Raw genomic sequence first — 53963 nt, 5'->3', positions numbered from 1 at the left:
ATTCTACAGCGTTACACGCTGCTGTCAACACCTCTTTTTCTCCGCTTTCGACCGAGAAGATCGAACCGTCAAAAGAGCCAAACATCACCGCTCTTTCAACTCCTTCCAGGCTTCGATGAACTGAAGCAAGCCACTGCCGAAAACTGCGTAACTCGTTGAATCTCAAGGAGTTTTCCGTTTCGACTGCGCCGGAAGTGGGGCGAATTATAGACCTCCTGAATCTGCCGTCAACCGTTAATTTCAGTTTTCTATCAATGCACCGAAAAAGCCTGCTTATATATAGACGCACCGTCAACAGATGCGCAGCATACGGCCCATCGCCTAAAACAACGCCTTCGGATGATGCCTCACAATGACAGCCCAACTTCCTGGATCCCGGCCCTTGCCCGGCTCCCGAATACGCCCTACCCCAGCGCCCCTGCTCAATCCAGGCGAGACCGTGGTGCTGTTCGACAGCGTCTGCAAGCTATGCAACGGCTGGGCGCGTTTTCTGATTCGCCACGACAACAAACAGCGAGTGCGCCTGGCGGCAGTGCAATCGCCAGAAGGTCAGGCCTTGCTGGCATGGGCCGGTCTCCCGGTGGACGAATTCGACACTATGGCGGTGATCCGCGACGAGCATTACTGGGTGCGCTCCGATGCGTTCTTCGAAGTGATTGCACAACTGCCGGCTCGTTGGTCGCCGATCACGCTTCTGCGAGTTTTCCCACGAGCACTTAGAGACTGGACCTACGACCGCGTGGCGCTGAATCGTTATCGGATCTTCGGCAAGTACGACACCTGCCTGTTACCCGACCCCGATCACGAACGACGCTTTCTCAAGTCGCCAATGTGAATGCTCAGCTACATCAACTGCAGCCACTGCCCCGGCGTCATCTTCGTCACCATCATCAAAACAATTACGAACATCCCGAGAAACCCGCAAACGCCCATCCAGAACCACTGCCGATAAACAGCCCGGTAATCAGCATCAAGCCTTGCGCCACATTGCACCGCGTCCGCCGCCATCCCCAGCAAACGTTTCTGCAGCAACAGCACCGGCAACCAAAGCGAGCCCACTATAAAGAACAGGATCAGCGACATCAGCACCCAGTCCGTGGTCAAGGGCAACCCGGAAAGCCTTGTCAGCCAATAACCCGTCGCGATCTGGATGAAGCCCGCCGGCGTGGTGATCCAGGCGTCATAGCGCACGACCATCTTTGCCACATGTGCAATCACTTGCGGATTGGCCGTGCGACTGGCGGCGATCAGGTACAGATAGGAACCCATGCCGAAGCCGAAGAGGAAAATCGCAGCGATGACATGCACGTACTTCACGCTCAGATAAAGCATGCTCAACGCATCCCGTCAGAGAACATCACGGACAGGCCAAGATTCTGCGGATCGTTGATCGCTGCCATGTATTCGTCGACGCTGATCTCACCGACACAAGGACGGGCCCCCGATTCGGGCAAGTAACCTCGAGCGATCTTCGCGGCCAGAGCGACGGCAGCACAACTAGGGATCTCCGGCCCCTTGTCATTCAGCGCGGTCAGTTGCGCCATCATCGACAACGGCTGGTCGTTCAAGCCGACACCTCGCACATCTATATACATTGCACTTTTGCCATCACCGAAACGCTCAAACCATGTCCCCCAGCGATGCAACCGGGCCGCCCACACCCTGTGGTCACGCACCAGCCCTTTCCTCATCCCCAGTGCAAACAGATAATTGGCCACGCCGCCGAGCTTGAGGCCAGCGCCTGCCTTGAAACTCAACGTGTGCGCACCAAACCGGCTGGCAAAGATGTCCATGTCCGGCACATCAACATTGGCCAGCGCACGAGTACCCAGGTTCTGCAGCTTGCGCAGGGTCAGGTCTTCCCAGCCCATCACCTCATGCACTTGACCATTGCGCAGTTGGCGGATCGGTTTGCCCGCATACGCCAGTACACCCTCAATCGTCGACAACCCCGGCATTTTCGCTGACGAGGAAATGCCGTGCTCGATCGAGTTGATGCGTTTGAAGTGATGGCGCTGCTCATCGATGATCGCCGACGACAGCGTCGGCACCGAACTGCAACCACTGAGGATGACGACACCGGCCTCCCTCGCCCGTGCATCGAGTGTGCCGATGCCATTGACGAACGTCCGGCAGTCCGCCAGATCGCAATAATTGACGCCCGCCTCGATGCAGCTTTCGGCCACTGCATAGGATTGCCCCTGAAACGGGCCGCCCGTGTGAATCACCAGTTGAATATTCATTGCGCGCAGAGCAGCGGTGAAACCGGCGCCCATCGCATCACCACACCAGCGCTCGCAGCTCGCCCCCAACTCAGCGACCTTGCGCTCCAGCTTCTGCGGATCGCGCCCCGAGATCGCCAGTTCGACGCCCGGCATGTCGATCAGATGCCGACAAACGATACTGCCAAAGTTTCCATACCCGCCAACCACCAACACCCTGAGTGCCATCAACGCTTCCCTGAACAATTCAACAACTGACCCGTAACCGGATTCGGCGCAGCTTCCCTGATATCACCGGGTCAGGCAAGCCTGCGTCAAAGGGCGGCGATGTAGTAACGTCAGCGCCTCGACAACGGAGGTTGATATGAGTAAACGAATCATCGTCATCGGCGCGGGAATCGTCGGCGCGTCAGTTGCGTATCATCTCGCCGCGAAAGGTGCACACGTCATAATGGTCGAGGCCGGTGAGATTGCGTCCGGTGTGACGGGCCGCTCCTTCGCCTGGATCAATACTTCGCACGGCGGACCGGATTCCATTGCGCCGTTGCGCGCAGCGGCCATCGCAGAATACCGCCGACTCGAATCCGAGCTGCCGGGGCTGAAGGTGCGCTGGACCGGTGCGCTGTCTTACGGCGATGGCCGGTTTCAAGCGCCTTCTATATATAGCGCGCAGATTCTCGAGCTTGAACCCAACCTCAAACATCCTCCAGAACGGGCGTTCTTTGCCGCCGAAGAAGGCGCGCTGGATGCCGTGCAGGCAACGCGGGCCTTGATTGCAGGTGCGCAGGCGCAAGGAGCGACTCTGCTTACCCATACGCCAGTGCTCGGTTTGCAGATTCTGGACGGTATCGTCAGCGGCGTGATCACTGCGACGGGCAAGCACGATGCCGACGTTGTCGTACTGGCAGCCGGAACCGCCACCCCGCTGTTGGTGGATCAACTGAACGTCACCCTGCCCATCGACGCCTCACCCGCAATATTCATCCGTTACAAAACCCAACCCCAACGAGTGAACACGATCATCTCCAGCCCCGAAATGGAAATCAGGCAAGACACTGACGGTACGTTGCTCGCTGCAGAAGACTACGTAGATGAGGCGCCGCAAAACAGCGCGCAAGCCATCGCACAGAGAACGGCCAAAGTCATCCAGCACGAACTGCACGGGGTGCTATCCATAGAGCCGCAAACGGCGTGCGTCGGCCTCAGACCAATGCCTGTCGATGGCATTCCAGTCATTGGCTATCTGCCGAACCTCAGCGGTGCCTATGTTTGCGTCATGCATCCGGGCGTGACATTGGCGGCAGTCGTAGGACGACTGGTGGCCGAGGAGATCGTCGGGGGAGGCTTTGCGACCGCGTTAGCGCCGTGTCGGCCAGATCGATTCCAATCAGCGTTTTGAGTAATTCACCCGCGATAAAATGCAGCGCTGGCAACGGCATGCCATCTTGTACGATGTCTTATCACAGGGTATTACTACGTCTCCTCAACAAAAATAAAACCACGGAGATCGCTACATGGACTCATTCCTGTCCGCCAAGCCTCAAAGCCTTGATCAAGCGAAAGGCAATACCCGCCGCAGTTTCCTGAAACAGTCGCTCGCTGTTTCCGCCACGCTCGCCACTGTCGGCAGCGCCGCACTGCCCCGCTTCTCCGATGCCGCCGAACCCTTGAGTCAGCGCTACCCTGATCCACTGATTCATATCCTCGACGACAGTTTCCTGGAGCTACGCGTTTTCAACGCCAGTGTTGAAAAGCTCGCCACCGGCATGCGCTGGGCCGAAGGACCGGTGTGGGTCGGTGATGGCCGCTATCTGTTGGTCAGCGACATCCCCAATAATCGCATCATGCGCTGGGACGAAATCACCGACTCCTTCACGGTGTACCGCGAACACTCAAACTTCTCCAACGGCATGTGCCGGGATCGACAAGGGCGTCTGATCGTTTGCGAAGGCTCCACCACCACTAGCGAAGGGCGCCGCATCACGCGCACCGAACACAATGGCACGATCACCGTGCTGGCCAACAGTTTCGACGGCAAGCCCTTCAACTCGCCCAACGACATTGTCTGCAAAAGTGATGGCTCGATCTGGTTCACCGACCCGCCATTCCAGACCGGCAACAACTACGAAGGCCACAAAGTCACCCCGACCCAACCCCACGCCGTGTACCGCATCGACGGTGAGAGCCAAAAAGTCACTCGGGTAATCGACGACCTCAACGGCCCCAACGGCCTGTGCTTTTCTCCCGATGAAAAGACCCTGTATGTCGTCGAAGGTCGCGCCAAGCCCAATCGCTTGATCTGGGCGATTACGGTGAAAGACGACGGCACCCTGGGTGAACGCCGCAAGCACATCGAAGGCTTGGACTATGCCGCGATTGACGGCATCAAGTGCGACGAAGCGGGCAACCTGTGGTGCGGCTGGGGCGGTAATGGTGATCCCAAGGCCGACCTGGAAAAACTCGACGGCGTGCGTGTTTTCAACTCGCAGGGCAAGGCCATCGGGCACATTTCGCTGCCAGAGCGCTGCCCGAACCTGTGCTTCGGCGGGCGCGAAGGCAATCGACTGTTCATGGCCAGTAGTCACTCGATCTACTCATTGTTTGTGAATACTCGCGGGACTACGTTTGCGTTGTAAAACCGACGTTGGTCTAGCGACAGTTCCGTGAGTATCGAAACAAGATCCTGCCGCGCATCCGAGGCTGCGCGGTGACGATCCTTGTCGCTGAATTGTCGTTCGATAGCATGCCGCCCTGTATCGACGGCGCCGCCCAAGGGAGAAGTCAGAGTGCCTGGCCCTTGGCTATGCAATACGCGTTGACGAACGTTGCCGTGTGCTGCAAAGCCTGACGTATATCCGGTTTGGCTATTCCATGCCTGTTGGCAAATTGCTCGACCGCCGCGGTGTTGAAACGAGTGGTCTGGATAAAGTCCAGGGCTTCGGGTTTTGTATTCAAAAACCACGCGACCGGAGGAATACTCAGTAGCCACTTCAGCAGTCGGAGTGAAATGTGATGTTTGGGAGACTTCAAGCCCAAAGGTTTAGCCACCTGTGCCAGGAGTTCTCGCAAGTTTGGCGTTTGATCATCAAGCGCCAGCAGTTCCTCGCCCACCATGGCAGGATCAAAAGCACAAACAGCCACCAGTTCGACCAGATAATCCACGGTGACCAGTGGCAGCCAGTGCTCGGCGGTACCGGGCACTGCAGTCAGCTTGCCCTGCACCAGGTTGCGTATCAGCGCCACCAGCGGCTGACCGTCGACGATATGCCCGGTGCGGCTGTGGCCACAGACCGTCGCAGGGTGGACAACGGTCATCTCACCACCCTTGGCGGACATGATCTGCTGGGTCGCAAAATGCGCCTCCAGCTTGCTTGCCTCGTATCCACCGACACGTCGGTGGACGGCGGGCCAGTTCGTCAACTCCGGCTGACGAGGATCAATGCCGATGCGTTGCAGATGTTCATGATTGTTCAGCATGTAGCCGCCGATCATCACTAAACGGCTTTTTTGCTCAGCCGCCAACAGCGCCACACGCTTTGCCCCCTGCACATTCACCGCACGAGACTGCTCCATCGAAAGCCCCCATGCGAAGTGAGCGCCCAGATGGAATATGACGCTGGCGCGCCTCAGCACTTCCTGATCAACCAGACTCAGCCCGAGATTGTCCTGTTCCAGATCGCCAGCCACGGCAAATACCCGTGTCGCGCACCCGCCTAAACTATCAACTTGCTCGCGCAACGCAGCCAACCGCTCCGGGCGACGCATCAACACCCGGAGGGTGTGACCTTTTGCACTCAGGTTCGCCAGCAAATGTTGACCGATGAAGCCGGTTCCTCCCGTGACAAAGCACTCCACGCTCATTTCCCTGCTCCTTGTTGAGGGTGAGAAATCAAGCGTAAAGTATCGACCCAACTCTACAGTCAAGCGGTGTTTTCATGAAAATCGGCGAACTCGAGGCTCGCAGCGGCGCCAGCCGTCATACGTTGCGTTACTACGAGCAGATCGGCCTGATCTCACCGCTGCGGCAAACCAACAATTATCGTGTCTACACCGAGCAAACCCTGCAGGATCTGGACTTTATCCAGCGCGCGCAAAGCATGGGATTTTCCTTGGGGGAAATAGGCGAGATTCTGGATGCGCAGCGCAACAAGCTGATCGATTGTGCTGATGGTGCAAAGCTGATTGAAAAGAAGATGGCCGAAATCAAACAGAAAATTGCCAACCTCCAAAGCATCCATCGGTATCTGGATGTAGAGCGTGCGACCCTCGAAGCGAGTGCTGCCAGGCAACTTGAGCTTCAACAGTTGAGCGACGCTGCCAATCATTGAGCCTACGGCAAATGCCGTGGGGAGGCTCCTGCGCAAAGTGTGCTGTGCCTACAACATCCTGCGCCACAATGGTGTGCCGCTGGGCAAGGCGGATTATGTGCAGCACATGTTTGCGTATCTAAGGAAGTAATTGCAGCGCGAGCTTCGGGTCAATCAGGATTGACCCGGAGTTTTTGCAGAAGAAACGCCAGTGACTCCACCGCCCCGTGATAACTCTGCGTTGAACGCTGCGTATCCCATGACATGGCATCGTCCACACAGAAATCGCCAACGCATTCCATGCTCAGATCCTCATCGAGCAGTCCGAGCGGAATCCACACGTAAGGCGATTCGCGAAGCGGGTTGGGCACGGTCGAGCCGCATTGTGCGCAGAAGTCGTTTCTGTAGCCGCTGGGTTTGACCCAACTGTTAATCAAGTCCTGCCCTGCATCCCAGCGAAAGTCCCGAGCGTTGACCAGAGTGGCGAGGTTGAACCCGACACCGGTTTGCTTGCGACACAATGAGCAGTGGCAGCGATAGAAAAAGCGCGGTTCCACTGAGAGGGAAAAGCGTACTGCCGCGCAAAGACACTGCCCTGTTGTCATGGGGACCTCCTTGGAAAAACGATTGATCAGGCGCTGGCGTCAGGTTTAGAAACAAGCGCGCCGGCAGAACCTCAGGTTACAGACAGAATTTATTGCGCCAAGTGTTAACAGAGATTTGAATGGAATCGTCTATCGAGATGGCGATCCCTCCTCTTGCGCTCAAAGCCTAAATCAGCTTTTCGACCAAAACCGTGTCCGCCTCGATAGACATATCGCCAAAATCGCCCTCGAGAGATAGAACGTTTTCAACAAAGCTGATCCCTTCCAGCTCTCCGAGGACGCGAGAATTTTGAAGGTGCAGAGCACCGAGACTGATGGGCAACTCTGCGCCATCGATATTCCACGCCGTCAGTTTGCATCGGCAGCCGTCCTTCAGGCTGACGACCATTTCGAAACAGCGATGTGCCTGATCCAACGTGAACGATAAAACGTCGCTACTTTCGAGCGCTTGTACATCCATACTGAGCTTCTTATGTTTAAAAGCGCATTCTAACGATCTGCGAGGCCCCGGCCATGACTCAGATAAAAAACCCCGAAGACGCTCCCGCCGCATTCCAGGCAGCCTGGAACGCTCACGACATGGCGGCACTCGGAGCTCTGTTCGATCCGCAAGCGACGTTCGTCAATCGTTTCGGCCACTTCGTTCGGGGCGTCGAGCAGATCGTTGCGCTGCACGCGCCCATTCACCAGACGATCTATCGTGACTCCACTCTTGAGAGTGAACTGATCGATATCGATCCTGTTGCTGACGGGGTGGCGATCATTCACTTCTGGAGTCGTTTGTCGGCCGGTGCTGCGCATCCGGCCGGAGCGCATGTGGTGGATACGCTGATTCTCGCGGTGCTGATCAGGCAGAACGAGGCTTGGCGCATCAGAGCGCTGGAAAATGTGACCCTGACCAACCCGCGCACAGGTGAAGCCACCCTGCGTGATTAGCGGTCATCCGTTTCAGCGCACCGCAAAAGGTTTTTCGCTGCATGCTGCATCCGTTTCACTCCCTGCTCCGTATATTCAACACCCTCATTCGAAGGGTCGAAGAATCAAGGAGACGCACCATGCACATGCTCATCAAACGCCTTGCTGTCGCTTGCTTCACCCTGCTCTGCCTCGGCGCTGGATCCAGTTTTGCCGCCGATACCGTGATGGTTGGCGGCGCGGCCATGTATCCGACCAAGACCATCGTCGAGAATGCAGTCAACTCCAAGGATCACACGACCCTGGTCGCTGCGGTCAAGGCCGCCGGGCTGGTGGATACGCTCAACAGCAAGGGACCGTTCACGGTCTTCGCCCCCACCAACGAAGCCTTCGCAAAACTGCCCGCCGGCACGGTCGATACATTGGTCAAGCCTGAACACAAGGCCGATCTGACGAAGATCCTGACTTACCACGTCGTCGCCGGCACTCACACGGCTAAACAGTTGATGGACGACGCCAAAATGCACGGCGGCAAAGTGATGCTGAAAACCGTCCAGGGCGAATCGCTGACCGTGATGTTGCACGACGGCAAGCTGTGGGTGCAGGACGCCAAAGGCGGCAAGGCGGCCATTACCATCGCGGACGTCATGCAATCCAATGGCGTGATTCATGTGGTCGATACGGTGCTGATGCCGAATTGACTGGCTGAGGTTGGCGGGCTCTCGTCAGAGCGTCCGCCAACGTCATGATTGAAATGCCTTGCGACTCACGCCTAACGCTTTTCCATCCAGCGCCGATATTGCCGAGTGCGAAACGCCATGGCGATCTGCTGCAAAATCAGCGCGCGTAACGGTGACACCCCCGGATCAGGCTTTTTCGCCCGACTGAGTTTACCCAGCTGAAACTTCACCACCGCCATGCTCGCCAAGGCCGCAATGGCCTTGTTTTTCCAGGTGATCGGCGGCAATTGCGGGGCGTTGTCCTTGCCCTGCAGCCAGTCACGCGGCAGGTACGGATCGATGGCCAACGCGGTACCGATGCCGACCATGTCCACACCACTGTGCACGACGCTTTCGGCAACCGGACGACGGCGGATGCCGCCGGTGACCATCACTGGCATTTTGGCAACGGTCTGCAGGTCCCGGGCAAATTCGACGAAATAGGCCTCGCGAGCCAGGGTTCGACCATCGCGCGCCTCACCTTGCATGGCCGGAACTTCGTAGCTGCCACCGGACAGTTCCACCAGATCCACGCCCAAATCGTTGAGCAGCTCAACGACCTTTTTCGCGTCGTCAGCGGTGAATCCGCCGCGCTGGAAATCGGCGGAATTGAGTTTGACCGCTACGGCAAACTCTGCAGAAACCACTGCCCTGACTGCCTTGACGATCTCGACCAACAACCGCGCACGATTGTGCAGAGAGCCGCCCCACTCGTCCATCCTTTGATTGGTCAGAGGCGAGAGAAACTGGCTCAACAGATAGCCGTGGGCGGCGTGGATTTCCACGCCGGTGAACCCCGCCTGTTCACCCAGGCGTGCGGTATTGGCAAAGCGCTGGATGACGTCCTCAATCACACTGGCGGTCATGGCGTGGGGCGTGGCGAAACGCTTGGACAGCTTGCCCAGCTCCAGCGGCACCGCTGACGGCGCCCAGGTTTTCTGCCCGAGGTTGGACTGCATCTGGCGCCCCGGATGATTGATCTGCAACCAGAACTGCGCACCGGCAGAACGGCCGATCCGCGCCCAGCGCTTGAACTTGTCGAGTTGCTGATCATCCTGCAGCACCACGCCGCCCGGCCCGGTCATGGCGCGGCCATCGACCATCACGTTGCCGGTGATGATCAGCCCGGCACCACCGTCGGCCCATGCCTGATACAGACGCATCAGTTCTGCAGAGGGCGCCTGGTCGGCGTCCGCCATGTTTTCCTCCATGGCGGCTTTGGCGATGCGGTTCTTGATGGTCGAACCGTTGGGTAAGGTCAGGGGGTCGAACACATTCATGGGGCAGTCCTCAACTGGAGATGAGGCCACCATAAGATTGAAGTCAACTTTAAGGTCAATAGCCTTTTTAGCTGATTCGCGCTTTAACGCGCCACATCGCGACACTCTGCAGCGCCCACCACACCTTGTTCGCGCAGTCGATTTATCAGCATTTGCGCATTGTCCGCGCACGCCACTCCCACGGGCTTGCCTTCAATGCCCTGGATGACGAGCTGAAGTTGTTCCTTGTTCTGCGCCAGCCGTTGCTGCAGCACCTCGATTTCTTCGACCTTTTGCTTCAAGCCACTGAGCAACTGGTCATGCTGCCAGCCACTCGCGTTCATCGGCATCAACTGACGGATTTCCTCCAGGGAGAAACCTGCCGCCTGCGCGCCGGTGATGATATGCAACACCCACTGTGTGTCGGGGGCGTAATCGCGATAACCATTGGCTTTGCGCGCGACTGAAGTGATCAACCCGCTCGCTTCGTAGAAGCGGATACGCGATGGCGCCAGTCCGCTGATTTTTGCCAGTTCACCAATTCTCATGTCCGACTCCGCAGCACGTTAACCTTGAAGCTGACTTTAAACCTGAAGGAGTGCAACAGCCAACACGGCAAATCACGCCAGCAACTCAGTCATCCACTGCACCTGCCGCGCAACCTCTTCCAGCCTCTCCTCGGGCACAGCCTGGCGCGCCTGTTTGAAACTGTTCAGGGTTTTCTGTTTCTGCCTTAAAGAACGCTGCCATTTAGCGAGGAATGCCGGGCTGCGTGCTTGCATCAGCAACGGACCGAAGTACAACTGTTCGGCGCTATAACTCAGTGGTGCGCCGCGCTCGGCGACGATGATTTCGTAGAAGAAACGGTTTTCCTGCAGCACTTCCTCGTCGAGGATGCGGTAGCCGTTGTCCATCAGCCATTGGCGCAGGGGTTGCTCGCCGCCGTTGGGTTGCAGGATCAGCCGTTCGTGCCCGCGCAGGTGCGCCTTGCCGCTGTCGAGAATGTCGCGAATCGTCTCGCCGCCCATGCCGCAGAGGCTGATCGCGGTGATTCCGTCATCAGGCTCGATCGCCGCCAGGCCACTGGCCAGACGCACGCTGATGTGCTGCTGCAGATCGTTGTCGCGCACCGTGCGCACCGCGGCATGGAACGGCGTCAGCGCCACCTCGCCGGCCACCGCCGCAACGATGGCGCCACGTCGCATCAGGGCCACCGGCAGATAGCCGTGATCCGAGCCGATATCCGCCAAGCGCGCGCCGGCCGGTACATGCGCCGCCACCCGCTCCAGACGCATGGACAATGTGTGTTCGTTCAACTGCCGCCCTCTTCCCCAGCCATCGCCGGCGCTGCTGGCCGGACAAGGGGCGCGACTCTAGCGGGCAATGGTGGGTATTTCAAATCCGGACGGGCGCGGTCTTGTTTCGGATTCGGCCTGTCACTGCACAGTCGAGGCATCCACTATCTTCTTTGCAACCGGTCTACTAACCTGCGCGCAGCCGTATCTCAAAACAACAAATGCACTCATGGAAGATCAACCTTGAAAACAGCTCTCGGCGCCCTGCTTCTGCTTGGCCTGTCCACCAGCGCACTCGCGGACTCGCACCCCATCGGCTTCCACCGCACAACCCTGGCGGATCCGCAGCGGCCGCTGGAAATGGTCGTCTGGTACCCGGCGACAACCCATGCAACCGCGCAGGTGATTGACGACAGTCCGGTGTTCGTCAGTGCCTCTGCGGTGCGCGATGCGCCGCCGACCGTCGGCGAGCATCCGCTGGTGGTGCTGTCGCATGGTTACCGTGGCAACTGGAGCAATCAGATGTGGCTGGCCAGTGCGCTGGCCGATCAGGGTTACATCGTCGCGGCAGTCAACCATCCCGGCAGCACCACCCACGACCGCAGTCCGCAAGCGGCGGCGCAGCTGTGGCAGCGGCCGGTCGATCTGCGGCGGGCCATCGAAGCCGTTGTGGCGCAGCCGGGAAAATTTGGCGCGGTGGCGCCGCAGCGGATTGCCGTCGTCGGGCATTCGCTCGGTGGCTGGACGGCTCTGGAAATCGCCGGTGCACGCTTCGACCCCGAGCGTTTTGCCGAGGACTGCAAGGCCCATGCGCAGCTCGCCAGTTGCAACGTCTATAAGCAAATGAACCCCGCCAGCACCGCGCAAGGCAAAGCCGACCTGGCGGCCGACCGGCGTTACAAACCAGTCAGCGCCATCGTTTCGCTGGACCTGGGTCTGTCACGCGGCATGACCGACGCAAGCCTCGCGGCGTTGCCAGTACCGACGCTGGTGATCGCCGCCGGCGCACCTTCCGAAGACCTGCCGGCGCAACTGGAATCCGCCGATCTGGCCAAACGCCTGCCAGCGGCTACCACACGTTATGTCGAGATCAACGACGCCACTCACTTCAGCTTCACGTCGATCTGCAAACCGGGAGCGATCGAGATGCTCGAGGAAGACGCACCGGGCGATGGCGTCATTTGCCAGGATCGCGACAATGCGCGCCCGCGTGAAGTGATCCAGCAGCAGGTGGTAGCGCTGATCAGCGATTTTCTGGCGGCGTCGAAGCCATGACCCCGGCCGCGGCAACCCCTTTGCGAAATGGCTGATGACGGACACCGGTGAGCCGTTTGATCCTGCATCGCTGCAACAGACTCGCCAAATCGCTCCGAGCCGGTTTTAATGCGCGCTGGATGGGCATATGCCCGGCTCCCCTTCTCCGAGTAGAAACATGAACCGCCAAAAGAAACTGCAGCAGTTGTTCAAGGAAAAGGCCAAAAAGGCCAGCGCCAAACTCGCGCCGAAAAAGCCCAAGTACATCAGCAAGGCCGACCGCGCGAAACTGGCGGCCGAAGCGGCGGCCGAACCGGTTGAAACCCGTGAGAGTTGATTCGCTGCTTCAGGCGTCGATTAAACGCGCTTTACAGATACGCCTCGATGTTCGCGATCGCCCGATCGATGTAGAGCTCTTTCTCGCCAACGGGCGTCACATAATGAAACGCGTTGCGGGTGGCCTCCACACCGGCCAGACGGGCGATGAACCAGGCCGCCATATATTGTGAGGACAGGCAACCGCCAGCGGTGGCGACATTGCCCTTGGCCATGAACGGCTGATTGAGCACCGCCACACCGGCCTCCTCCACCCAGGGCTTGGTGATCAGATCGGTACAGGCTGGGACGTCATTGAGCAGGCCGAGCTTTGCCAGGATCAGCGTGCCCGAGCACTGGGCGCCCAAAAGCTGGCGCTGCGGATCGAGCCGTAGCCGCGCCATCAGCTCGGTATCCGCCACGATATCCCGGGTCAGACTTCCGCTGCCCACCAACACCGCGTCCGCGTCGCTCGCCTCCTCCAATGACACCTGAGCCTCGATTACCAGGCCATTCATCGAGCGCACTTTTTCCGTCGGGCTGGCGATCGACACGCGCCAATCTGGCTGTTTGACGCGGTTGAGAATGCTGAACGCGATAAGCGAATCCAGTTCGTTGAAGCCTTCAAAGGTCAGGATGGCGATGTGCATGGTGAGTCTCTAAATGGGCGATGACTCATCGTAAAATCTGGCGCTTATCACAATCAAAAAATTGTCATGGGTACATTGCGAGCCGACATCGACGGGCATTTGATACACCGGCTACGCGCCACGGAAAGGACGGCTGAACAACCGCGTCGTCTCGCCCTATACCTTCTCAGGCGACCACGCCTGCATGCCTGCCAGGAAAGATCGGGCTGTAGCTTTCAGCCAGTGGCTGTAGGAAAGTGGCGAACATCGAATGATGAAAAGGCCAACACCCCATGAAGCCGCTGGATCTGACGCGTTTCGACCTCAATCTTCTGGTGGTTCTTGAGGCGCTTTGGGCGCAAAGGCACGTCGGTCGTGCGGCGCAGCACCTGCATCTGTCGCAGTCGGCCACCAGCCATGCCCTGTCGCGTTTGCGCACGGCGTTTGATGATCAGTTGTTCATTCGCAACCCTCGCGGCATGGCACCGACGCCGCTGGCCATCGAGCTGATGCCCAGAGTGGCGGCGGTGCTCGAATCGGTGCGGCTGGTCGCCAGCCCACGGGGGCCGTTCGATCCAGCGCGTCTGCAGGCGACACTGCGGATAGCGGCCACCGATCACGCCGTGCTGACCGTCATCGCCCCGGCGCTGGCGAAAATTCAGGTTGCGGCGCCGGAGGTGGTGCTGAAACTCGGGCCGGTGGATGGCGAGTCGGCGATGCGCCAACTGGACGCCGGCGAGATCGACCTGGTGTTGGGTTCGGGTTCGTTTGCGCAAGTGCCGCAACGCTTTGATTGCCAGCTCGCGCACAAGGAGCGATTCGTCGGCATCGCCCGCAAAGGGCACCCGGCATTGGTCAAGCGCGGCAAACATTTGCATATGGAACTGGATGACTTCACGCGTCTGCCGCACGTTCTGATTTCGCCCCGGGGCGACGCGCGGGGCGCTGTCGATGACGCGCTGGAACAGCTCGGTCGCAGCCGCAAGGTTAGCGTCACCTGCCCGAGTTTTCTGGCGGTACCGTTCATGATCGGCGCATCGGAATCGATTGCCGTGGTCGCCGAACGCATCGCTTTACAGCTGCAGGAAACCGCACAGCTGAGCATTTTTGAATTGCCTTTGCCGCTACCGACCTGGGAGGTCTTCGTCGTCCGCGCACGCGGGCGCGCCAACGAGCCGGCGGTTGAATGGATCACCAGAATGCTGATCGGCGACTGATGATCGACCTCGTGCATCGAGAGGCTGCACCAATGCCATTGGATCGCGCGCCTCGGTGCTCCTAGAGTGCGGACATCCGTTCAACATCCCTGGAATTCTCATGCAAACCGAGCCCACGCTGGTCATGGTCCCTTGCTTCGCCGGTGCGCCGTGGCAGCTCGACCAACTCAGCCACTTGCAGCACCGCGCCATGCGTACGTTGCGCTTACCGGACGACGTCGCTGATCTGGAAACGCTCGCCAACTTCATCGTTGATCAAGTGAAAGATCTCGAATGCTACGTGCTGGTGGGCGACTCCTACGGCGCGGTCGCCTCGATCGCGGTTGCAACGCGCCAGCCAAAAGGCCTCAAGGGCCTGGTGCTGTCCGGCGGTTTCGCCAAAAACCCGATCACCTCGCCCCTGCTGAAAACGCTGGCCGCGCTGGCGCCGTTCTTCCCCGGGCCATTTTATCGACAGACGACCCTGCGCCTCCACGCCGCACAACTGGCTTCGTCGTTCGACAAGGAAGGCGAAATCCCTTGGTCAACCGCCAACAGCCGCGCCTTCTTCATCGAGCAAACCCCACCCAAGGCCTACGTCAACCGCGTGCGCTCGATCGAGACCGTCGACTACACCGCCCTGCTGGCAAAGATCGACGTGCCGACGCTGATCCTCACGCCCGAGGAAGACAGGCTGATCGGCAGAGAGGCGGCGGGGATCCTGCTGAAGGGGATAAAGACCGCGCAGGAAGTCGTCATGCCGAGGACCGGGCATATGTTCAGGTTTTCGCATCCGGGGGCGTATTCGCTGGAGGTCAGGAAGTTTCTGCAGCGGGTGGCGCTTTGAGTGTATTTGGGCCAGTCAGATGCTGCGCGGCATATCGATCCGAATTGCCGTTTTTTGTTGCAGCCACTAGCCTCACCAGGTCAAAAGCACAAATCAGAGACCCGCATGACCGCACGCCCCGCCACGGATAGCGACCTGACAGCCCTCTTCGACTTGCATCGAGCAGTCTTCCGCGAACACATCAAAAAAATATGGGGCTGGGATGAGAGTTGGCAACGCGCAAATTTCGCGGTGGAATTCGCATGCACAGCCACTTCGGTTATTGAACAAGACGGCCGGCTTGTTGGCTATGTGCAAATACTGGAAAAGGAAGACCGAATCCATGTTCAGAACATCGCTATTTCGCCCGAATACCAAGGCAAGGGCATTGGCTCGCAGATTCTGAAGAACCTCCAACTGGAAGCCGCTGCCCGCAAGGTGCCGTTGCAGTTGGGCGCTTTTCGCACGAACACTCTGGCGCAGAAGCTCTATGAACGACTGGGCTTTCGCCAGACTGGCACGACAGACACGCATATTGAAATGTCGTGGACAGGCCCTGAAAGCCAGCAGACGTGATCCGAATCCATCCGCGTAAAAAACCTTCCCCAACTCAACCTATAAGGACATTCAATGCCACGCTCGCTGCAGTTCGAACAAGTCGACGTATTCGCCGATCACCCCTACGAAGGTAATGCGCTGGCAGTGGTGGTGGATGCTGATGGGCTGACGACCGAGCAGATGCAGGCGTTCGCCCGCTGGACTCAACTCAGTGAGACCACTTTTCTGTTGAAGCCCGAGGCGCCGGACGCGCACTACCGTGTCCGCATCTTTACACCGTTGCGTGAGCTGCCCTTCGCTGGGCATCCCACCCTGGGCAGCTGCAAGGTGTGGTTGGCACGGAACGACAACCCTGAGCAGCTCGAGATTGTTCAGGAGTGCTCGGCGGGCTTGATTCGGGTACGCAAGCAAGGTCCGCAACTGGCTTTCGCCGCGCCACCATTGGTGCGCAGCGGGCCGCTGGAGGCAACGACGCTCAACCTGATCGAGCAAGGACTCGGCCTCGCCACCGGGCAGATCCGCGCGAGCCAATGGGTCGATAACGGTCCGGGTTGGGCGGGCGTGTTGCTGGCGAGTCGTGAAGACCTGTTGGCGATCAAGCCTGATTACGCGGCACTGCAGGGGCTGAATGTCGGGGTTATTGCGCCGTGGGCGGGTCCCGACGCTGAAACGGACGTGGAAGTCAGAGCCTTCATGGGCGAGGAATGCGCCGAGGACGCCGTCACCGGCAGCCTCAATGCGAGCCTGGCTCAGTGGCTGATCGGCTCAGGCATCCTTGGCGACCGCTACACCGTGAGCCAAGGCACCGCCATGGGCCGCCGCGGCCGATTGCACATTGAGAACGTGGACGGCAGCGTCTGGGTGGGCGGTGCCGTTCAGCACTGTATTTCCGGCCGGGTGGTCTTTTGAGCAGTTTTTTTTTGAATCACGCTCTGCCCATTTCTGCGCATGCAGCCTCAATGTCCCAGAGCGCCCCTTCTGAAACCGCTTAAGCGACCTTCCTGGTAAAACGAAAACTACTGAACCCAGGCATTTGATGAACCGAACAGTCTTGCTGCCCGTATCCCATTAGAGACTTCATCATCTTTGGCATCCACGACCTGCAGCTTACCGACTGTTTAGCCTCTGACCGGTGGCGAATGCTTCAACCGCACTGGAAGCGTTGCTTTCCCGAACTTACTATTAAATTCGCTGGATTCATGGCCAACCATTAATCTGACGAACTTAAAGTAAAACTCCGACGCTTGGTCATCCGAAACAATAGCTGCCAAGTATTTTGCGCAGAGATTCACTGTTGTTTTCCCAGCAAAACATCCAAATCCACACGTTATAGTTATTTCAGAATGCTATAACCGAAGTCACAAAAAAATATAAAAACCTGTCACTTCTGACAGGTGGCGTAAAAGGCGCTATCTTTTAGAATTAGATCTCCCAACTCCCATTCAACAAAAAGACAATTTCGAGAAAAAAATGGACCTATACCCAGTCGACACTGAAACCAAATCAGCTATATACACAGAACAAATGAACCGACCAAAAATTGATAATGAAAACGAAAGAATCACAGTCGTGGAACGACTGATATTACATAAAATCGGAGAGGAACTAAAGCTTTCAGTTAGTTCGCGCACCGGAACTTTAGAATATTATGAAGACACGCTTGACAAAATTGAAATAACCATCTCCGAGCTTGGGGATATTTTTGCTAGCGAGGATGGATATCGCTGTCGCTTTAGGCTTGGAGATGGAAACTGGCATGATCAAATACACATTCAGCGCTTTATCGGTTCAAACGCTAAAAACAGTTCGGCCAATATCAGTCAAAGCTGTGTAGAACAAGCCATTTGGTCAAAGTGGTACAAAAGAGAGTCAGACATCATCAACAATAAAACAAATGAGTTGCAACGCGAATACAACACAAGATTTTTAGAAGTTCAGGAAAAGCTGAACATCACAAGTTCCGTACAACTAAACTTTAACCCCCCGGAAGAAAATGAATACGGAACCATCACTATTGAAATTCCTCCCATCAAATTTAATTCAACACCTGAAGAATTTAAGGCAGCCACAGACGCTTTCAACATAAACCTGGAAAGAAAAAGAATTGAACGCGAATATCAAAGTGCATACAAAAATTTATTAGCTCAAGGCGTGAAACACATTGCCGTCGATTTCGCCATCAAAGAAATAAAACAAACAGCTAAAGACAAAATAGCTTCAATTGTTTTAAACAAATGAAAAACGTTTCGAAAAATCGCCACCATCATTTAGGGAGAACTTAAACATGGGAATCGCAGTCAGTGCAGGAGGAGATTTCTCTGCTGCTATCACAGCAATGGTAGAGGATATCGTTGAATATGGTTTTGCCACAGATCCATTCAAACGCCCCGACCGATATAGCATCCACCGACCAGGAGCGGTTACAACGTACAACGAGATTAAAACCATCTCAGCACGATATCGAAACTGGGCTGACTTGGGAAACAACAGAACATTGTTATTACCCGTACCTATCCTATACCCGCAAATTTGGTTTCACACCGAAACAAGCAAAGAACACAGAAGCGTTTGGGATTGCGAATACGGAGCCGAAAAACCTTTGTATTCCGGACCAGAAGGTAATCGCAACAGTGTAGAGGCAGATAAACGCTGCCCCTACAGTGGTAGAGGTGCACGCGCGGGACAGTTAATTTATAAGTACGGTGAGAATGGACTGGCACAGCCCGTCTGGAATGAATACAGCTTCACCACTTTAAACGAAGAGGGTGAGCTTTATTTCAGAATCAACACCACAAATGATGATTTGGAATCAAACTCAGGAAATATAAAAATAATAATCGCCCGAAACCCAGCGATTACGCCAAAACAAGACATGATATATACGGTTTACGCACAGTGCGGGTGGAAAAGTACGAAACTCCCCCGCTGGACCAACTGGAAACTTATAGATAGTGATGGATATAGCCCGAATGCTTTCATGTCAATGCCAATGCCAGCTATCTTGGAACGCAGTGCATGTTGGCGATATGCTCCAGACCCCGAACCAGAAAAATCTGTGGTAAATGCTGTAGGGGCCTTGCGATATCCTTACTGCGGACCTGGTGGATGTAAAGAAAGCGTCGAGGGTGATACGCGATATCCATATCACGGCCCAGGAGCCAAACGGGGGCAGCTACTTTTCAAGTATGGCGCAAAAGGAACTGTTCTTCCCCTCTGGAGCGGCGACGCGGTTTATGCGCAAGAATGTACTGGTTCGTTATATCTGGCTTGTAATGGGCCCACAGTTATTCTCCCAGACGACAACATCATTCGAAGTGAATTTGATGTCAGCAATGCAGGGTTTGGTCTATTATCGTTAAGAATATCCTGAGAAAAACACCATTACATTTCCAACCCTTCCTGGTATCCAGCCGGTTTTTTGCAAATTTCAAGTTACACGCAGAAAGCCGGCACCTCAACTTCCATTTTGTCCTTGAATACGCTGACAAACCCCTTTCTACTGTAAAAACCTATGAAATTGTTTTATCAATAACGTCGATTCGGCCGTTCACGGTGAATATAACTCAAAATACCGCAATGGTTGATGAGCCTAGTTAAAAAAAATAACGATCCTTTAGCTTAAACATTATTATCAAGCTCAATGCGACGGGATCATCAGTGTTCTGCCCGTATCCCACCGGTTTCAACTTCATATCAGCCTGGCAACCGACCCTGTCGGTAATGCCCCGTCCTTCTCAAGCGCAGTCAGTTTCTCGACAATTCGGGCACGCTCGCTTTCTGATGTTTCGCGGTCAGTAATCGAGTAAGTCTGGCCATAGACCCATGCACGCAACTGCTCAAGCACGGAAGGTTCAGCAGGTGCGCGAGACAGCTGCTGCAACAGATACCCGGCCTGCATCCATTTGGGCATCAGCTCAAGCAGCGCCTGACGTCGAGAGGCGGACAGCGCAGGCCAGAGTGTTTCGAGCTGAGCGCTGAATGCTGACTCGATGACTTTCCATGGCTGCGGACGCAGGCCGCGTACTCCCGCCTCGAACACCGGGCGTGACGGATCCGCGATCGCCGCGATCAGTAAATCAGGCCTGCACTCTCCTTCGAGGCTCAGGACCAGTGACCGAACCTCGCCACTGTTTTGGCTGAGGGCCGCGTTCATCCACCCTTGCGGGATTGCCATGCCAAGCGACTGCGCCAACCCGAGTACGCCAAGCCAACGGGCTTTGGTGGCGGGAATCTCGCCTGCCAGTTGCGCTTGAAGTACCTGCAACGGGTCGACGCCATACTTTCTGGCGGCCCAGAGTGCAGTCGATCTTGCTGCAGACGATGGGTCGGTCAGAAAGTCTTCGATCAGTCGTGTGCGATCCGTTTGCAACTCAATGGCTTGCAGAAACGACAGGCGCCGGAGAATGCTGCTGTTGCTGGCGAGTCCATAGGCGATGGCCTTCTGCGCCGATTCCAGAGGCAGCGCCATTGCCCTGCCGAGCGCAGCTCGCCGCACACTGAAATCTGCATGATGAAGGCTCGCGACAAGAAACGCCTCCAGCTCATCTGCGCGCTTTGTCTGAGCGAGTACCCTGAAAAACAACCGCGTACAGGCGCCACGGCTGGTTTCGAAGGCAGCTGTGGTTTGCGCGAGGCATTCAGGTGTTGCCAGCAGCGCTTCAAGCTTTTGGATGGTAGCGCCGTGGTCTTCGCGTCGGCGCTGCTCAAGGGCAAGGATGGCGGGAGTCTTGGCGATCAGCCAAGGGCCATACTCGGGGGTCAGGTAGTCTGCGAAAGCGTCTCTGGCCGCCGCACGTACCTGCGGCACCCAGTCGTTGAGCCGCACGATAATGGACGCCAGCCGCTCGGTCGATTGCGATGAGCGGATTTGCCGTAGACCGGCCTCCCTGTGGAATCCATCCCAGGACATGACCAGCCACTTCCAGTCACGCACTGGCAATACTTCAGGTGGATCTACTGGATCTACTGGATCTACTGGATCTACTGGATCTACTGGATCTACTGGATCTACTGGATCTACTGGATCTACTGAGCGTTCGGTTTTTGCAGTGGTGGATGTTTTTCCGGTGAGTCTTTGCAACAAAACTTTCCACATGGAGCTGACTATCCCTGACGTCCGAACATTGGCGTGAGCCATAGCATGCCTGTCACCGTCGCTTTTTTAAATGCAGGGTTCTCTCACAACCTATCTTTCAACCACAGCGAAACACGCAAGCCACACCGCCCCACTTCATCGACAAAACTCAAACCCACCCGAATCCCCGTCCGTTCGGCGATCGCTCTGACAATCGACAGCCCCAACCCGGACCCGGCCTCGCCGGTGCCCAGGCTGCGGTAAAACGGATCGAACACCAGCGCCTGTTCTTCGGCGCGGATGCCCGGCCCCGAGTCCTTGATTTCGATGCGCGCGCCCCGCTCCGTCCGTTCGACGCTGAGGTCGACTCGTCCGCCCGCCGGGGTATAGCGGATGGCGTTATCCACCAGGTTCTTGATCAGGATGATCAGATCCAGTTCGTTGATGACGACCTGCACATCTTCGACGCTCTCCACGCCGATATCGATGGCTTTGTTCTCTGCCAGTGGCAGCAGGTCTTCCAGCACTCGGCGGAACACTGCATGCACCGACACGGCAGCCTCGGCGCGTTGCGCGATTGATTGTGCGGCGGCCAGAGCGAGCAATTGCTCGATCAGCTTGCGACTGCGCTCGATCCCCTGAGCCAGCGGCAGAAAGTCCTGCCGGGTGTCAGCCGACATGGGCGTAGCGGCCAATCGCTCAGCCTGCAGCGACAGCGCCGTCATCGGCGAGCGCAGTTCATGGGCGGCATCGGCGATAAACCGTCGTTGCGCCTCCATCGCCTGCGCAACGCGGCGCAGCAATCGATTGATCGCCACGACGAAGGGCCGGATTTCGCTCGGCAAGTGCTGTTCATCAATCGCATGCAGGGCCTGTTGGTCGCGCTGATCGATTTCCGCCGAGAGCGTCGCGATCGGGCGAAACAGCTTGCGCACCAGATCCCCCACCACCAACAGCAGCACCGGAAACAGAATCAGAAATGGCAGCAGGCTGCGCCAGGCGCTTTCCCGGGCTTCCTTGTCGCGCACATCGGCTTCCTGCGCGACCGCAATGCGTTCGCCTGCCGAGGTGGTTCTGACCAGCACACGATAGTGTTCACCAGCGATATTCAGCGTCGCCAGACCATCGGCCAGGGTCAGGGGAAAGGGCAACGGAATGCTCGCGTCATCAGTGCCGACGGCTTTGCTGCTGTCGGCCAGGTATTGCACGGTGATCCGCGAGTCTTCGTCATCGCCAACGACCTGCCCGGCAGCGGGATAACCCAGGGTCATGTGCTGCCGATCGAACAGCAGCGCCACCTGACGCAGACTTTCGTCCTGCATTTCGTGCGCTTCGTCGAGTGCCGAGATGAACGCGAATGCACCGGCGAGCAAGGCGACGATGAGTATCGCCAGTGACAGCGTGATGGATAGCCGTGACTGCACCGAGTCGCTCAAACGCCTTTTGAAACCATCCATCCCATTCCCCTGACATTCCTGATGACATGGTTTCCCAGTTTGCGCCGCAGCGAATGGATCAAAAACTCCACCGCGTTGCTTTCCACTTCGTTGCCCCAGCCGTAAATCCGGTCTTCAAGTTCGCTGCGCGAGAGAATCGCCCCCGGGCGGATCAACAGTGCCTGTAACAGCGCAAACTCGCGGCTGGAAAGCTGCACATCGGCGACTTGCGCGGTAGAGGCCTGTTTCGAAATCAGGTTCAGCGACACCTCGCCGTTATCCAGCAACGATTGCGCGTTACCGCCGCGACGGCGCAATACCGCGCGCATCCGTGCCAGCAACTCGGCCATGGCGAACGGTTTGAGCAGGAAGTCATCCGCACCGCCATCGAGGCCGCGCAGCCGATCATCGAGGCCATCGCGGGCGGTAATAATCAGCAGCGGCACGGGGTTGTTGCGCGCGCGAATGGCATCCAGCACATCGAGCCCGTCCTTGCCGGGCAGGCCGAGGTCGAGCAACACCAGATCGTAGGTCTGGGTGTCCAGCGCCGCCAGCGCGGTGAGGCCGTTTTTCACCCAGTCGGTGGCGTAGCTCGCTTCCTTGAGCGCCGCCTCGATGGCTTCGCCAATCATCAGGTCATCTTCGACCAGCAGAATCCGCATGCAGCGCTCCGACAGAAAAAGGCGCGACGGTCATTGCCATCGCGCCTGTATTGAAGCACTTGAACCGACGTTTGTCCGCCGCCGGTTCAGCGCTGCGATCACTGCTTGCCGTTCATCGAATCGAAGGCCTTGAGCAGATCATCCATGGCCGCCTTGCAGTCAGCCTGCTTCGGCGAGCTGGCGCGCAGGGCATCCAGCGCGCGGTCAATGGCCTTGTCCAGTACATGCCAGTCGGCAGCGGCACGCGGCTTGATGCCGGCTTCGGCAGAGTCCCAGGAGGTCTCCAGATCCTTGATCCGGGTCTTGGCGCCGAGCAGGTCGTTTTTCTCGACCAGCGTGCTGACGTCAGCGGCGATGTTGCGGAACTCGCTCAGGTCACCCAGCTTCGAGCCCGATTGCGGCGGCGCGCTCAAAGAGCTGGTCGGCGTGCCGGCAGCGGGCTTGTCGGCGGGTTTCGAGCAGCCGGCGAGGCTACCGAGCAGTACCAGAGACGAGATGATCGCGACGTGGCGAAAAGCCGTTTTGAAGGCGTGCATATTGATTCCTTGATGGGTATCCAAACGTTTATTGAGTGAGGGTTTTGCGATTGCCAAGGCTGATCTGCGCGACCGCCACCAGCAGCACGATGACGCTGAGGAAGATCGCACTGGTCCAGGCGGCGCCCATGCCCAGGCCACCGTAGGTCTTGGCCTGAGTCAGCAAGTCACCGAGAGAGGCGCCGAACGGACGGGTGAGGATGTAGGCGATCCAGAAGGTCAGCACCACGTTGCCCCCCATCCGCCAGGCCAGCAGCGTCGCCGCGATCAGCGCGCCGAATATCACTGCACCGACGGTGAAGCCCAACCCCAACGCTTCGGTTGCCAGGTCCCCGGCGGCAGTGCCCAGGGCAAAGGTGCAGAGCACAGTGGACCAGTAAAAAAGCTCGCGCCGCGGCGTGTTGATTTCGCGGATCGACAGGTTGTTCTCCATCGTGAACCAGATCAGGAAGTTAACGGCCAGCAACACCGAGAACACCGCAGTGCTGACGTACAGGCTGATGTCGAGCATGTCGGTCATGATGTCGGTGATCTGCGTGCCGACGATGCTCACCAGCACCACGGTCAACCAGTAGATCCAGGGCGTATACGCGGTTTTACGCATTTGAAAGAACAGCGCGCACCCGAGTAACAGCGCCATGCCGATGCTGGTCCAGCCAGCACCAAAACCGGCATCCACCGCAAGGAAGTCGGCGCCGGTTTCGCCCACGGTCGTCGAGAGAATCTTGATCACCCAGAAGGCCAGTGTCACTTCGGGGACTTTGTTAAGCCATCCGGCTTTTGCGGGATTCATGTGTGGATCGCCTCTCCTGTCCAGCGCTGAACTTGCGCTGGGGGGGGAAGATACGAGCCAATACTTAGCTGAGACTGAGGGCGTACACGGCACGGCCGGCTACTGGCCCGCCCTGCTCGCCTGAAATTTTCCGCCGTGCCCGGTTCGATCACCTAACCTCATAGCTTGTGTGATCAACGAGAACCGGCCCCTCTCATGCGCAACACATTGAACTCATTGTTTTTTGTCGCGCTGCTGCTCGCTGCGGGCAGTTCGGCGTTGTGGGCGGCGGATTTGCCGGCGCCTTCGGCGACTACTGCGGCGCCGCTGGTGGAGGTCTCGCAAAGTGATCTGCAAGCCCTGCAACTGCGCCTCGATGGGCTGAAGCAGCAGATTTCCGCCGCCAACAACTACAACCAGCTCGAAGGCCCGCAAGACCGGGTACAGACGTTCATTCTGGACATCGATCGGTTGTCGGCTTCTCTGTTGCCGCAGCAGGCACAACTGGCGGTGCAACTGGGGGTGCTCGGCGCGGCGCCGGATACGCAGATTGCCGCCGAACAGGCGGAAATCGCCGCACAACGGGCGATGCTCGGCGAACAGAAAAACAAGGTCGACGCCACGCTCAAAAGCCTTGCCGCGCTCAAACAAAGCGCAGCCGAGCTGATCACGCAAATCGCCGGCATTCGCCGCACACTGCTCGAAAGCGAACTGACGCTGCGCACCGACAGCATTCTGAGTCCGGCCTTCTGGTCGCCATTGGTGTCGCCAGAGCCGGATGACCGCCAGCGACTGAATTTTTTCATCAATCAGGTGAACCTCACCTGGGCCACGGTCTGGGCACCGGGGCAACGTTTTTTCACCTGCGTGCTGGTGCTGCTGGCGCTGGCTTTCTGGACGGTCGGCCGCCGACTCGCCGAGCGTGGCCTGACCTGGTTGTGCATCCACCGCATGCCGGAGGGGCGCTTGCGCCGTAGCGCGCTGGCATTCGCCTCGGCGCTGGCGACCCTTGGCACCACGGCCATCGCCCTGCATCTGCTGTTCTACGCCTGCACCCGCCACGAACCACTGACGCCCATGCTGCAGACTTTTTCCGAGGAGTTTGAAAAAGCCGTTTACGCCTGCGTCCTGATCACCGCGTTGAGCCGCGCACTGCTGTCGACCAAACATCCCTCATGGCGGCTGCCGGCGATAGCCGACTCAGTGGCACTGGCGCTCCAGCCCTATCCACGGATTCTCGCCGCCACCCTGCTGGTGCTGGTGACTCTGGTGCAAGTCAGCAACGCCACCGGCATGAGCAGCCAGATCGTGATCGCCCAGCGTGGGGTGATTGCCATCGTGGTGATCGTGATTCTAGTGCCGCTGCTGTTGCGCGTCGGCAAAGTGCGCAAAGCGTTGCTCACCGCCAATGAACCGGAGGCCGGCAGCACGTTTGCCGGGGCGATCTACAGCATTGCCACGGTGTGCATGTGCATATCGGCGCTGGCCTTGCTCACCGGCTACGTGTCGCTGGCCCGCTTCGTCACCTATGAATTGGTCTGGGCCTATATCGTGCTGGCCGGTTTCTATTTGCTGGTTCAAGTGGTCAAGGATGCCTGCGAATACCTGTTCTCGCCGCGCTACTCGGCCGGCAAGACCATCAAGCAGACCCTGGGCATGGGCGACCGGCGGCTGGAGCAGATTTCGATTGTGCTGTCCGGCGCCAGCCGCGCCGGGCTGCTGTTGCTGGCGGTGATTACCCTGTTCGTCGGCGGCATCGGCACCACGTTCGGGCAACTGACCAGCAATGTCATGGGCATTCTCGGCGGCGCCGGGTTGCGCAAGCTGAACATCGTTCCCGCGCATCTGATCAATGCCGTGCTGGCGTTGCTGATCGGCATCTACCTGATCCGCGCTTTGCGCCGTTGGCTCGACAATGAATTCCTGCCCAAGACCGACATGGATCCGGGCATGTGCGCGTCGTTGAGCACGCTGTTTTCCAACATCGGTTATGCCACGGTCATCCTCCTGACGCTGTCGTCGCTGGGCGTGCGCTGGACCAATCTGGCGTGGATCGTCAGTGCGCTGTCGGTGGGGATCGGTTTCGGTTTGCAGGAGATCGTCAAGAATTTCGTCTCCGGGCTGATCCTGCTCACCGAACGCCCGGTGAAGGTCGGCGACCTGATCAGCATCAGCGGCGTCGAGGGCGACATCCGCCGGATCAACGTGCGCGCCACGGAAATCCAGCTCAGCGACCGCTCCATCGTGATCGTGCCCAACTCGCAACTGATCTCGCAGAACCTGCGCAACGTCACCCTCGGCGGCAGCGCCCAGGGGGTGGCAAGCCTGGAGCTGATGTTCCCGCTGGACATCGACCCCGAACAGGTCAAGGAATTGCTGCTGAACACCTACCGCGAAAACGAAAACATCCTCGACAAACCAGCGTCGTACGTGCGCTTCAGCAAGCTGTCGCCGGATGGCATCACCTTGACGGTGACCGGCTACGTCGGCAGCCCGCGGATTGTCGGCGGGACCAAGAGTGATTTGCTGTTCGAAATTCTCAAGCGGTTGGGGGATGCGGGGATTGCGCTGGCGAAACCAGCCTCCGCCCCGTAACAGCCCCCCTGTGGGAGCGGGCTTGCTCGCGAAGACGCCGGCACAGGCAAAACCTCCGGCGACTGACACTCCGCTTTCGCAAGCAAGCCCGCTTCCACAGGGGCTCTGCGCTAAACACAGAATGCATGCCTGCCATTTATCCATTGTGGGAGCGGGCTTGCTCGCGAAGACGCCGGCACAGGCAAAATTTCCGGCGACTGATACTCCGCCTTCGCGAGCAGGCTCGCTCCCACAAGGGGTTCTGCGCTAAACACGGAATGCATGCCTGCCATTGATCCATTGTGGGAGCGGGCTTGCTCGCGAAGACGCCGGCACAGGCAAAATCTCCGACAACCGACACTCCGCCTTCGCGAGCAGGCTCGCTCCCACAAGGGGTTCTACGCTAAACACGGAATGCATGCTTGTCATTAATCCATTGTGGGAACGAGCCTGTTCGCGATGAGCCTCACGCCGGCGCCCAACGCCGATGCAGCCAGCGCGCGAACGCATCCAGGGCAAAGCCCAGTACGCCGATCAGCAGTACCATCGCCATCAGTTCCGAATACGCCAGTCGATCACGCGTATCGAGGATGAAGTAGCCCAACCCGGCGCTGACGCCGAGCATCTCGCACGGCACCAGCACGATCCACAGAATGCCGATCGACAGCCGCACTCCGGTCAGCACATGGCCGAGTACGCCGGGCAGGATCACTTTGCGCAGGGTTTCCCAGCGGGTGGCGCTGAGGCTGCGGCTGAGTTGCAGCCAGCGCGGGTCGAGCTGGCGCACGCCGGCCACGGTGTTGAGCAGGATCGGCCACACGGCGGCGAAGGTCAGCAGGAAGTAGATCGGCTGATCGCCAACGCCCAGCAGCATCACCACCACCGGCATCCACGACAGCGGCGAAATCATCCGCAGAAACTGAAACGCCGGCGTGGTCGCCGCTTCCAGATGCCGGTAGCTGCCGATCATCAAGCCCAGTGGCACGCCGATCAGCAGCGCCAGCAGCAGACCGACCAGAATCCGCTTCAGGCTGACCAGCACATGCTCGTACAGCTCCGGGCGCAGCAGCAGTTCGCCAAGGCTGGCCAGGGTTGCCTCGGGTGAAAAGCGCAGCGTCAGGCTGTCGTTGCCGCCGAACACGTGTACGCCCAGCCACCACAGCAGCAACAGGCACAACAGCCCCGCCACACCCAACAAACCACGAACGGTCGAAGAAGATCGCTGACGCATCAGAGGCTGAACTCCTCGCTGCGATCAAAGCTTTCCGGTAATCCGAATGCCTTCATCCCGCCGACTGTAGCAATGGCATTACGCACGAAGCGATCGTCTACCAGATCCCGGGCGGTTTGCTGCGGATCGAGGTTGGCAAGGAATCCCTTGTCGCCCTCGATCAGCGTGTCCTTCAGACGTTTGACCAGTTCTTCGGTGTAGCTGGGGAACGGGTACGGCTGAAAATCGATGCGCTGCTCGTCCCAATGGCTGTGCTGGATCGCCCCGCTGGCCAGATACTGCTCGCGGTCGCTAGTGGCCGGCGACAGCACCCGGTCGAGCACCGGTTGCGCGTGCGGCGTGTAGCGATTTTCGCCGTCCTTGGACAGCAATTTCGCCGCCTCGGCGCGGTTGTCGCGGGTCCAGACCTGCGCCTTGACGATCGCGTTGACCACTTTCTGCGACCACTCGGGGCGGTTGTTCAGATCCTGCTCGTGCATGAACACCACGCAGCAGGCGTGATTGCGCCAGACGTCGCCGGTAAAGCGCTGCACGCGGCCGACCTTGAGTTCCTCGGCCAGGGCGTTGAACGGCTCGGCGACGATGTAGCCGGCGATGCGTTTGCTCGCCAGGGCCGGCGGCATGTCCGACGGCGGCAGCACCAGCAGATTGACTTCATTCGGCGCCAGCGCGGCGCTCGCCGATTTGCTCACCGGCACCAGACCGTGGTCGCGGAACAGCTGTTGCACCACCACGTTATGGATCGAATACCAGAACGGAATCGCCACTGATTGCCCACCGAGTTGTTTGACCTCGGTGATGCCCGGCGCCACGGTCAGGCCCGAGCCGCCGACGTGGTTCCACGCCACGACCTTGGCCGGCACCTTGCTGCCGTAACGCGCCCACACGGTCATTGGCGACAGCAGGTGAATCACGTTGACCTGCCCGGAAATGAACGCCTCGATCACCTGCGCCCAACTGCGCAACAGCACCGGGCGCTCAGCCTGGATGCCTTCGGCTTCGAACAGGCCGTTGTTGTGCGCGACCAGCAGCGGCGTGGCATCGGTGATCGGCAGATAACCGATGCGCACCGGCGCATTCGGCTCGGACGCGGCGCGGGCGTTGAGGCTGTTGAGCAACGGCAACGCGCCGCCAGCGGTCAGCAACGCGCTGAGTTTGAGGAAGTCACGACGTGTGTGAGTGAAGTCGTCCAGGCACATGATCAATCTCCGACGTAGCGGGCACAGGTTGAGTGAGGGGGTTGCGGCTCGCCCGCCGAAGGGTTTTGAGGATGTCGATGCGCAGCGCACCCAGTTCCTCGACCAGCTCGGCACGCGGCTGAGGCAGGTCGATGCGCCACTCGCCGAGGATGTGCGCCGGGCTGTTACCCAGTAGCAGAATCCGCTCGGAAAGCAGCAGGGCTTCGTCGATGTCGTGGGTAATCAACACGGCTGCGGTGTGGTGCTCGGCAATCAGTTGCAGGAGCAACTGCTGCATGTCGGCGCGGGTGATTTCATCCAGCGCGCCGAACGGTTCATCGAGCAACAGCACCTGCGGCTGCCGTGCCAGACAGCGGGCCAACGCGGTGCGTTGGGCCATGCCGCCGGACAACTGCATCGGGTGCTGCAACCGCGCGTGTTCGAGGCCGACCGCAGCGATGGCGTGGTCGATCCGCGCCTTGCGCTGCTCGGCCGTGAGGTGCGGCTGGCGGGCGAAGTCGAGACCGAAGGCGACGTTCTTTTCCAAAGTCAGCCACGGCAGCAGGCTCGGGTCCTGAAACGCCACCGCCACTCGTGGATGCGCACCGGTCAGCGGCTCGCCAAGCAGGCTCACCCGACCCTGTTGCGGTGCCTGCAAACCCGCCAGCACTCGCAGCAGACTGGATTTGCCGACACCGCTGGGGCCGAGAATCGTCACCACTTCGCCGGGTTGCAATTGCAGGTCGAAGTGCTCCAGCACGGTGTGCCAGCCCTGCTCTCGCGGGTAGCCGAGGCTGATGCCCTGCGCCTCCAGCACCGGCGCCGTCATGCCGTCGCTTCCCGTTTCTGCCGCTGCAATTCGGCGCGCAATTGCACCAGGCTCGGAGTGACGATCGGCACGAACGCCGACTCGCGCCAGCGCCGGGCGAAACCGCTGCCGTGCTCGGTCAGATAAGCCTTGCCGCCGCTGGATTGCAGTTCCAGTTGCACGGCGTTGGCAGCGGATTCGGCCAGCGCGATGCGGATCTGGAACAAGGCGCCCGGCTGGGTCAGGAAACGTCCGTCGTGCAGACCCTGCTTGAGCGCATCGACGCTCTGCGCCAGTTGCTCGCGTTGTTCCTGCAACGGCTCCAGCAGAATCGAACGGCCGTCCTGCAAATGTCCTTCGACCTCGGCCAGCGCCCGTCGCGCCAGACCAATCGCCATGCCGCACTGCAAGCCGAGGAACGCCGGGCGCACCGCTGGCAGAAACTTGCGCGCATCTTCATGCAGCAGCCATTCGCGTCCGACCGCCACTTGCGCGAAATCGATCGCAGCCGTGTTGCTCGATTGCAGCCCCATCAGTTGCAGATCGGCGGAACGTTGTACGCCGGCAGCGTCATCGGCGATCGCCAGCACGAACGGCGAACCGCCCTCCTCGTGCTCTATTGCCGCCGCCACCACGAAACCGCTTTTGCGCAGATTGGTCACCCAGTGCAGGCGCCCGTTCAAGGTCCAGCCGTCTGCGGTGTTGGCGGCACGCACTTGCAGTGCCTCGATGCCCGACAGGTATTTCATCGCGTTAGACAAACCGGTGGCGCCGGCCAGTTCGCCGCTGAGCAACGCCGGCAGCAGTTTTTCCCTCAGCGCAGTGTTGGGGCTGTGCAGCAGGTATTCGATAAAGGCCCGTTGGCCCCAGAACACAAACGCCGCCGCCAATGAATGGCTGGCGACGGCAGCCAGGGTTTCCACAGCATCACTGACGTGGCCACCGCTGCCGCCCAGCGCCGGGCTGATGCCGACCCGTAGCACGCCGGCCTGCGCCAGTTGCGTCAGCACCTGTTGCGGATCGCCGTCGCCCGCATCCAGGGCCTGGGCGTTGTGTTCCAGCCATTGCGTCAATGCCTGATTGAGCATGTCGTTTCTCTCCTTGTACGCAGCCGCATCAACCATAGACGATGCGGCCTGAAGCGCTGGCCGATTACGCGCGATACGGCGCCAGCTCGGGGTTGAGCGGCGTGTCGGCGAACACGTTGGCGAAGTTGCACAGGGTCGCCAGGCTGATGCCGAGGATCACTTCCAGCGCATTGCCTTCGGTGTAGCCGGCAGCCTTGAATTGGTTGAAGGTCTGGTCGCTGACCTTGCCCCGGGTGGCAATCACTTCGCGGGCAAACGCGGCCAGGGTTTCCAGTTTTTCCACGGGCACGGTGGCTTTCTCACGCAGCGCACTGACCACTTCCGGCGGCAGTTTTGCCTTATTCAGCGCGACGGCGGTATGACCTGCGACACAGAAATCGCAACCATGGTTGGTCGCCGCAATCAGTTGCACCACTTCGCGCTCGGCGAGGCTGAGTTCGGACTTGCCATTGAGCGCCGATACCGTAACGTAGGTTTCCAGCGCGGCCGGGGCATTGGCCAGCACGGCCAGCAGGTTCGGAATGAATCCGGAGTTTTTCTGCGCATTTTCCAGAAACGGTTTGGCGGCTTCGGGAGCGCTTTGCACGGTGTGTAGAGTAAGGCGCGACATGGAGTGGACTCCTGCTGTTGAGTGTCCGGCCAGTCTGTTGGTTATAAAAATTTCGATCCATATTCTAAAGTAGCGATTACTTGCTCCTGAGTGTTTCCATTAGATGATTTCGTCCAGCCCACTGGTTGATTGGTTATTAGAAAGCCTCGAACTCGATGCCAGCCTGTTTCACGTCGGGCGCTATTGCGGTGGCTGGCATGCAAGTACGCACGGACTGGCGCGCGCCAGTTTTCACTTGATCGTGCAGGGCCGCTGCTGGCTGCACATTGACGGGCAGGAGCAGTCGATAGTGTTAAACGCCGGAGATGCGGTATTTCTGCTGCGCGATCTGAACTACCGCCTCTCCAGCGCCGAAGAGCCGGCACTCGCCCAAACGCTGCCGCGCAGGGCCATGACCGCGCTCGACAGTCAGGCACAGGATGGCGTCGGGCTGGTCTGCGGGTTCTTTCATTTCAAGTCCGGGCTGTCGTCGCTGATCATCGAAGGCTTGCCGGACTGGATCATCCTGCGCGCGGGCGATCCTTCTTCGAGCGCCGCGCGAGCCTTGTTCGAGTTGATCCTGCAAGAGTGCGAACGCTTGCCGGCGCCCTCCTCGGCGCTGCTCGAACGCTTGAGTCATCTGCTGTTTTTGTATGTGTTGCGCCAACAGATGGCCGACAACCAGAGCCTCGGCGGCCTCGTGGCTTTGGCGCGCAATCCGCAGTTCGCGCCGTTGCTGGACCAGTTGATCGAACAACCGCAATTGCCGTGGTCGCTGGAGAGCATGGCGGCGAGTATCGGCCTGTCGCGCTCGGCGTTTTTCAAACGCTTCAACGAACTGGCCGGGCAATCGCCGGGGCAAGTGCTGCTGGCGTTGCGCATGCGGCATGCCTGCCAGTTGCTACGGGTCAATCACACGGTGGAACAGGTGTGCGCGGCCGTGGGCTATCAGTCGATCGCCGCGTTTACCCGGGCGTTTGCCAAGTCGGTGGGGGTGCAACCGGGGGCTTATCGCAAGCAGCATGAGGGGCGCTGAGCGGCCTATTTGCAGATGGCGTTTCCCAGCGTCGATCAGCACACCACACAACCTGTGGGAGCCGGGCTTGCCCGCGAAGGCGGCGGTACATCCAGCACCTTCATTGCCTGACACACCGCTTTCGCTGGCAAGCCAGCTCCCACATTGGATCTGTGCTGATCACCAACCGTGAGCACACCACACAACCTGTGGGAGCCGGGCTTGCCCGCGAAGGCGGCGGTACATTGAGCATCCAGGACTCGTTGGTTTCTTATTCCATTAATCAACCAAAAAACCACTTTTTAATCTTTTATGGCTATTAACCCCGCCCCTTATAATTGCGCGTCTGCACTAACTCATAAAAAGGGATATTCCATGCAAAGACGCCTGTTACTGGCTGCACTGTTTGTCGCTGTCGCCGGGTGCGCCAGTCCTCCTGCTGTTTCGGTGCACACCAAAGACCCCACCAGTTCAACCCTGCAAGGCGACGCCACGCGTCCGGCACAGGCGCAGTGGATTCGCACCGAGCTGTACTTCTCGGTGGGCACCGTGGATGGCAAGGAAGGCGCGGTCAGCCCGGCGCGCTGGCGCGAGTTTCTCGACAAGGAAGTGACGTCGCGGTTTGCCGACGGTTTCACCGTGTTCGATGCCTATGGGCAATGGCGTGATCATGGGGCGAAAGAGCCTGAGCGGCTGAGCACCAAGGTGATCGTGATCCTGCACGAGAACAATCCGCAGAACGCCGGCAACATCGAGGCAATTCGACTGGCGTACAAACGCATTACCGGGGACTTGTCGGTACTGCGTCTGTCGCAACCGGCCGACGTATCGTTCTAATCGCTGATCTGGCCGAGAGCTTGCCGAGGCGTCGACGCCAGGCGGCTCAATCCCGCCAGCAGCAGCGCACCGACCAGCAACACGCCAATCCCCAGAAACGCGCCCCACCCCACCACCGTCACGCTCGAATAGAGCATGTACAGGCACAGCCCGAAAAACAGCAGCGGCACCAGCGGATACCACGGCACCCTCACCGGCCTCGGCACCTCAGGGAAACGCCGGCGCAGGATGATCAACGCCAGGCTGCTGAAGCTCAGAAACAGCCAGTACACCGGGGTCAGGTACTCGACCATGGTGTTGAAGCCGCTCTGGGTGAAACTGCCGAACAACACCAGCAACAATGCCACCGCGCCCTCCGCCATAAAGGCTTTGCGCGGCACGCCGTCGCGTTCGTGCCACTCGCCGAAACGACGCAACTGCGGCACATCGCGGGCGGCGGCATAGGTGGTGCGGGCGCCGACCAGCAAGGTCGAGTTGATGGTAGCGATGGCCGCGATGCCGACCATCAGCAGAATCAGCAGCACCCCCGGCGCGCCGAATGCACGGTTCAACAGTTCCACCGCCGGTGCATTGCTCGCCGCCAGTCCGGCGAATCCCAGGCCTCGCACAAACGCCCAGTTCAGCGCCAGATAAATCGCCATCAGCAGCGTCAGCGCACCGAGCATGGCGATGAAAATCCCTCGCCGCCCATCGCGCACTTCCGCCGATAATGTGGCCGCATCGCTCCAGCCGCCAAACGCCAGAAACACAAAAATCATCGCCGCCGAAAACCCGGCCATACCGGTGTTTTCCGGCGCAACCGAAACGCTCGCTGGCGCCGCTTCAATCCCCTGCCACGCCAGCCACACCCCGGCGCTGGCGATGCTCAGAAAGCCCAGCGCCAACAAGCCGACCAACAACGTCTGGGTGATGAAACCGATGTGCTTGCCAGTGAGATTGAGCAGCACCAACCCGGCGATCACCCCGCCGGCAAACAGCCCCGAGCCGTATCGACCGAGCGGCACCACGGCATTGACGTAATCGGCAAACATGAACGCCGACAAGGCGATCCAGCCGGTGTGCATCACCGAAAAGCGCGACCAGGCGAACAGGAAACCCATGCGCTCGCCATAGGCCGTGCGCAGAAAGTGATAGTCGCCGCCAGGATGTGGAAATGCCGCGGCCATTTCGGCAAAGCACAACGCCCCGGCCATCGACGCCAGGCCGCCGAGCACCCAGACCCAGTAGAACCAGGCAGGCCCGACGTTCAGCGCCACGGTTGGCGCGGTTTTCAGGATGTCGGTGGTGATCACCATGCCCAGCGTGATCAGCAACGCCTGCAGCACCGGCAGATGGCGCTTGGGGCCGTTGGAGTGATTCATGGAGAGTTCCGCAAAAAGTCCGCCATCCGTGGCGGATCGGCTCAGAAGCCGTAGGTGGCGCTGGCGTAGTAGTACGCGCCGTTGGTGCCGATCGGCGACAGCACGTCATACGGCAGGTTGCCGCCGTAATTGATCGCCGAGCCGGAGCGCTCCGGGTAGTTGTCGGTGAGGTTGTTGCCGCCCAGGGCGACGCTGAATTTCGGGGTGAATTTGTAGGTCACCTCGGCATCCAGTTGCCACACCGCGCCATAGGTCTGCTCCGGTTGCGAGTCGCCGAAATCGAACACCCGGGTGGTCTCGCCCTGACGGGTCAGACGCCCGAGCAGGCCCCAGTGTTCGCTGGCCCAGTTGGCGGAAAACACGAATCGATCCTTGGGCGCAGCGTCGGTCAGAGTATTGGTTTCTTCAACGCCGACCAGTGCATCGTTGCCGATCCCCAGCGCCGTCAGTTGCGAGGGTGTGCCTTTGGTGCTGGTGACTTTGGTGTGGTTGTAGGTGTACGCGGTGGTCAGGCCCAGTTGCCCTTCGTACAGCGGCTGATGGTAGTTGAGCACCAGTTCGGCACCGTGGGTGCTGGTGTCGGCGGCGTTGGTGAAGAAGTTGACGTCGTGCACCCCGGCCACGCCGAAGTTGTCGTTGATGTATTGCTCCATGGCGTCGCTGCCGATGCGCTGCGACAGGGTGATGCGGTCCTTGACGTCGATGCGGAACACATCGAGCGAAGCGTCGAAGCGTTCGTTGAGCTGGAAGGTTAGCCCCAAGCTGAAGTTCTTCGAGGTTTCCGGATCGAGCTTCTCGGCCCCCAGCGCGCGGGCGATCGGGTCGTTGACCGAGAGCACACGAATATCGGTGAGCGTGCCGCCTTCGCCGAAGTTGCTGGTGGTGTTCTGGAAACCGCTCTGCGCCAGCGATGGCGCGCGGAAGTTGTTCGACACCGCACCGCGCAGCGCCCACTGCTCGGTCAGTTTGTAGCGACCGCTGAGCTTGCCGGTGAGTTTGCTGCCGGCATCATCGTAATGTTCCCAACGCGTGGCGGCGTCGACGAAGAAGCGCTCGGTGAGATCGCCCGACAACTCGGCGTAAGTCGCGAACACGTTGCGGTCCAGGTCCGACTCTTCGCTGGGGCGCAGACCGTTGGCACCATCAGCGCCGGAGCCAATGTAAGAGGCCTCGTCACCCGCGTAGGTCAGGTAGTTTTCGTAGCGATATTCGCCGCCCAGCGCCAGCACGAACGAGCGTCCGCCCAAGCGCAGTTCGCGGCTGAAATCGAGGTTGGTGGTGGTCTGGCGCAGCTCGTAATCGCCGGTGTCGAATTTCGTCGGCGAGTCCTCGCCGAGGCTGACGTTAAGGGTGCGGCGGGTGGATCCGTCGAAGCGGTTACGGCCATGGGTAAGGCTGCTGTCGAAGTCCCAGTCTTCGCCGATCATGCCTTTGAAACCGGCGGTGGCAGAGACGTCCTTGTTGTCGCCCAGCGACTGCGGCAGGTAGCCGTTGGGATAGAACTGCGGCTGCTCGTAGGGGTAGCGATAGAATTCGGCGCCGGTGGTGTGGCGCTGGTTGTAGGTGCCGAAGCTGTAGGCCTTGCCGCCGGCCAGCGGCAGCTCGCTGTTGAACCACAGGTTGACGTCCCGCGCCAGGCCGTCGCCCATCACGTAGTTGCGCTGGTCCGGGGTATCGGCAAAACCGTCGAAACCGGCGCGGTTGGTCGGGTTGCGATTTTTGTACTCGGTGCCGCCACGAATGAACCCGCCCTCTTCGCCCAGGCGCGTGCCGATCTTGGCGGTGGTCACGCTGTTCTGGCCGTCGGTGGTGGTTCTGCCGATGGCGTCCTGATGGGTGTGAAACGCGCCGTAGCTGGTGGACACTTCCCCGCCCTCGGGCGCGTCGTCGAGGATGATGTTGATCACCCCGGCAATCGCATCGGAACCGTACTGCGCACCGGCGCCGTCGCGTAGCACTTCGATGCGTTTGATCGCGCTGATGGGGATCGAGTTGAAGTCCACCGGCGCCGTACCGCGACCGATTTTCGACGAGTCGTTGACCACCGCTGAAGTGTGACGACGCTTGCCGTTGACCAGCATCAGCACCTGATCCGGGCTCATGCCGCGCAGCTGTGCGGCGCGCACATGGTCGGCGCCACCGGAGTTGGACTGACGCGGCATGCTGAACGATGGCAGCAACGTTTGCAGCGCCTGACCCAGCTCACCGTCGGCCGCGCCGGTGGACTTGAGATCGGCGGCAGTCAATATGTCAACCGGCACCGGAGAATCGAGCACCGTGCGAGCAGTGCCACGGGTGCCAGTGACCAGCACGGTACCCAGCCGTGTGTCATCGTTAACGCGCGTGGAAGTGTCTTCGGCTTGCGCCGGAACTTGCCAGATCGCACCGACCACCGCGATGGCCAGTAATGAACGGGAACGGTGATACATGTGACAGCTCCTTTATCGCAGCTAATACCCGGCCGTTGCCGACAATAAAGGGTCGGCAATCAATGCGCGGCAATGTCTGCTGTAGTTGTAGAAATCAGGAAGGCGGTGAAGGCTTTTTAGCGTGATTAGTCAGTGAAGCGCAGGATCCCCAAAGTCAGTTGTTTCCCCTTGAACACCGATGCTAGACGGGCCAAAGGCCTGCCGTAAAAGAACCAATAACACTTAGGTTAGATCGGGCTGAATAGTTGTTTTTAGAGCAACACAAGTGTTGCTGGACAAACACTTAAACCCTAACTAACACCCACTAATTCAAGATCAGCCAAAGATCTTTTGTAGGAGTGAGCCTGCTCGCGATAGCGGTGTATCAGCCACTGAAGAAGTTGAATGTTCTACCCTCATCGCGAGCAGGCTCACTCCTACAGTTGTTATTGGAGTGAACTGACTTTTTACTCCCGGCTGAAATCCAGTGTGGGAGCGAGCTTGCTCGCGAAAGCGGTGTATCAGTCAATGCAGATGTTGGCTGCAATGGCCTCTTCGCGAGCAGGCTCACTCCTACAGGGATCGGTGAAAGATTCAGGACTTTCAGTTCGCCACAGGAATCCACTCGGCCCGCGCCACGTTGGCGGTATCACCGAACGCCGGGAGTTTCTGCGCCAGGTCGCGGACGTTTTTCACGTCCAGATCGAGCAACTGCTGACGGGTGATCAGGGTCGGTGGCACCAACACCTGATGTCCCGGATTTTCGCCGGCAATCAACATCGCCAGACTGCGCACGCTGATCGCCCCCGCCACTTGCGGATTGACCGCGGCGGTCGCCGCCCAGGCACTGTCCGGTTCTTTCATGATCTGAATGTCGGCGGTGGAGATGTCGGCGCTGTAGATCTTCACTTTGCGCCCCAGCCCGGCCTCGTCGACGGCGATCTTCGCGCCTTTGGCGAACTCGTCGAATGGCGCGAAGATCACGCTGATATCCGGATTGGCGCGCAGCACTGCGCTGGCCTGATCCGCCACCGAGTTGGCAATCGGCGGGTTGAGCGTGCCGAAGCGCGCTTTCTCGATGATGCCCGGATTGGCCTTTTTCACCTGACTCCAGATCTCGTCGCGGCGCTCCATCGGCGTGAAGCCGCTGATGTACACGTAACCGGCATCGAACCGCGTGCCGTTGTCCTTCACCGCCTGATCCAGCGCCAGTCGCGCCAGTGCATGGTGATCCTGCTCGACCTGAGTCACTTGCGGGCTGTTCAGGTCAACGTCGAACGCCACCACCTTGATGCCTTTGGCGATCGCCCGGTCAATCGGTCCCTTGAGGGTTTCCGCCAGGCCCAGTTGCACGATGATCCCGTCCACGCCGAGGTCGATCGCCTGATCGATCATCTCGCCCTGACTCGCCGCCTGCTGCCGCGCATCGAACACCCGCAGATTGGCCCCCAGCGCCTCGGTCTGTTTCTCCACGCCGCGCAGGTACGCCTCGGGAAAGTCCCCGGAAAACAGATAGCCGACCAGCGCTATCTGCACCTGACCTTTATCGAACGGCGCCGGAGCACCTGGCAATGCCTTGGCCTGAGCACTCAAAGCCAATGCCGAGAGCACCGCGCCGGCGAGGCAATGGCGTGCGAACTGCTTGATTGAACCGTGCATACATCTTCCTTGCAGCGACAAATGAACCGGCTCAGCGCGCCCGATGCGCGAGGCCGAAGGTGAACATCAGGGCCAGCACCAGCACCAGTCCCTTGACGAAATCCTGCGCGTAATACGGCGCGTTGAGCATGGTCAGGCCATTGAGCAGCGACGCCACCAGCAGTGCGCCGACCAACGTGCCGAAGGCATTGGGCTTCTTCGCCCCGAGCACGGCAAAACCGATCAGCGCCGCGCCGAGGGCGTCGAGCACCAGACCGTTGCCGGAGCTGACATCACCCCGACCCAGGCGTGCCGCCAACAGCAACCCGCCAAGCGAAGCGAGCAATGCCGACAGTACGTAAGCGAGCAACTTGAAGCGCTGCACTGGCGCGCCTGCCAATCGCGCTGCCTGCTCGTTGCCGCCAATCGCATAAAACAACCGGCCGATGCGCGTGCGCTCAAGAAACAGCCACACCGCCAGCGCCACCAACGCCGTGATCAACACCGGCACCGGCACCACGTCCCACAAGCGTCCGCGGCCGAGGGCGAGAAACGCCGTACTGAACGTGCCTTCGGTTTCCACGCCACTGGGCAAGGTCATGCCCACCGCAATCGAGCGTCCCCCGGTGGGAATCAGTTGCACGCCGATCACCAGAAACATGCTGCCCAGCGTCGCGAGAATGTCCGGCACCCGCAGCTTGACGATCAGCCAGCCATTGAGCAGCCCGACCAGTGCGCCACCGGCCAGACTGATCAGCACCGCCGGCACCGCGCCCCAACCGAGCACCACCATCACGTAACTGGCGATCATCAGGCTCATCGCCGCCACCGCACCAATCGACAGATCAAGTCCGCCGACGGCCATGGTCAGCGTCACGCCAAGGGCCAGCAGCGCGACGATCGACACCGACTGCAAGATGCTGAACAGATTGCCGACGCGCAAAAACGCCGGCTCCGCGACACTGAAAAACACCACGATCAGCGCCAGCAGCCACAACAGGCCGTAGCGGATCAGCGCTTGCAGCAGGCGCTCGGCGGGTGCCGTAGCGGCAGACAACAATGAACTCGAATCAGGCACTCGCTCTGCTCCTTGGCGTGGCGTGAAAGGGATTTTCGCTAGCGTCGCTGCCCGCCAGTGCGGCGACCAGGGTCGCGCGTTCAAGGCCGGCACGCGGGTATTCGGCGACCACCGCGTGATCGCGCACCAACAGAATGCGGTCGGCGATTTCCAGGGCTTCGTCGACATCGGCGCAAATCACCAGTGTCGCGCGGCCGCCGGCACTGTCGCGCAGCAGTTGGCCGATCTCGCGGCGGGCGCGCACGTCGACGCCCTGAAACGGCTCGTCGAGGATCAACATCCGCCCTTCTCCGAGCAGCCAGCGGCCAAGCACGACCTTCTGTTGATTGCCGCCGGACAGCGCGCTCATCGGCACCTCGATCCCGGCGGTCTTGATCCCCAGCGCCGCGACTTGCGCCTCGACCGCTGCGGCTTCGGCGCGGTTGCGAATGAAACCGGCACGGGTGAAGCGCTCCAGAAACGGCAGCGTCAGGGTGCGGCGCAGGGAAAAGTCGGGCACCAACGATTGACTGGCGCGATCCTCCGCTGCGAGAAACACACCGCTGCGAATCGCCGCCCTTGGCGAACCCGGGAGCCATTCCACGCCATCGAGTTGCAAGCTGCCGGCCACGGCTTTGCGCAAGCCGAACAGCACTTCGGCGATCTCGCTTTTGCCGGCGCCGAGCAGCCCGGTCAGCACCACCACTTCGCCTTGGTGCAGGTCGAAATCGAAACGCCTGGAGCGCGGCAAAATCTGCAAACCGCGCACACCAAGGACTTTTCGGCCCACGTTGCCGGGCGTGTAGACATGCCCGTCCAGCGCCTGCCCGAGCATCGCCTGCACCGCCTCGGGTAACTGCCGTGCGCTGAATTCTCCGGCCAGTCGCCCATCGCGCAAGACAATGGCGCGATCCGCCACCCGTTGCAGATCGGACAAGCGATGGGAGATGTAAACAATCGCCACGCCACGACTGCGCAGGGTGTCGATCAGACCGAACAGCCGTTGCGCCTCGGCGTCCGACAACGCGGCAGTCGGCTCATCGAGAATCAGCAGACGCGGCTGCAAGGCAAAGGCCCGCGCCAGCACCACCAACTGCCGTTCGGCCAGGCCCAGGTGTTCAATCGGCTGCTCCAGCGGCAACACCAGCCCCAATCCGGCGGCAATACTCGCGGCGCGCTCGAGCAGACGTCTGCGATTGAGCCAGAAGTCCGCGTCGGGTTTGCACAACTCATCGAGCAGCAGGTTTTCCGCCACGCTCAAACCGGGTGCAATGCCCTCGTTGATCTGCTGATGCACCGCGACAACCCCGACCCGGCGTGCCGACAGCGGCGAGCTGAATTGCCGGGGCTGGCCGTCGATGTAAATCTCGCCGCCATCGGCGCGCTGGCTGCCGGCGAGAATCTTCACCAGCGTCGATTTGCCGGCACCGTTGGCACCGAGCAACGCCACCACTTCGGCGGGATGAATCTGCAGGCTGACGCGATCCAGTGCGCGGTTCGAGCCGAAGGTTTTGCTCAGTTCACGCACTTGAACCAGCGGCGCGCGGGCCACGACGACACTCATAAAATTCCTTAACGCCGATGGGCCAGCGAACGCACCAGCCGGTCGCCCAGGCTCTGCACGCCCTGCACCAGAATGACCAGCACCACCACGGTGGCGACCATCACTTCATTGTTGAAACGCTGATAGCCATATCGGATCGCCAGATCACCGAGGCCGCCACCGCCAATCACCCCGGCCATGGATGAAAAACCGATCAGCATCACCAGCGTCAGAGTGATCCCCGCCAGCAACGCGGGCAGCGCTTCGGGCAACAGCACTTTGAAAATCACATGACGGATGTCGCCGCCCATGGCGAGGATCGCTTCGATGCGGCCCTTGTCGACTTCGTCCAGCGCGTTCTCGACGATCCGCGCAAAAAACGGAAACGCGCCGATGGTGATCGGCACTACCGCAGCGGTGCTGCCGAGGGTGGTGCCGACCACCAGTCGGGTCAGCGGAATCAGTGCAATCAACATCACCACAAACGGCAGCGAGCGCCCCAGATTGACCAGCGAACCCATCGCGGCATTGAGCCGTGGCAGCGGCCACAGTCCGTCTCGGCGACTGACAAACAGCAACACCCCGAGCGGCAAACCGATCAGCAGCGTGAACAGCCCGGCAAGCAAGACCATGTACAGGGTTTCGCCGGTGGCGTTGAACACCAGTTGCAGGATTTCATCCCAGTTGATCGCGCGGTTCATGACTGGGCCGCCCGCACGCCGTATTGCTTGAGGAAGCTGAGCCCGGGGATGTCGTGGCCCAGCGGCAGGCCGCAGGTCGGACGTAACGAAGTGCCGAGACTCGATTGCGCATCGGCGAGCAAGCGCGGCACCGGGCCGGACTCGACCAGACGCCCGTCCGCCATCAACGCCGCGTGATCGCAGATCGACTTGACCACCTCCAGCTCATGGGTGATCAGCACGATGGTCACGCCCAGTTGCCGATTGATATCGCGCAGCAGCTCAAGAATCGACGCCGTGGTTTCCGGATCCAGTGCACTGGTGGCTTCGTCCGACAGCAGATACGCCGGCTCCGCTGCCAGGGCGCGGGCAATCCCCACCCGTTGTTTTTGCCCACCGGACAACTGCGAGGGAAACGCTTGCGCCTTGTCCGTCAAACCGACCAGTTCCAGCAGTTCGCGCACCCGCACATGGCGCCACGGTTTGCCGACGTTGGCGATTTCCAGCGGCACGGCGATGTTGTCGAACACGGTGCGCGAATGCAGCAGATTGAAGCCCTGGAAGATCATGCCGATGCGCTGACGCTGGCGGCGCAGGTCGCTGGGCGACAGGGTCAGCAGGTCCACGCCGTCGATCAGGATTCGCCCGCTGTCCGGGCGTTCAAGCAGATTGAGACAACGCAACAGGGTCGACTTGCCCGCCCCGCTGCGCCCGAGGATGCCGTAGATCGCGCCGTCGGGAATACTCAGCGATACCTGATCCAGTGCCGGCGCGGCGGCTGACGGGTAGGTCTTGCGCAACTGCTCGACGACGATCATGGTTTGGCATCCACCACCGGGATCACCGAACCCTTGAAGTTATCGGTGATGTATTTCGCCACTTGCGGCGAGATCAGGTCCTTGGCCAGTTGCGCGATGCGCGGATCGTTTTGCAGTGTCGGCGTGGTCACCAGAATGTTGGCATACGGATTGTGCTCGGCCTTCTCCAGCCCCAGCGCATCCTGGGCCGGCACCAGTCCGGCTTCCAGTGCGTAGTTGCCGTTGATCACCGCAAGGTCGACATCGTCCAGCGCTCGTGGGATTTGCGCCGATTCGATTTCAAGGATCTTCAGCTGTTTCGGGTTCTCGGCGATGTCCTTGGGCGTGGCCTGATCGGCTGCCGGATCCTTGAAACCGGGCTTGAGTTTGATCAGCCCGTTGTCCTGCAACAGGTACAGCGCACGGCTCAGGTTGGTGACGTTGTTGGGTACTGCCACGGTGCCTTTTTCCGGCACGTCGGCGAAGCTTTTGTGCCGGCGCGAATAGATGCCCAGCGGCTCGATATGCACCGTGGCGGCCACCGCGAGTTTCTGCCCCAGCGCTTGTTCCTGGGATTTCAGATAAGGCAGATGCTGGAAGTAATTGGCATCGACATCGCCATGCACCAACAGCTCGTTGGAGTTCACGCCGTTGGGAATCTCGATGACCTTGAGCTTGAGTTGCGGATCGATTGTCTGGATGTACGCGAGAATCTGCGCGTGGGGCACCGGGTCGGCGGCCACCCGCAACGGCTCCAGTGCCTGAGCGCCGAACGAAGTCACCAGCGCGCCGAGCACGGCCAGGGTCAAACCTGCTTTTTTCAACATGTGCGGAGTCCTTGAGCGAGTGATGAATCAGGCGTTGGCGGTTTTACGAGCTGGTGCGGCGGGCATCAGCGCGTCGGCATAGAAGCGCCGGGCGACGTCGGGGTGCGAACGCAACCGTCCCTTGAGGTAGTTCCAGCCGACATCGCGAAACAACGGATTGAGCGGATCACTCGCCGGGCCACGCGCTTCGCGCAGCAGCGCGGTGGGCAACGGGTACAGCGGCACCACGGCATCGAGTTGCGCGCCGAGGAAGAAGGCGATGGACAAGCGTTCGCTGCCTGCGGGCGGCGACACCACCCGATGCACCGTGGCGCGCAGATAACCGTTGGTGGCCAGCTCCAGCAGTTCGCCGATGTTCACCACCAGCGTGTTGTCGCGGGGCAGCGCATCGATCCAGCGCCCCTCCTCGACTTCCACTTGCAACCCGGCCTGCTGGTCTTGCAGGAGAAAGCTGAGGAATCCGGAATCCTTGTGCGCGCCGACGCCTTGCTGGCTCGCGTTGGCGGCCTGGCCTGGATAGCGCATCAACTTGATGTGTTCGTTGGGCTTGTCGCCGTACAACTGATCGAACGCGTCCGCCCGCAGCGACAGCGCCTGGGCAAAGGCACGCAGCAGACGCAACGCCATGCGCGTCATCGCCTGTTGCCATTCGAGCAGCAGCGGTTTCAGTTCTGGCAGCGCCGCCGGCCATTGGTTGGGCCCCTGCAACCGAGCCCACGGACTGTCCGCGTCCAGCGGCAACGCTTCGCGCTCGGCGCCGAGATCGAATTGCTCACGCCAGTCGGGTTGACCACGGGTGATCTCGGAAGCGGCACGGTTGTAACCGCGAAAATGCGGCGAATTGATCATGCCGACGGCGTTTTTTTCGTGCTCGGACAAGGCGAAGAACTGCCGGGCGTGATCCTGCACCTGCTTGAGCAGGTGGCTGTCGATGCCATGGCCGGTGAGATAGAAAAAGCCGACGTCACGCGCGGCGTGACGCAGGTTTTCAAGAAATTCATAACGCTGTTGCGCGGTGCCTTCGAACAACGAAAGGTCCAGCGTCGGCAGCGTGGTGATATCGAGGGTATGCGGCATGATTCACTCCCGTGTGAACCAAACCTGAAGAGCCTTTGATCGATTCAGCGTGTGCCGTCATGGCAATCGGGGGTCTATCGGTTTGATGCGTTCGATTCGTCGTGAGACAAAACTAAACGATCTTAAAAACCACGAACAAATACCCTTTTTGCATTAGCTTAGGCCTGACGCTCAAGTTCGCTGTCATCACGCGACAGCTCTCCCGCTTCGACTGATCAACGTGCCGGGTCATAAAACGGTTCGACTGCCACCCGGCTGCCGACAAAGAAACTGTCAGCCACCAGCCGCAGTGGCTGCAGGTCCACATCGCTGGCCCGATCGCCAATCAGTTGCCGGAAGTGTCGATACACCGCGGTGTACTCGCCCTCTTCCGACACCGCCTGGCGCACGCCGTCGATGCTCAGCAGCGCCCCGCCGTTGTCCAGACGCAGCACCCCTTCGGCACAGCGAATCTCGATGCTCCAGAGTTCGTCGTGACCGTGGTCGAAATCGAACTCGGCCTGCACGTCGAGTCGGTTCGCATCGGACATCTTGATCGACGCGGCTATCGGCGACTGGCAGTTGTCCGGTACGCGCAGTTCGGCGGCTTCGACAAACAATGGCTGCGTCAGCAAATAGGTGACAATCGACAAGGCATTGATGCCCGGATCGAAAACGCCCAGACCACCGGGTTGCCAGATCCACGTCTGACCGGGATGCCACTTGCGCACGTCTTCCTTCCAGTCGATCTGCACGCTTTGCAGTGTGCGGCTGGCGAGCCAGTCGCGGGCGGCTTCGATACCGGGGGCGTAGCGCGAATGCCAGGCGAACAACGCACTGACACCCTGTTGCTGCGCTTGACTGACCAGGGCCAGCGCCTCACCCAGCGTGGCGCACGGCGGTTTTTCCACCAACACATGTTTGCCGGCGGCCAGCGCCTGCTGCACCAGTGCGAACCGACCTTGCGGCGGCGTACAAAACGCAATCGCATCCACCTCGGGGCCGTTCTCCAGCAACTCGCTCAACGAGTGAAAGTTCTCCACCCCGGCACAGGGTTTACCTTGCGTGGCGACCGCCACCACACGAAATCCGGGATTGGCGTTGATCGCCGGAACATGTTGATCCTGGGCAATCTTGCCGTAGCCCACCAGACCGAGACGGATCGGTTGCATCAGTGACTCCTGTTTTTATCTTGTTGTCGTCAGCGAGTGCGCAGATTAGCCGTAAACGTCACGGAAAACCCAGCTGAGTCTGATCAAAAACCCGCAGAAGCCAGCGCTCGGTTCATCGCGCCGGGTAGTAACGCTGATGCAGCGGCGCAAACAGAGAAAGCCTGCTTTTCAGGGCAGGCTTTCACGTTCACAACGCTGCAGTCACTTCTGCTGAGCGGTCAACGCCGAGTAACTGTTCATCAGGTTCCGGTAGTTCGGAATCCGCTGCGACAGCAGATTGCCCAGCCCTTCGATGTCGTTGCGCCAGTCGCGGTGCAGCTCACAGGCGACCGAGAACCAGTTCATCATTTGCGCGCCGGCCTGGGTCATGCGGCTCCAGGCGGCTTGCTGGACGGTGGTGTTGAAGGTGCCGGAGGCGTCGGTGACGACGAATACGTCAAAGCCTTCGGCCAGTGCCGACAGGGTCGGGAACGCTACGCAGACGTCGGTGACCACACCGGCAATGATGATCTGCTTGCGGCCGGTGGCCTTGATCGCCTTGACGAAGTCTTCGTTGTCCCAGGCGTTGATCTGGCCTGGGCGGGCGATGTACGGCGCATCGGGGAACATTTCTTTCAGTTCCGGAACCAGCGGGCCGTTGGGGCCTTGTTCGAAACTGGTGGTGAGAATGGTCGGCAGGTTGAAGAATTTCGCCAGGTCGGCCAAGGCCAGGACGTTGTTCTTGAACTCGTTCGGCGAAAAGTCCTGAACCAGAGAAATCAGACCGGTCTGGTGGTCGACCAGCAGGACTACGGCGTCGTCTTTGTTCAGGCGGTTGTAGGTTGCAGTGCTCATGTTTGAATCCCTTTTCTTGGTTGAGGTAGTTGGCGTTGCGTTGAACATGGGCACAGATTACTGACACCACCGGAACCGATAAATCGGTTGAAAAGCGTTTCACCGTCAACTCATAACGGACAATCCTGGCGACACAACACAGGCTTGCCAGCCTCCGACTCAGTTCGGCTCGAGCATTGGTTTGGCGATCATCAAACTGCACGGCGCCCGGTTCAGGACACTCTCGACGGTTGCACCGATGAAGTTCGGGCCTTGCGGGTAGGCGGTACCGAGCACCAGCATGTCGAACGCGTTCTGGCGGGCGAACTGCTCGATCATCTTGTGTGGTATTCCGGTCACCTGGTGTCGACGGTGAGACTCGATGGCGTAACGCTCGGCCAGAGCCTCGAAAGCCTCTTGCTGGGTGTCGTTGATCGCCTCGCACAGGCTGTGATCCAGACTCAGGGTCGGCACGCTCATCGCCGCATCGCCCAGCACCGACCAGTGGCTGACATTGAGCACATGCAGGGCCGCGCCACAGGCGTTTGCCAGCGTTGCCGCCAGTTCGAGGATGCGCTCGTTGAGGCCTTGGGTCAGATCCTCCAGATGTGACAGATCGACGGCGGCGAGAATGTTCAGCGGCAGTGGATGACGGGCTTCGGTGACCAGATGCACCGGGGCCGGACAGTCGCGCAGCAACAGCCAGTCCAGCGGTCGATGGAAAGCCCGATTCAGCGCCGGGACATGATGGGTATCCTTGATCACCAGATCGGCCCGATAGTCTTTGATGTACTCCAGCATGTGCGCCGGCGCGGCCTTGGCCCAGACCACTTCGCTGCTGACCTGCACGCCGCTGCCCGCCTGGAACCGCGCCTGTTGCTCCAGCCAGTGGCGGTGCACCTGCAAATAGCCCTCGCGCGCCTGGGCCATCGCGTCGTGGTCAAACAGACCGGCCACCGCCAGCGCCTGCACGTAATCGAACGCCACCATGTGCAGCGCCGCGCCAGTTGCCCGGGCCAAGGCCACTGCGCGATCAAAGGCCGGGGTGCGGGTCATTTCGGTGGGGGCAATCAACAACATTCGTTTGAGTCTGAGCATACGAACCTCGTCCTGGCAGTGCGGTACCGGCGCGAGGGCCAGCCTGACATCCCTGTCTATCGTGTATCGACGACTTGCTCGGCCAGTATCCGGCGCCGCCCCCTGACGGCTCTGATTTTTATCAAGCAATGGCCGAACTGCGGCAGCCCGCGTCTAAGTTTGTGTCCGTTCGTCACTTGGCGCTGCCGGAACATGAATGAGATCGGTGTCAGGGTGAGTGACACCTATGCTTAACCCACCCCCGCCAGCGTGATCTCCCCCATGTCAGAAGCACCTGTTCTCCAGGCACAACACCTCAAGACTGCTTGCTCCAACTGCAGCGTGCTGGAGTTGTGTCTGCCGATCGGGATGAACGGTGCGGAGGTCGCGCGCCTGGATACGCTTATCGTGCAACGGGTCAAGGTCAAAAAGGGCGCGGCGCTGTACCGCACCGGCGATCCGCTGCGCTCGCTGTACGCGGTGCGAATCGGCTCGTTCAAGACCAGCATGCTGTCCGTGGACGGCCGAGAGCAGGTCACCGGTTTTCACATCCCCGGCGAGATGCTCGGGCTGGACGCCATCAGCGCCGACGAGCATGCCTGCAACGCCTTTGCCCTGGAGGACAGCGAGGTCTGCCCGATCCACTTTGCGCAGCTGGAAAAGCTCGCGCAAAGCCTGCCGTCGCTGCAGCACAACCTCAACCGGTTGCTGAGCCGTGAAATCGTGCGCGACCACAGCATGTTGATGCTGATGGGCAACATGAACTCGGATGAGCGGCTGGCGGCGTTTCTGCTCAACCTGTCGCAACGCCTGAGCCTGCGCGGTTACTCGGCAAAGGATTTCGTGCTGAAAATGCGCCGCGAGGAAATCGGCTCCTATCTGGGGCTGCGCCTGGAAACCATCTGCAGGGGTATCGCCCACCTGCGGGATCAGGAGCTGGTGGAAATCAGCGGCCGCGACGTGCGGATCCAGAACATGGACGGCCTCAAGCAATTGGTTGCCGGCTGCCACCGCTCGCCGCGCTGAGCCAATTGCCCCCCTGCCCGAACACCTCAATCGGCGACGCCATCGCGTGCGTCTGATCCAGATCAGATCCAGCCACCGGCAACCGCGTAGAAAAGGAGTGAAAGAACGGTGCGTGTTCGCGCGCCAGCCTTTCCAACCGGATGGAGGATTACCCCATGCTTACTGTCAAAGATCACAACGATCGGGCCGTGGCCGCCTACGCCGCAGTCTCCGGGCAATACTGGATTGAAGCCGTCAAGGATGGGCGTCATGTGTTGATCCGTCCGTTGGCGGAAAAGGATCGCGAGCGTGAATATGCCTTCATCAAGCGCCTGTCGCCCGAGTCCCGGCACATGCGTTTTCTGGCGCAGATCAGCGAGCCCGGCACGGCGCTGCTCGATCAATTGATGGACACCGATAACCAGCAGCGCACGGCGTTCATCGCCCTGGTGCATGAAAATAGCCAACTGATCGAAATCGGCATCAGCCGTTATGCCGCCACCGGCGAGCATGAATGCGAATGCGCCGTGACCGTTGCAGATGAATGGCAACACCTGGGCCTGGGGACGCTGTTGATGGAGCATCTGATCAAGGCTGCGCGCAGAAACGGCTTTCACCGGATGTATTCGGTGGACTCCGCCGGCAACGAAGCGATGCGTGAACTGGCGCGAAACCTGGACTTCGAAACCCATCACGATCCTGACGACAGCCGTCAGGTCATACACCGTCTTCAGCTGTAAAAAAACGCCCGGTGGCGAGTCTGCAAACGACTCGCCACCGGGCGTTTTTTTTCACGATTGCAAGGTATGTCCCGGCTTGATCGCCAGCACACTGCAAGGCGCACGATGCAGGATCTGTTCGGCAGTGGTGCCCAACAACTTGTTCAACCCATGGTGCTGCACCGTGCCCAACACGATCACGTCAATGTGATGTTCGACGGCAAACTCGCAAATGCTCGGTACCGGAGGCCCCTCGACAAAATGTCGGCAAGCCGTCGGTACACCCTGGCGTTCGGACAGGGCAGCAAATGCTTCGTGTTGCGCGCTGCCCAAGGCTTCATAAATTCCGGTGGCCAGCGGTAAGGCGCCGTAGCCCATGTCGGTGGCATACACCGCCGCCCAGTCGTAGACATGCAGCAATTCGAGCCGGGCATCACACTGCTCGGCCAGGCGCACGGCGGCTTCGACAATCTGATCGTTGAAGCGCAGATCCTGATCCTGACTGCGCAACACATCGATGATCGCCAGCACACTGCGTGGCCGTGGATGCGCGTCATCGGTGACCAGATGCACCGGCACCGGGCAATCGCGCAGCAATTGCCAATCCAGCGGGGTGTAAAACACCCGCTTCAACGCCGACTCCTGCTGCGCATCCTTGATGATCAGCGCCAACGGCATCTCGTTGACGAACTGCAGGACTTCTTCGTACGGGTGTTGCACCCAGACCACCTCACTGCTGACCTCGATACCGTGGCGCTCAAGCAATGTGGCCTGCTCGGCCAGCCACTGGCGATGCGTGCGCAGATAACCGTCGCGGGCCAGACGGATTTGCTCAGGGGCGAACAGGCCCGCCACCGCCAGCGCCTGCAGATAATCGAAGGCGACGATGTGCAACGGCAATTGCATGGCGACTGCCAACGCAGCGGCACGCTCGAACGCCGGTGAGTGGCTCATGGTGGGGGGAGCAATCAACAATAAACGTTGGGTCTGCGACATGGGGCACCTCGGCACGACGGCCATCTGGATCGAGTGAACAGATATCCAGATTGCGCGCTCCTGCTGCCGGCGAGTTGATCTTGATCAGTTCTGCATCGAACCTTCGCCGCCACTGTTTCAGTGCCACAAAGTGCCGGCCCACATCGCCAATGTCAGCAGCACCTGCCCGGGGATGACAATCGCAGCAAACCGTCTGCCTCCACTGACCCAGGCCACCACGCATTTGCTCAATGAGTTGCTGCTGATCGCGATCAGCGCGGGAGCGACAATCGCTTCCACCGGTAACAGACCGGCCTTGGCCAGCCCGGCGATAGAAGCGGTTGACGCGTGCGCATCGGCGAATCCGCTGAAGGTCGCGGTGAGCATCACGCCCACCTGGCCGAATTGACTGAGCATGGCCGACGAGACCAGGGTGATCGCGGTCATGGTCAATGCGATGATCACGGCGAGTTTCAGATTGAATGCGCCGCCCGCCGGCAGCGTCTCGTCAGTGCCTTGGGTCGACCGGGGCAACATCAGACCAGCGCTGTAGATCAGCGCCGCCACGCTGCCGGACACTAACGGCAGCCACAGGCTGCGCAACAAGGCTGGATCGACGGTGGCGAGAATCAGCCCGGTCTGAACCATGGTGGCGAGATTGGACAGCAGCGCCGCCGCGCTGAGGATCCGCACATTATTCGGTTCCCGGGCGACTCGTTGGCCCATGGTCGCAATGGTCAGGGTGCTGGAAGCGAAACCCGAAGCGATGGCGCTGATGACGTAGCCGTAACGAATGCCCAGCGTACGAACGGCGATGTGCCCTGCCGCCCCCACCAGCATCAGCAACACCGTCAAGGTGCAGATGGTGCGCAGATTGAGCGCGGCGTACGGCCCGATGTAGCGATCCGGCGTCAATGGCAGCAGCACCAGCGCGGTAATCAGCAAGACCAGGCCGTCGCGCATTTCGGTTTCGCTCAACTGAGTGATCGCGAAGTGATGCAGTTTTTCCCGATACGTCAGCAATCCCGCCACCACCACGCCAATCGCCACCGCCAGTTCGGGCGCGCGCGTGCACAACGCGCCCAATATGAGCACGATGATCAGCGCCACTTCACTGGTCACGCCGGGGTCGTCATCGCGCCCGCGCCAATAGGCGACGGTGATCAGCAAGGTCAAAACGATCGCGACCATGCCCACCAACAGCGCCGCCCCCACCACCATCGCGGCGTAGCCGAGCAATGCGCTGATCGCAAACGTGCGCAAACCTGCGCTGCCTCGACGCTCGCCGCTGCCCTTGTGCCGTTCGCGCTCAAGACCGATGAGCATGCCGATGCCCAGGGCGGCCGCTGCCTGCGTGATGCCAAGGGATTCATTCATCGTCGATCCGCCCTGCCCCGTCCATCAGCCCAACGGCTTCAGCCGACGACGGCGTCCGCCGCTCTGGCCGGCTGGCCTGCTTCTTGGCGCTCGCTGGCCTGCGGCCAGGGGTGCGGGGCGTCGATGCGGGCCCTGAGCCGACTGACGAATGCCCGCGCGTCTTCGAGGTGATCGAAGCTCACCTGCCAGTCGTCCAGGGACACGATCCAGCCATGCGGCGCCGCTGTTGCACTGATATCAATGTTCATCGAAAAGCCTCCGTCGAGTCGGAAAAAGGCCCTTGTTCAAGGGCTGATCGCGACCTTCATGACCCCGTCGCGCTGATGCGCAAACAACTCGTACGCCGCCTCGATGTCATCGAGTTTGAAGCGATGGGTCACCAGCGGCGATAAATCGACCGCGCCGCTTTGCACCACCGCCATCAAGCGACGCATGCGCTCCTTGCCACCGGGGCACAGGGTCGAGACGATGCTGTAATCGCCCAGCCCGGCGGCAAAGGCATCGAGCGGGATGCGCAGGTCGCTGGAATACACCCCCAGACTCGACAAACGGCCACCGGGACGCAGCACCCGCAATGCCGATTCGAACGTGCCCTGGGTGCCCAGCGCTTCGATGGACACGTCGACGCCACGGCCATCGGTCAACGCCATGATCTGCTCGACCACGTCGCCGTCCTTGAAGTTGACCACATGGGTCGCGCCCAACCGGCGGGCGACGCTCATGCGCTCCGGCACGCCATCGACGCCAATGATCGTGGTGGCGCCCTTGAGGCGCGCACCCGCCACGGCACACAGGCCGATCGGCCCGAGGGCGAACACCGCGACGGTGTCGCCGATATTGATCTCGCCGCGCTCCGCCCCGGAAAACCCGGTGGACATGATGTCCGGGCACATCAGCACCTGCTCGTCGCTGAGGCCATCAGGGATCGGACACAGATTGGCCAGGGCGTCCGGCACCAGCACGTATTCGGCCTGGCAGCCGTCGATGGTGTTGCCGAACTTCCAGCCGCCAATCGCCTTGAAGCCGTGGCGAGTGTCCGGGCCGTCCTGCGAGCCGCAACCGCACAGACAGGCGTAACTCTGTCCGCTGGGCGTAATGGCCCCGGCGATTACCCGTTGCCCCTCGACGAAACCCCGCACCTGCGAACCCAGCCGCTCGATGACGCCCACCGGCTCATGACCGATGGTCAGCCCTTTGGCCACCGGGTATTCGCCGCGCAGGATATGCACGTCGGTGCCGCAGAGGGTCGTGGTGGTGACGCGCACCAGCGCATCCAGTGGGCCGACTTGCGGAATCGGCTTGTCTTCGAGCACGATGCGGTTCTTTTCGACGAAGATCGCCGCTTTCATCATGGCCATGGTCAATTCCCCTGAGCGCGTCGCAGCTTGAGATGCCCTCAAGCCTGCGCCGTCGTCACGACGCCGAAGTTGATAATGGTCAAACAATGCGTGGATCAGCTCACCGCTTTCGCGAGCAAGCCCGCTCCCACACTGGATCTCGGGCAGCCACCCAACCCGTGAACATCGCATCCCCCCGTGGGAGCGGGCTTGCCCGCGAA

55 protein-coding genes are annotated in these 53963 nt (G+C 60.0%); 20 read left to right on the top strand and 35 right to left on the bottom strand.

Features of this window, described 5'->3' with window-relative positions; genetic code table 11:
* The first annotated feature begins 382 nt into the window (after positions 1-382).
* Positions 383-835: a thiol-disulfide oxidoreductase DCC family protein gene (locus tag QMX91_RS05675; RefSeq protein WP_282412383.1), complete on the top strand. Its 453-nt coding sequence runs from the start codon at positions 383-385 to the stop codon at positions 833-835.
* An 8-nt stretch (positions 836-843) separates the two neighbouring features.
* Here QMX91_RS05675 and QMX91_RS05670 read toward each other — a convergent pair whose 3' ends face one another.
* Positions 844-1332, bottom strand: coding sequence for a DUF2269 domain-containing protein (locus QMX91_RS05670; RefSeq protein ID WP_150367996.1), 489 nt, complete (start codon positions 1330-1332; stop codon positions 844-846).
* Between the two features lie 2 nt (positions 1333-1334).
* Positions 1335-2450, bottom strand: a complete 1116-nt coding sequence (locus tag QMX91_RS05665) for a saccharopine dehydrogenase NADP-binding domain-containing protein (protein WP_282412382.1) — start codon at positions 2448-2450, stop codon at positions 1335-1337.
* Between the two features lie 136 nt (positions 2451-2586).
* On the opposite strand from QMX91_RS05665, the gene QMX91_RS05660 reads away from it, so the two are divergent.
* Both QMX91_RS05660 and QMX91_RS05655 read left to right on the top strand, forming a co-directional pair.
* Positions 2587-3621 (top strand): FAD-binding oxidoreductase, encoded by a 1035-nt coding sequence (locus QMX91_RS05660; RefSeq protein ID WP_098968348.1) that lies wholly within the window; start codon positions 2587-2589, stop codon positions 3619-3621.
* A gap of 115 nt (positions 3622-3736) precedes the next feature.
* Complete coding sequence (locus QMX91_RS05655; RefSeq protein ID WP_282412381.1) at positions 3737-4858, top strand: SMP-30/gluconolactonase/LRE family protein; 1122 nt, start codon at positions 3737-3739, stop codon at positions 4856-4858.
* A 145-nt stretch (positions 4859-5003) separates the two neighbouring features.
* On the opposite strand, the gene QMX91_RS05650 is transcribed toward QMX91_RS05655, so the two are convergent.
* The gene (locus QMX91_RS05650; protein ID WP_282412380.1) at positions 5004-6083 is read right to left on the bottom strand and encodes an SDR family oxidoreductase; all 1080 of its coding nucleotides are present in this window, start codon (positions 6081-6083) and stop codon (positions 5004-5006) included.
* Positions 6084-6157: 74 nt separating this feature from the next.
* Between QMX91_RS05650 and QMX91_RS05645 the strand changes: the two genes are divergently transcribed.
* Together QMX91_RS05645 and QMX91_RS05640 are read left to right on the top strand one after the other, a co-directional pair.
* On the top strand, positions 6158-6550 hold the full coding sequence (locus tag QMX91_RS05645; protein WP_041074696.1) for a MerR family transcriptional regulator: 393 nt from the start codon (positions 6158-6160) through the stop codon (positions 6548-6550).
* Positions 6543-6680, top strand: a complete 138-nt coding sequence (locus QMX91_RS05640) for a DUF1993 family protein (protein ID WP_276615404.1) — start codon at positions 6543-6545, stop codon at positions 6678-6680. Before QMX91_RS05645 ends, QMX91_RS05640 begins: the two co-directional genes overlap by 8 nt.
* Positions 6681-6699: 19 nt before the next feature.
* Here the strand turns inward: QMX91_RS05640 and QMX91_RS05635 are convergent, their stop codons facing one another.
* Together QMX91_RS05635 and QMX91_RS05630 are read right to left on the bottom strand one after the other, a co-directional pair.
* On the bottom strand, positions 6700-7134 hold the full coding sequence (locus tag QMX91_RS05635) for a GFA family protein (protein WP_098968345.1): 435 nt from the start codon (positions 7132-7134) through the stop codon (positions 6700-6702).
* Positions 7135-7300: 166 nt separating this feature from the next.
* On the bottom strand, positions 7301-7594 hold the full coding sequence (locus QMX91_RS05630; protein WP_210559011.1) for a hypothetical protein: 294 nt from the start codon (positions 7592-7594) through the stop codon (positions 7301-7303).
* Between the two features lie 53 nt (positions 7595-7647).
* Here QMX91_RS05630 and QMX91_RS05625 point away from each other — a divergent pair, with 53 nt between their 5' ends.
* On the top strand, positions 7648-8070 hold the full coding sequence (locus tag QMX91_RS05625; RefSeq protein ID WP_135295575.1) for an SgcJ/EcaC family oxidoreductase: 423 nt from the start codon (positions 7648-7650) through the stop codon (positions 8068-8070).
* Between the two features lie 119 nt (positions 8071-8189).
* Entirely contained in the window at positions 8190-8750 is a 561-nt protein-coding gene (locus QMX91_RS05620) for a fasciclin domain-containing protein (protein ID WP_097087837.1), read from the top strand.
* 71 nt (positions 8751-8821) lie between these two features.
* On the opposite strand, the gene QMX91_RS05615 is transcribed toward QMX91_RS05620, so the two are convergent.
* From QMX91_RS05615 to QMX91_RS05605, 3 genes are all read right to left on the bottom strand, one after another.
* A complete protein-coding gene (locus QMX91_RS05615; protein ID WP_282412379.1) occupies positions 8822-10048 on the bottom strand; it encodes an NADH:flavin oxidoreductase/NADH oxidase family protein in 1227 nt (408 codons plus the stop codon).
* 83 nt (positions 10049-10131) lie between these two features.
* Positions 10132-10575 carry a MerR family transcriptional regulator gene (locus tag QMX91_RS05610; protein WP_098968341.1) on the bottom strand — a complete coding sequence of 148 codons (444 nt, stop codon included), beginning with the start codon at positions 10573-10575 and terminating at the stop codon, positions 10132-10134.
* Between the two features lie 72 nt (positions 10576-10647).
* Complete coding sequence (locus tag QMX91_RS05605) at positions 10648-11343, bottom strand: tRNA (adenine(22)-N(1))-methyltransferase TrmK (RefSeq protein ID WP_134786153.1); 696 nt, start codon at positions 11341-11343, stop codon at positions 10648-10650.
* Positions 11344-11565: 222 nt separating this feature from the next.
* Between QMX91_RS05605 and QMX91_RS05600 the strand changes: the two genes are divergently transcribed.
* On the top strand, positions 11566-12597 hold the full coding sequence (locus QMX91_RS05600; protein WP_223009417.1) for an alpha/beta fold hydrolase: 1032 nt from the start codon (positions 11566-11568) through the stop codon (positions 12595-12597).
* Between the two features lie 157 nt (positions 12598-12754).
* On the top strand, positions 12755-12913 hold the full coding sequence (locus tag QMX91_RS05595) for a DUF2986 domain-containing protein (protein WP_081730283.1): 159 nt from the start codon (positions 12755-12757) through the stop codon (positions 12911-12913).
* 31 nt (positions 12914-12944) lie between these two features.
* Here QMX91_RS05595 and QMX91_RS05590 read toward each other — a convergent pair whose 3' ends face one another.
* Positions 12945-13541 carry a DJ-1/PfpI family protein gene (locus QMX91_RS05590; protein ID WP_096797689.1) on the bottom strand — a complete coding sequence of 199 codons (597 nt, stop codon included), beginning with the start codon at positions 13539-13541 and terminating at the stop codon, positions 12945-12947.
* Between the two features lie 272 nt (positions 13542-13813).
* Between QMX91_RS05590 and QMX91_RS05585 the strand changes: the two genes are divergently transcribed.
* From QMX91_RS05585 to QMX91_RS05560, 6 genes are all read left to right on the top strand, one after another.
* Positions 13814-14737: a LysR family transcriptional regulator gene (locus tag QMX91_RS05585; RefSeq protein WP_282412378.1), complete on the top strand. Its 924-nt coding sequence runs from the start codon at positions 13814-13816 to the stop codon at positions 14735-14737.
* Positions 14738-14837: 100 nt separating this feature from the next.
* Positions 14838-15563, top strand: coding sequence for an alpha/beta hydrolase (locus QMX91_RS05580; protein WP_282412377.1), 726 nt, complete (start codon positions 14838-14840; stop codon positions 15561-15563).
* Between the two features lie 105 nt (positions 15564-15668).
* Positions 15669-16118, top strand: coding sequence for an N-acetyltransferase (locus QMX91_RS05575; RefSeq protein ID WP_282412376.1), 450 nt, complete (start codon positions 15669-15671; stop codon positions 16116-16118).
* Between the two features lie 54 nt (positions 16119-16172).
* Positions 16173-17009 carry a PhzF family phenazine biosynthesis protein gene (locus QMX91_RS05570; RefSeq protein ID WP_098968335.1) on the top strand — a complete coding sequence of 279 codons (837 nt, stop codon included), beginning with the start codon at positions 16173-16175 and terminating at the stop codon, positions 17007-17009.
* A 660-nt stretch (positions 17010-17669) separates the two neighbouring features.
* The gene (locus QMX91_RS05565) at positions 17670-18338 is read left to right on the top strand and encodes a hypothetical protein (protein WP_282412375.1); all 669 of its coding nucleotides are present in this window, start codon (positions 17670-17672) and stop codon (positions 18336-18338) included.
* 46 nt (positions 18339-18384) lie between these two features.
* On the top strand, positions 18385-19470 hold the full coding sequence (locus tag QMX91_RS05560; protein WP_127646236.1) for a hypothetical protein: 1086 nt from the start codon (positions 18385-18387) through the stop codon (positions 19468-19470).
* A 318-nt stretch (positions 19471-19788) separates the two neighbouring features.
* Here QMX91_RS05560 and QMX91_RS05555 read toward each other — a convergent pair whose 3' ends face one another.
* The 5 genes from QMX91_RS05555 to QMX91_RS05535 form a co-directional block, all read right to left on the bottom strand.
* Positions 19789-21195 carry a hypothetical protein gene (locus QMX91_RS05555; RefSeq protein WP_282412374.1) on the bottom strand — a complete coding sequence of 469 codons (1407 nt, stop codon included), beginning with the start codon at positions 21193-21195 and terminating at the stop codon, positions 19789-19791.
* Positions 21196-21278: 83 nt separating this feature from the next.
* Complete coding sequence (locus QMX91_RS05550) at positions 21279-22631, bottom strand: ATP-binding protein (protein ID WP_282412373.1); 1353 nt, start codon at positions 22629-22631, stop codon at positions 21279-21281.
* Positions 22607-23272: a response regulator gene (locus tag QMX91_RS05545; RefSeq protein WP_098968331.1), complete on the bottom strand. Its 666-nt coding sequence runs from the start codon at positions 23270-23272 to the stop codon at positions 22607-22609. The genes QMX91_RS05550 and QMX91_RS05545 overlap by 25 nt, the downstream gene beginning before the upstream one ends.
* A 98-nt stretch (positions 23273-23370) precedes the next feature.
* Positions 23371-23808, bottom strand: coding sequence for a hypothetical protein (locus QMX91_RS05540; protein WP_135295568.1), 438 nt, complete (start codon positions 23806-23808; stop codon positions 23371-23373).
* Between the two features lie 28 nt (positions 23809-23836).
* Positions 23837-24601 (bottom strand): hypothetical protein, encoded by a 765-nt coding sequence (locus QMX91_RS05535; RefSeq protein WP_135295567.1) that lies wholly within the window; start codon positions 24599-24601, stop codon positions 23837-23839.
* Between the two features lie 195 nt (positions 24602-24796).
* On the opposite strand from QMX91_RS05535, the gene QMX91_RS05530 reads away from it, so the two are divergent.
* On the top strand, positions 24797-27175 hold the full coding sequence (locus QMX91_RS05530; RefSeq protein ID WP_282412372.1) for a DUF3772 domain-containing protein: 2379 nt from the start codon (positions 24797-24799) through the stop codon (positions 27173-27175).
* Positions 27176-27620: 445 nt separating this feature from the next.
* On the opposite strand, the gene QMX91_RS05525 is transcribed toward QMX91_RS05530, so the two are convergent.
* From QMX91_RS05525 to QMX91_RS05505, 5 genes are all read right to left on the bottom strand, one after another.
* Positions 27621-28385, bottom strand: coding sequence for an ABC transporter permease (locus QMX91_RS05525; protein ID WP_282412371.1), 765 nt, complete (start codon positions 28383-28385; stop codon positions 27621-27623).
* Complete coding sequence (locus QMX91_RS05520) at positions 28385-29584, bottom strand: ABC transporter substrate-binding protein (protein ID WP_223009386.1); 1200 nt, start codon at positions 29582-29584, stop codon at positions 28385-28387. The genes QMX91_RS05525 and QMX91_RS05520 overlap by 1 nt, the downstream gene beginning before the upstream one ends.
* Positions 29550-30392 carry an ABC transporter ATP-binding protein gene (locus QMX91_RS05515; protein ID WP_210559019.1) on the bottom strand — a complete coding sequence of 281 codons (843 nt, stop codon included), beginning with the start codon at positions 30390-30392 and terminating at the stop codon, positions 29550-29552. The genes QMX91_RS05520 and QMX91_RS05515 overlap by 35 nt, the downstream gene beginning before the upstream one ends.
* A complete protein-coding gene (locus QMX91_RS05510) occupies positions 30389-31459 on the bottom strand; it encodes an acyl-CoA dehydrogenase family protein (RefSeq protein ID WP_282412370.1) in 1071 nt (356 codons plus the stop codon). Before QMX91_RS05510 ends, QMX91_RS05515 begins: the two co-directional genes overlap by 4 nt.
* A 64-nt stretch (positions 31460-31523) precedes the next feature.
* A complete protein-coding gene (locus tag QMX91_RS05505; RefSeq protein ID WP_027614171.1) occupies positions 31524-32069 on the bottom strand; it encodes a carboxymuconolactone decarboxylase family protein in 546 nt (181 codons plus the stop codon).
* Between the two features lie 103 nt (positions 32070-32172).
* Between QMX91_RS05505 and QMX91_RS05500 the strand changes: the two genes are divergently transcribed.
* A complete protein-coding gene (locus tag QMX91_RS05500) occupies positions 32173-33084 on the top strand; it encodes an AraC family transcriptional regulator (protein WP_282412369.1) in 912 nt (303 codons plus the stop codon).
* 354 nt (positions 33085-33438) lie between these two features.
* Positions 33439-33900, top strand: coding sequence for a DUF3574 domain-containing protein (locus QMX91_RS05495; RefSeq protein ID WP_282412368.1), 462 nt, complete (start codon positions 33439-33441; stop codon positions 33898-33900).
* Here the strand turns inward: QMX91_RS05495 and QMX91_RS05490 are convergent.
* The 12 genes from QMX91_RS05490 to QMX91_RS05435 form a co-directional block, all read right to left on the bottom strand.
* Positions 33897-35261 carry an APC family permease gene (locus QMX91_RS05490; protein WP_282412367.1) on the bottom strand — a complete coding sequence of 455 codons (1365 nt, stop codon included), beginning with the start codon at positions 35259-35261 and terminating at the stop codon, positions 33897-33899. The two genes, QMX91_RS05495 and QMX91_RS05490, sit on opposite strands and share 4 nt — an antisense overlap.
* Before the next feature lie 41 nt (positions 35262-35302).
* A complete protein-coding gene (locus QMX91_RS05485; protein WP_282412366.1) occupies positions 35303-37690 on the bottom strand; it encodes a TonB-dependent receptor in 2388 nt (795 codons plus the stop codon).
* 582 nt (positions 37691-38272) lie between these two features.
* Positions 38273-39328, bottom strand: a complete 1056-nt coding sequence (locus QMX91_RS05480) for a substrate-binding domain-containing protein (protein ID WP_007966380.1) — start codon at positions 39326-39328, stop codon at positions 38273-38275.
* Positions 39329-39359: 31 nt separating this feature from the next.
* A complete protein-coding gene (locus tag QMX91_RS05475) occupies positions 39360-40385 on the bottom strand; it encodes an ABC transporter permease (RefSeq protein WP_139055987.1) in 1026 nt (341 codons plus the stop codon).
* Complete coding sequence (locus tag QMX91_RS05470) at positions 40378-41928, bottom strand: sugar ABC transporter ATP-binding protein (protein ID WP_282412365.1); 1551 nt, start codon at positions 41926-41928, stop codon at positions 40378-40380. Before QMX91_RS05470 ends, QMX91_RS05475 begins: the two co-directional genes overlap by 8 nt.
* A gap of 8 nt (positions 41929-41936) precedes the next feature.
* The gene (locus tag QMX91_RS05465) at positions 41937-42608 is read right to left on the bottom strand and encodes a methionine ABC transporter permease (protein ID WP_210559026.1); all 672 of its coding nucleotides are present in this window, start codon (positions 42606-42608) and stop codon (positions 41937-41939) included.
* Complete coding sequence (locus QMX91_RS05460) at positions 42605-43405, bottom strand: methionine ABC transporter ATP-binding protein (protein WP_282412364.1); 801 nt, start codon at positions 43403-43405, stop codon at positions 42605-42607. Before QMX91_RS05460 ends, QMX91_RS05465 begins: the two co-directional genes overlap by 4 nt.
* Positions 43402-44211: a MetQ/NlpA family ABC transporter substrate-binding protein gene (locus QMX91_RS05455; RefSeq protein ID WP_282412363.1), complete on the bottom strand. Its 810-nt coding sequence runs from the start codon at positions 44209-44211 to the stop codon at positions 43402-43404. Before QMX91_RS05455 ends, QMX91_RS05460 begins: the two co-directional genes overlap by 4 nt.
* A 27-nt stretch (positions 44212-44238) precedes the next feature.
* The gene (locus QMX91_RS05450; RefSeq protein WP_282412362.1) at positions 44239-45288 is read right to left on the bottom strand and encodes an isopenicillin N synthase family oxygenase; all 1050 of its coding nucleotides are present in this window, start codon (positions 45286-45288) and stop codon (positions 44239-44241) included.
* 215 nt (positions 45289-45503) lie between these two features.
* Positions 45504-46439, bottom strand: a complete 936-nt coding sequence (locus tag QMX91_RS05445; RefSeq protein WP_282412361.1) for a Gfo/Idh/MocA family oxidoreductase — start codon at positions 46437-46439, stop codon at positions 45504-45506.
* A 201-nt stretch (positions 46440-46640) separates the two neighbouring features.
* On the bottom strand, positions 46641-47273 hold the full coding sequence (gene ycaC, locus QMX91_RS05440) for an isochorismate family cysteine hydrolase YcaC (RefSeq protein ID WP_007966399.1): 633 nt from the start codon (positions 47271-47273) through the stop codon (positions 46641-46643).
* Positions 47274-47432: 159 nt separating this feature from the next.
* Positions 47433-48350 (bottom strand): universal stress protein, encoded by a 918-nt coding sequence (locus QMX91_RS05435; protein ID WP_282412360.1) that lies wholly within the window; start codon positions 48348-48350, stop codon positions 47433-47435.
* A gap of 261 nt (positions 48351-48611) precedes the next feature.
* Between QMX91_RS05435 and fnr the strand changes: the two genes are divergently transcribed.
* The gene (gene fnr / locus QMX91_RS05430; RefSeq protein ID WP_135295551.1) at positions 48612-49355 is read left to right on the top strand and encodes a fumarate/nitrate reduction transcriptional regulator Fnr; all 744 of its coding nucleotides are present in this window, start codon (positions 48612-48614) and stop codon (positions 49353-49355) included.
* Between the two features lie 155 nt (positions 49356-49510).
* Entirely contained in the window at positions 49511-50074 is a 564-nt protein-coding gene (locus QMX91_RS05425) for a GNAT family N-acetyltransferase (protein ID WP_282412359.1), read from the top strand.
* A 51-nt stretch (positions 50075-50125) separates the two neighbouring features.
* On the opposite strand, the gene QMX91_RS05420 is transcribed toward QMX91_RS05425, so the two are convergent.
* From QMX91_RS05420 to QMX91_RS05405, 4 genes are all read right to left on the bottom strand, one after another.
* Positions 50126-51049: a universal stress protein gene (locus QMX91_RS05420; RefSeq protein ID WP_098968310.1), complete on the bottom strand. Its 924-nt coding sequence runs from the start codon at positions 51047-51049 to the stop codon at positions 50126-50128.
* A gap of 117 nt (positions 51050-51166) precedes the next feature.
* Complete coding sequence (locus QMX91_RS05415; protein WP_282412358.1) at positions 51167-52405, bottom strand: DUF4010 domain-containing protein; 1239 nt, start codon at positions 52403-52405, stop codon at positions 51167-51169.
* Positions 52406-52443: 38 nt separating this feature from the next.
* On the bottom strand, positions 52444-52653 hold the full coding sequence (locus QMX91_RS05410; protein ID WP_098968308.1) for a hypothetical protein: 210 nt from the start codon (positions 52651-52653) through the stop codon (positions 52444-52446).
* 36 nt (positions 52654-52689) lie between these two features.
* Positions 52690-53763, bottom strand: a complete 1074-nt coding sequence (locus tag QMX91_RS05405; RefSeq protein WP_098968307.1) for an NAD(P)-dependent alcohol dehydrogenase — start codon at positions 53761-53763, stop codon at positions 52690-52692.
* Between the last annotated feature and the right edge of the window lie 200 nt (positions 53764-53963).

The sequence above is a fragment of the Pseudomonas sp. PS01299 genome (assembly GCF_029960145.1).
Taxonomy (GTDB): domain Bacteria; phylum Pseudomonadota; class Gammaproteobacteria; order Pseudomonadales; family Pseudomonadaceae; genus Aquipseudomonas; species Aquipseudomonas putida_A.
This window is presented reverse-complemented; position numbering and strand designations above follow the sequence as displayed.

Coding starts and splice junctions, on each gene's coding strand:
- QMX91_RS05555 (WP_282412374.1), bottom strand. CDS start 21,195: ATGTGGAAAGTTTTGTTGCAAAGACTCACCGGAAAAACATCCACCACT.
- QMX91_RS05635 (WP_098968345.1), bottom strand. CDS start 7,134: ATGACAACAGGGCAGTGTCTTTGCGCGGCAGTACGCTTTTCCCTCTCA.
- QMX91_RS05465 (WP_210559026.1), bottom strand. CDS start 42,608: ATGAACCGCGCGATCAACTGGGATGAAATCCTGCAACTGGTGTTCAAC.
- QMX91_RS05550 (WP_282412373.1), bottom strand. CDS start 22,631: ATGGATGGTTTCAAAAGGCGTTTGAGCGACTCGGTGCAGTCACGGCTA.
- QMX91_RS05660 (WP_098968348.1), top strand. CDS start 2,587: ATGAGTAAACGAATCATCGTCATCGGCGCGGGAATCGTCGGCGCGTCA.
- fnr (WP_135295551.1), top strand. CDS start 48,612: ATGTCAGAAGCACCTGTTCTCCAGGCACAACACCTCAAGACTGCTTGC.
- QMX91_RS05585 (WP_282412378.1), top strand. CDS start 13,814: ATGAAGCCGCTGGATCTGACGCGTTTCGACCTCAATCTTCTGGTGGTT.
- QMX91_RS05470 (WP_282412365.1), bottom strand. CDS start 41,928: ATGAGTGTCGTCGTGGCCCGCGCGCCGCTGGTTCAAGTGCGTGAACTG.
- QMX91_RS05530 (WP_282412372.1), top strand. CDS start 24,797: ATGCGCAACACATTGAACTCATTGTTTTTTGTCGCGCTGCTGCTCGCT.
- QMX91_RS05445 (WP_282412361.1), bottom strand. CDS start 46,439: ATGCAACCGATCCGTCTCGGTCTGGTGGGCTACGGCAAGATTGCCCAG.
- QMX91_RS05595 (WP_081730283.1), top strand. CDS start 12,755: ATGAACCGCCAAAAGAAACTGCAGCAGTTGTTCAAGGAAAAGGCCAAA.
- QMX91_RS05580 (WP_282412377.1), top strand. CDS start 14,838: ATGCAAACCGAGCCCACGCTGGTCATGGTCCCTTGCTTCGCCGGTGCG.
- QMX91_RS05630 (WP_210559011.1), bottom strand. CDS start 7,594: ATGGATGTACAAGCGCTCGAAAGTAGCGACGTTTTATCGTTCACGTTG.
- QMX91_RS05535 (WP_135295567.1), bottom strand. CDS start 24,601: ATGAATCCCGCAAAAGCCGGATGGCTTAACAAAGTCCCCGAAGTGACA.
- QMX91_RS05625 (WP_135295575.1), top strand. CDS start 7,648: ATGACTCAGATAAAAAACCCCGAAGACGCTCCCGCCGCATTCCAGGCA.
- QMX91_RS05490 (WP_282412367.1), bottom strand. CDS start 35,261: ATGAATCACTCCAACGGCCCCAAGCGCCATCTGCCGGTGCTGCAGGCG.
- QMX91_RS05455 (WP_282412363.1), bottom strand. CDS start 44,211: ATGTTGAAAAAAGCAGGTTTGACCCTGGCCGTGCTCGGCGCGCTGGTG.
- QMX91_RS05610 (WP_098968341.1), bottom strand. CDS start 10,575: ATGAGAATTGGTGAACTGGCAAAAATCAGCGGACTGGCGCCATCGCGT.
- QMX91_RS05405 (WP_098968307.1), bottom strand. CDS start 53,763: ATGGCCATGATGAAAGCGGCGATCTTCGTCGAAAAGAACCGCATCGTG.
- QMX91_RS05525 (WP_282412371.1), bottom strand. CDS start 28,385: ATGCGTCAGCGATCTTCTTCGACCGTTCGTGGTTTGTTGGGTGTGGCG.
- QMX91_RS05670 (WP_150367996.1), bottom strand. CDS start 1,332: ATGCTTTATCTGAGCGTGAAGTACGTGCATGTCATCGCTGCGATTTTC.
- QMX91_RS05435 (WP_282412360.1), bottom strand. CDS start 48,350: ATGCTCAGACTCAAACGAATGTTGTTGATTGCCCCCACCGAAATGACC.
- QMX91_RS05615 (WP_282412379.1), bottom strand. CDS start 10,048: ATGAATGTGTTCGACCCCCTGACCTTACCCAACGGTTCGACCATCAAG.
- QMX91_RS05540 (WP_135295568.1), bottom strand. CDS start 23,808: ATGCACGCCTTCAAAACGGCTTTTCGCCACGTCGCGATCATCTCGTCT.
- QMX91_RS05575 (WP_282412376.1), top strand. CDS start 15,669: ATGACCGCACGCCCCGCCACGGATAGCGACCTGACAGCCCTCTTCGAC.
- QMX91_RS05570 (WP_098968335.1), top strand. CDS start 16,173: ATGCCACGCTCGCTGCAGTTCGAACAAGTCGACGTATTCGCCGATCAC.
- QMX91_RS05415 (WP_282412358.1), bottom strand. CDS start 52,405: ATGAATGAATCCCTTGGCATCACGCAGGCAGCGGCCGCCCTGGGCATC.
- QMX91_RS05515 (WP_210559019.1), bottom strand. CDS start 30,392: ATGACGGCGCCGGTGCTGGAGGCGCAGGGCATCAGCCTCGGCTACCCG.
- QMX91_RS05645 (WP_041074696.1), top strand. CDS start 6,158: ATGAAAATCGGCGAACTCGAGGCTCGCAGCGGCGCCAGCCGTCATACG.
- QMX91_RS05450 (WP_282412362.1), bottom strand. CDS start 45,288: ATGCCGCATACCCTCGATATCACCACGCTGCCGACGCTGGACCTTTCG.
- QMX91_RS05620 (WP_097087837.1), top strand. CDS start 8,190: ATGCACATGCTCATCAAACGCCTTGCTGTCGCTTGCTTCACCCTGCTC.
- QMX91_RS05545 (WP_098968331.1), bottom strand. CDS start 23,272: ATGCGGATTCTGCTGGTCGAAGATGACCTGATGATTGGCGAAGCCATC.
- QMX91_RS05560 (WP_127646236.1), top strand. CDS start 18,385: ATGGGAATCGCAGTCAGTGCAGGAGGAGATTTCTCTGCTGCTATCACA.
- QMX91_RS05665 (WP_282412382.1), bottom strand. CDS start 2,450: ATGGCACTCAGGGTGTTGGTGGTTGGCGGGTATGGAAACTTTGGCAGT.
- QMX91_RS05590 (WP_096797689.1), bottom strand. CDS start 13,541: ATGCACATCGCCATCCTGACCTTTGAAGGCTTCAACGAACTGGATTCG.
- ycaC (WP_007966399.1), bottom strand. CDS start 47,273: ATGAGCACTGCAACCTACAACCGCCTGAACAAAGACGACGCCGTAGTC.
- QMX91_RS05510 (WP_282412370.1), bottom strand. CDS start 31,459: ATGCTCAATCAGGCATTGACGCAATGGCTGGAACACAACGCCCAGGCC.
- QMX91_RS05420 (WP_098968310.1), bottom strand. CDS start 51,049: ATGTCGCAGACCCAACGTTTATTGTTGATTGCTCCCCCCACCATGAGC.
- QMX91_RS05520 (WP_223009386.1), bottom strand. CDS start 29,584: ATGTGCCTGGACGACTTCACTCACACACGTCGTGACTTCCTCAAACTC.
- QMX91_RS05480 (WP_007966380.1), bottom strand. CDS start 39,328: ATGCACGGTTCAATCAAGCAGTTCGCACGCCATTGCCTCGCCGGCGCG.
- QMX91_RS05505 (WP_027614171.1), bottom strand. CDS start 32,069: ATGTCGCGCCTTACTCTACACACCGTGCAAAGCGCTCCCGAAGCCGCC.
- QMX91_RS05460 (WP_282412364.1), bottom strand. CDS start 43,405: ATGATCGTCGTCGAGCAGTTGCGCAAGACCTACCCGTCAGCCGCCGCG.
- QMX91_RS05410 (WP_098968308.1), bottom strand. CDS start 52,653: ATGAACATTGATATCAGTGCAACAGCGGCGCCGCATGGCTGGATCGTG.
- QMX91_RS05500 (WP_282412369.1), top strand. CDS start 32,173: ATGATTTCGTCCAGCCCACTGGTTGATTGGTTATTAGAAAGCCTCGAA.
- QMX91_RS05425 (WP_282412359.1), top strand. CDS start 49,511: ATGCTTACTGTCAAAGATCACAACGATCGGGCCGTGGCCGCCTACGCC.
- QMX91_RS05650 (WP_282412380.1), bottom strand. CDS start 6,083: ATGAGCGTGGAGTGCTTTGTCACGGGAGGAACCGGCTTCATCGGTCAA.
- QMX91_RS05485 (WP_282412366.1), bottom strand. CDS start 37,690: ATGTATCACCGTTCCCGTTCATTACTGGCCATCGCGGTGGTCGGTGCG.
- QMX91_RS05495 (WP_282412368.1), top strand. CDS start 33,439: ATGCAAAGACGCCTGTTACTGGCTGCACTGTTTGTCGCTGTCGCCGGG.
- QMX91_RS05655 (WP_282412381.1), top strand. CDS start 3,737: ATGGACTCATTCCTGTCCGCCAAGCCTCAAAGCCTTGATCAAGCGAAA.